This is a genomic window from Streptomyces sp. NPDC017225 (assembly GCF_044331465.1).
Lineage (GTDB): Bacteria > Actinomycetota > Actinomycetes > Streptomycetales > Streptomycetaceae > Streptomyces.
Window position 1 is genome coordinate 1 of record NZ_JBIRNE010000021.1, and the last position, 54025, is coordinate 54025.

At 71.1% G+C, this 54025-nt stretch carries 60 protein-coding genes and 1 pseudogene (1 of these 61 cut by a window edge); 32 read left to right on the forward strand and 29 right to left on the reverse strand.

What is annotated here, in order from left to right; genetic code table 11:
• Nucleotides 1-119 precede the first annotated feature (119 nt).
• Entirely contained in the window at nt 120-785 is a 666-nt protein-coding gene (locus tag ACH4NX_RS31935; protein ID WP_398129631.1) for a response regulator, read from the reverse strand.
• Complete coding sequence (locus tag ACH4NX_RS31940; protein WP_398129630.1) at nt 782-2041, reverse strand: sensor histidine kinase; 1260 nt, start codon at nt 2039-2041, stop codon at nt 782-784. Before ACH4NX_RS31940 ends, ACH4NX_RS31935 begins: the two co-directional genes overlap by 4 nt.
• A 94-nt stretch (nt 2042-2135) precedes the next feature.
• On the opposite strand from ACH4NX_RS31940, the gene ACH4NX_RS31945 reads away from it, so the two are divergent.
• Nucleotides 2136-2696 carry a GNAT family N-acetyltransferase gene (locus ACH4NX_RS31945; RefSeq protein WP_351398346.1) on the forward strand — a complete coding sequence of 187 codons (561 nt, stop codon included), beginning with the start codon at nt 2136-2138 and terminating at the stop codon, nt 2694-2696.
• Nucleotides 2697-2727: 31 nt separating this feature from the next.
• Here ACH4NX_RS31945 and ACH4NX_RS31950 read toward each other — a convergent pair whose 3' ends face one another.
• The 7 genes from ACH4NX_RS31950 to ACH4NX_RS31980 all read right to left on the reverse strand — a co-directional run bounded on the left by ACH4NX_RS31950 (nt 2728) and on the right by ACH4NX_RS31980 (nt 10676).
• Nucleotides 2728-4293, reverse strand: a complete 1566-nt coding sequence (locus ACH4NX_RS31950; protein ID WP_398129629.1) for a TraM recognition domain-containing protein — start codon at nt 4291-4293, stop codon at nt 2728-2730.
• A gap of 180 nt (nt 4294-4473) precedes the next feature.
• Complete coding sequence (locus ACH4NX_RS31955; protein WP_398129628.1) at nt 4474-5886, reverse strand: ATP-binding protein; 1413 nt, start codon at nt 5884-5886, stop codon at nt 4474-4476.
• A 12-nt stretch (nt 5887-5898) separates the two neighbouring features.
• Nucleotides 5899-7458, reverse strand: a complete 1560-nt coding sequence (locus tag ACH4NX_RS31960; protein WP_398129627.1) for an SCO6880 family protein — start codon at nt 7456-7458, stop codon at nt 5899-5901.
• Nucleotides 7455-8822: a hypothetical protein gene (locus ACH4NX_RS31965; RefSeq protein ID WP_398129626.1), complete on the reverse strand. Its 1368-nt coding sequence runs from the start codon at nt 8820-8822 to the stop codon at nt 7455-7457. The genes ACH4NX_RS31960 and ACH4NX_RS31965 overlap by 4 nt, the downstream gene beginning before the upstream one ends.
• Nucleotides 8812-9624, reverse strand: a complete 813-nt coding sequence (locus tag ACH4NX_RS31970; RefSeq protein ID WP_398129625.1) for a hypothetical protein — start codon at nt 9622-9624, stop codon at nt 8812-8814. Before ACH4NX_RS31970 ends, ACH4NX_RS31965 begins: the two co-directional genes overlap by 11 nt.
• A 165-nt stretch (nt 9625-9789) precedes the next feature.
• Nucleotides 9790-10098 (reverse strand): hypothetical protein, encoded by a 309-nt coding sequence (locus tag ACH4NX_RS31975; RefSeq protein ID WP_121747793.1) that lies wholly within the window; start codon nt 10096-10098, stop codon nt 9790-9792.
• A 218-nt stretch (nt 10099-10316) separates the two neighbouring features.
• A complete protein-coding gene (locus ACH4NX_RS31980) occupies nt 10317-10676 on the reverse strand; it encodes a DUF397 domain-containing protein (RefSeq protein ID WP_351398355.1) in 360 nt (119 codons plus the stop codon).
• 191 nt (nt 10677-10867) lie between these two features.
• Between ACH4NX_RS31980 and ACH4NX_RS31985 the strand changes: the two genes are divergently transcribed.
• Together ACH4NX_RS31985 and ACH4NX_RS31990 are read left to right on the forward strand one after the other, a co-directional pair.
• Entirely contained in the window at nt 10868-11887 is a 1020-nt protein-coding gene (locus tag ACH4NX_RS31985; RefSeq protein WP_398129624.1) for an NlpC/P60 family protein, read from the forward strand.
• A 241-nt stretch (nt 11888-12128) separates the two neighbouring features.
• Nucleotides 12129-12839, forward strand: a complete 711-nt coding sequence (locus tag ACH4NX_RS31990) for a phosphatase PAP2 family protein (RefSeq protein ID WP_351398358.1) — start codon at nt 12129-12131, stop codon at nt 12837-12839.
• 196 nt (nt 12840-13035) lie between these two features.
• Here ACH4NX_RS31990 and ACH4NX_RS31995 read toward each other — a convergent pair whose 3' ends face one another.
• The gene (locus ACH4NX_RS31995) at nt 13036-13206 is read right to left on the reverse strand and encodes a hypothetical protein (protein WP_351398360.1); all 171 of its coding nucleotides are present in this window, start codon (nt 13204-13206) and stop codon (nt 13036-13038) included.
• An 87-nt stretch (nt 13207-13293) separates the two neighbouring features.
• Here ACH4NX_RS31995 and ACH4NX_RS32000 point away from each other — a divergent pair, with 87 nt between their 5' ends.
• Together ACH4NX_RS32000 and ACH4NX_RS32005 are read left to right on the forward strand one after the other, a co-directional pair.
• A complete protein-coding gene (locus ACH4NX_RS32000) occupies nt 13294-14175 on the forward strand; it encodes a hypothetical protein (RefSeq protein WP_351398362.1) in 882 nt (293 codons plus the stop codon).
• Nucleotides 14176-14243: 68 nt separating this feature from the next.
• Nucleotides 14244-14423 (forward strand): hypothetical protein, encoded by a 180-nt coding sequence (locus ACH4NX_RS32005; protein ID WP_351398364.1) that lies wholly within the window; start codon nt 14244-14246, stop codon nt 14421-14423.
• Nucleotides 14424-14513: 90 nt separating this feature from the next.
• Here the strand turns inward: ACH4NX_RS32005 and ACH4NX_RS32010 are convergent, their stop codons facing one another.
• Nucleotides 14514-14891: a metal-sensitive transcriptional regulator gene (locus ACH4NX_RS32010; protein ID WP_351398366.1), complete on the reverse strand. Its 378-nt coding sequence runs from the start codon at nt 14889-14891 to the stop codon at nt 14514-14516.
• A 275-nt stretch (nt 14892-15166) separates the two neighbouring features.
• Here ACH4NX_RS32010 and ACH4NX_RS32015 point away from each other — a divergent pair, with 275 nt between their 5' ends.
• The gene (locus ACH4NX_RS32015) at nt 15167-15787 is read left to right on the forward strand and encodes a DUF47 family protein (RefSeq protein ID WP_351398368.1); all 621 of its coding nucleotides are present in this window, start codon (nt 15167-15169) and stop codon (nt 15785-15787) included.
• A gap of 7 nt (nt 15788-15794) precedes the next feature.
• Nucleotides 15795-16793 (forward strand): low-affinity phosphate transporter PitH, encoded by a 999-nt coding sequence (pitH, locus tag ACH4NX_RS32020; RefSeq protein WP_351398370.1) that lies wholly within the window; start codon nt 15795-15797, stop codon nt 16791-16793.
• A gap of 124 nt (nt 16794-16917) precedes the next feature.
• Here pitH and pstB read toward each other — a convergent pair whose 3' ends face one another.
• From pstB to ACH4NX_RS32055, 7 genes are all read right to left on the reverse strand, one after another.
• Nucleotides 16918-17694 (reverse strand): phosphate ABC transporter ATP-binding protein PstB, encoded by a 777-nt coding sequence (pstB, locus tag ACH4NX_RS32025; RefSeq protein WP_055417635.1) that lies wholly within the window; start codon nt 17692-17694, stop codon nt 16918-16920.
• An 84-nt stretch (nt 17695-17778) separates the two neighbouring features.
• Nucleotides 17779-18834 (reverse strand): phosphate ABC transporter permease PstA, encoded by a 1056-nt coding sequence (gene pstA, locus ACH4NX_RS32030; protein ID WP_351398373.1) that lies wholly within the window; start codon nt 18832-18834, stop codon nt 17779-17781.
• Entirely contained in the window at nt 18831-19844 is a 1014-nt protein-coding gene (pstC, locus tag ACH4NX_RS32035; RefSeq protein WP_351398375.1) for a phosphate ABC transporter permease subunit PstC, read from the reverse strand. The genes pstA and pstC overlap by 4 nt, the downstream gene beginning before the upstream one ends.
• Nucleotides 19845-19975: 131 nt before the next feature.
• Complete coding sequence (pstS, locus tag ACH4NX_RS32040; protein ID WP_351398377.1) at nt 19976-21103, reverse strand: phosphate ABC transporter substrate-binding protein PstS; 1128 nt, start codon at nt 21101-21103, stop codon at nt 19976-19978.
• Nucleotides 21104-21334: 231 nt separating this feature from the next.
• A complete protein-coding gene (locus ACH4NX_RS32045) occupies nt 21335-21799 on the reverse strand; it encodes an NUDIX hydrolase (protein WP_351398379.1) in 465 nt (154 codons plus the stop codon).
• Nucleotides 21800-21842: 43 nt separating this feature from the next.
• Complete coding sequence (locus tag ACH4NX_RS32050) at nt 21843-23069, reverse strand: CHAD domain-containing protein (protein ID WP_398129623.1); 1227 nt, start codon at nt 23067-23069, stop codon at nt 21843-21845.
• A complete protein-coding gene (locus ACH4NX_RS32055) occupies nt 23050-25290 on the reverse strand; it encodes an RNA degradosome polyphosphate kinase (protein ID WP_351398383.1) in 2241 nt (746 codons plus the stop codon). The genes ACH4NX_RS32050 and ACH4NX_RS32055 overlap by 20 nt, the downstream gene beginning before the upstream one ends.
• A gap of 592 nt (nt 25291-25882) precedes the next feature.
• Here ACH4NX_RS32055 and ACH4NX_RS32060 point away from each other — a divergent pair.
• The 5 genes from ACH4NX_RS32060 (at nt 25883) to ACH4NX_RS32080 (ending at nt 30413) form a co-directional block, all read left to right on the forward strand.
• Nucleotides 25883-26425, forward strand: coding sequence for an RNA polymerase sigma factor (locus tag ACH4NX_RS32060; protein ID WP_279563799.1), 543 nt, complete (start codon nt 25883-25885; stop codon nt 26423-26425).
• Entirely contained in the window at nt 26422-27291 is an 870-nt protein-coding gene (locus tag ACH4NX_RS32065; RefSeq protein WP_398129622.1) for a zf-HC2 domain-containing protein, read from the forward strand. The genes ACH4NX_RS32060 and ACH4NX_RS32065 overlap by 4 nt, the downstream gene beginning before the upstream one ends.
• 94 nt (nt 27292-27385) lie before the next feature.
• The gene (locus tag ACH4NX_RS32070; protein WP_351398387.1) at nt 27386-28249 is read left to right on the forward strand and encodes an ABC transporter ATP-binding protein; all 864 of its coding nucleotides are present in this window, start codon (nt 27386-27388) and stop codon (nt 28247-28249) included.
• Between the two features lie 38 nt (nt 28250-28287).
• Nucleotides 28288-29769, forward strand: a complete 1482-nt coding sequence (locus tag ACH4NX_RS32075; protein ID WP_398129633.1) for an ABC transporter permease — start codon at nt 28288-28290, stop codon at nt 29767-29769.
• Nucleotides 29760-30413, forward strand: a complete 654-nt coding sequence (locus ACH4NX_RS32080; RefSeq protein WP_398129621.1) for an ABC transporter — start codon at nt 29760-29762, stop codon at nt 30411-30413. The genes ACH4NX_RS32075 and ACH4NX_RS32080 overlap by 10 nt, the downstream gene beginning before the upstream one ends.
• Nucleotides 30414-30593: 180 nt before the next feature.
• Here ACH4NX_RS32080 and mshD read toward each other — a convergent pair whose 3' ends face one another.
• Entirely contained in the window at nt 30594-31523 is a 930-nt protein-coding gene (gene mshD, locus ACH4NX_RS32085; RefSeq protein WP_398129620.1) for a mycothiol synthase, read from the reverse strand.
• A 172-nt stretch (nt 31524-31695) separates the two neighbouring features.
• Here mshD and ACH4NX_RS32090 point away from each other — a divergent pair, with 172 nt between their 5' ends.
• Entirely contained in the window at nt 31696-33537 is a 1842-nt protein-coding gene (locus ACH4NX_RS32090) for a bifunctional metallophosphatase/5'-nucleotidase (RefSeq protein WP_398129619.1), read from the forward strand.
• A 205-nt stretch (nt 33538-33742) separates the two neighbouring features.
• Here the strand turns inward: ACH4NX_RS32090 and ACH4NX_RS32095 are convergent, their stop codons facing one another.
• The 3 genes from ACH4NX_RS32095 to ACH4NX_RS32105 form a co-directional block, all read right to left on the reverse strand.
• Nucleotides 33743-35506 carry an Imm49 family immunity protein gene (locus tag ACH4NX_RS32095; protein WP_398129618.1) on the reverse strand — a complete coding sequence of 588 codons (1764 nt, stop codon included), beginning with the start codon at nt 35504-35506 and terminating at the stop codon, nt 33743-33745.
• 122 nt (nt 35507-35628) lie between these two features.
• On the reverse strand, nt 35629-36240 hold the full coding sequence (locus ACH4NX_RS32100; protein WP_398129617.1) for a DUF1707 domain-containing protein: 612 nt from the start codon (nt 36238-36240) through the stop codon (nt 35629-35631).
• A 225-nt stretch (nt 36241-36465) separates the two neighbouring features.
• On the reverse strand, nt 36466-36756 hold the full coding sequence (locus ACH4NX_RS32105) for a hypothetical protein (protein WP_398129616.1): 291 nt from the start codon (nt 36754-36756) through the stop codon (nt 36466-36468).
• A gap of 126 nt (nt 36757-36882) precedes the next feature.
• Here ACH4NX_RS32105 and ACH4NX_RS32110 point away from each other — a divergent pair, with 126 nt between their 5' ends.
• The 5 genes from ACH4NX_RS32110 to ACH4NX_RS32130 all read left to right on the forward strand — a co-directional run bounded on the left by ACH4NX_RS32110 (nt 36883) and on the right by ACH4NX_RS32130 (nt 39354).
• Nucleotides 36883-37716: a helix-turn-helix domain-containing protein gene (locus tag ACH4NX_RS32110; RefSeq protein ID WP_398129615.1), complete on the forward strand. Its 834-nt coding sequence runs from the start codon at nt 36883-36885 to the stop codon at nt 37714-37716.
• Nucleotides 37713-37922 carry a DUF397 domain-containing protein gene (locus ACH4NX_RS32115; RefSeq protein WP_398129614.1) on the forward strand — a complete coding sequence of 70 codons (210 nt, stop codon included), beginning with the start codon at nt 37713-37715 and terminating at the stop codon, nt 37920-37922. The genes ACH4NX_RS32110 and ACH4NX_RS32115 overlap by 4 nt, the downstream gene beginning before the upstream one ends.
• A 23-nt stretch (nt 37923-37945) precedes the next feature.
• Entirely contained in the window at nt 37946-38605 is a 660-nt protein-coding gene (locus ACH4NX_RS32120; RefSeq protein WP_398153373.1) for a pentapeptide repeat-containing protein, read from the forward strand.
• Nucleotides 38606-38671: 66 nt separating this feature from the next.
• Entirely contained in the window at nt 38672-38959 is a 288-nt protein-coding gene (locus ACH4NX_RS32125; protein WP_351398405.1) for a hypothetical protein, read from the forward strand.
• On the forward strand, nt 38956-39354 hold the full coding sequence (locus tag ACH4NX_RS32130) for a hypothetical protein (protein WP_351398407.1): 399 nt from the start codon (nt 38956-38958) through the stop codon (nt 39352-39354). Before ACH4NX_RS32125 ends, ACH4NX_RS32130 begins: the two co-directional genes overlap by 4 nt.
• Here ACH4NX_RS32130 and ACH4NX_RS32135 read toward each other — a convergent pair.
• The 5 genes from ACH4NX_RS32135 to ACH4NX_RS32155 all read right to left on the reverse strand — a co-directional run bounded on the left by ACH4NX_RS32135 (nt 39345) and on the right by ACH4NX_RS32155 (nt 44633).
• Complete coding sequence (locus ACH4NX_RS32135) at nt 39345-40805, reverse strand: sensor histidine kinase (protein ID WP_398129612.1); 1461 nt, start codon at nt 40803-40805, stop codon at nt 39345-39347. The two genes, ACH4NX_RS32130 and ACH4NX_RS32135, sit on opposite strands and share 10 nt — an antisense overlap.
• Complete coding sequence (locus tag ACH4NX_RS32140) at nt 40802-41542, reverse strand: response regulator transcription factor (protein WP_351398411.1); 741 nt, start codon at nt 41540-41542, stop codon at nt 40802-40804. Before ACH4NX_RS32140 ends, ACH4NX_RS32135 begins: the two co-directional genes overlap by 4 nt.
• A gap of 107 nt (nt 41543-41649) precedes the next feature.
• Complete coding sequence (locus tag ACH4NX_RS32145) at nt 41650-42690, reverse strand: trypsin-like peptidase domain-containing protein (protein ID WP_351398413.1); 1041 nt, start codon at nt 42688-42690, stop codon at nt 41650-41652.
• Between the two features lie 101 nt (nt 42691-42791).
• The gene (locus ACH4NX_RS32150; protein ID WP_351398415.1) at nt 42792-43814 is read right to left on the reverse strand and encodes a LacI family DNA-binding transcriptional regulator; all 1023 of its coding nucleotides are present in this window, start codon (nt 43812-43814) and stop codon (nt 42792-42794) included.
• 42 nt (nt 43815-43856) lie between these two features.
• Nucleotides 43857-44633, reverse strand: coding sequence for a response regulator transcription factor (locus tag ACH4NX_RS32155; protein WP_351398417.1), 777 nt, complete (start codon nt 44631-44633; stop codon nt 43857-43859).
• Nucleotides 44634-44869: 236 nt separating this feature from the next.
• Here ACH4NX_RS32155 and ACH4NX_RS32160 point away from each other — a divergent pair, with 236 nt between their 5' ends.
• The 9 genes from ACH4NX_RS32160 (at nt 44870) to ACH4NX_RS32200 (ending at nt 51827) form a co-directional block, all read left to right on the forward strand.
• Nucleotides 44870-45763, forward strand: a complete 894-nt coding sequence (locus ACH4NX_RS32160; RefSeq protein ID WP_398129611.1) for an alpha/beta hydrolase — start codon at nt 44870-44872, stop codon at nt 45761-45763.
• 62 nt (nt 45764-45825) lie between these two features.
• Nucleotides 45826-46080: a MoaD/ThiS family protein gene (locus tag ACH4NX_RS32165; RefSeq protein WP_398129610.1), complete on the forward strand. Its 255-nt coding sequence runs from the start codon at nt 45826-45828 to the stop codon at nt 46078-46080.
• A gap of 3 nt (nt 46081-46083) precedes the next feature.
• Complete coding sequence (locus tag ACH4NX_RS32170; RefSeq protein ID WP_398129609.1) at nt 46084-47466, forward strand: hypothetical protein; 1383 nt, start codon at nt 46084-46086, stop codon at nt 47464-47466.
• 190 nt (nt 47467-47656) lie between these two features.
• Nucleotides 47657-48394, forward strand: a complete 738-nt coding sequence (locus ACH4NX_RS32175; RefSeq protein ID WP_351398424.1) for a DUF2993 domain-containing protein — start codon at nt 47657-47659, stop codon at nt 48392-48394.
• A gap of 427 nt (nt 48395-48821) precedes the next feature.
• Nucleotides 48822-49667 carry a sulfurtransferase gene (locus ACH4NX_RS32180; protein ID WP_351398426.1) on the forward strand — a complete coding sequence of 282 codons (846 nt, stop codon included), beginning with the start codon at nt 48822-48824 and terminating at the stop codon, nt 49665-49667.
• 52 nt (nt 49668-49719) lie between these two features.
• Complete coding sequence (locus ACH4NX_RS32185) at nt 49720-50007, forward strand: DUF1416 domain-containing protein (protein ID WP_351398428.1); 288 nt, start codon at nt 49720-49722, stop codon at nt 50005-50007.
• 100 nt (nt 50008-50107) lie between these two features.
• Nucleotides 50108-50371 (forward strand): DUF3099 domain-containing protein, encoded by a 264-nt coding sequence (locus ACH4NX_RS32190; RefSeq protein WP_398129608.1) that lies wholly within the window; start codon nt 50108-50110, stop codon nt 50369-50371.
• Nucleotides 50372-50895: 524 nt separating this feature from the next.
• On the forward strand, nt 50896-51594 hold the full coding sequence (locus ACH4NX_RS32195) for a hypothetical protein (protein ID WP_351398432.1): 699 nt from the start codon (nt 50896-50898) through the stop codon (nt 51592-51594).
• Nucleotides 51570-51827 (forward strand): VOC family protein, encoded by a 258-nt coding sequence (locus ACH4NX_RS32200; RefSeq protein WP_351398434.1) that lies wholly within the window; start codon nt 51570-51572, stop codon nt 51825-51827. Before ACH4NX_RS32195 ends, ACH4NX_RS32200 begins: the two co-directional genes overlap by 25 nt.
• Here ACH4NX_RS32200 and ACH4NX_RS32205 read toward each other — a convergent pair.
• Nucleotides 51821-52183, reverse strand: coding sequence for a DsrE family protein (locus ACH4NX_RS32205; RefSeq protein ID WP_351398436.1), 363 nt, complete (start codon nt 52181-52183; stop codon nt 51821-51823). The genes ACH4NX_RS32200 and ACH4NX_RS32205 overlap by 7 nt on opposite strands.
• Before the next feature lie 85 nt (nt 52184-52268).
• Here ACH4NX_RS32205 and ACH4NX_RS32210 point away from each other — a divergent pair.
• Nucleotides 52269-52493, forward strand: a pseudogene (locus ACH4NX_RS32210) (hypothetical protein); the annotation flags it as partial.
• Here ACH4NX_RS32210 and ACH4NX_RS32215 read toward each other — a convergent pair.
• Nucleotides 52477-52626: a hypothetical protein gene (locus tag ACH4NX_RS32215; RefSeq protein ID WP_351398438.1), complete on the reverse strand. Its 150-nt coding sequence runs from the start codon at nt 52624-52626 to the stop codon at nt 52477-52479. The pseudogene ACH4NX_RS32210 and the gene ACH4NX_RS32215 overlap by 17 nt on opposite strands.
• Here ACH4NX_RS32215 and ACH4NX_RS32220 point away from each other — a divergent pair.
• The 4 genes from ACH4NX_RS32220 to ACH4NX_RS32235 form a co-directional block, all read left to right on the forward strand.
• Nucleotides 52625-52774 carry a helix-turn-helix domain-containing protein gene (locus ACH4NX_RS32220; protein ID WP_398129607.1) on the forward strand — a complete coding sequence of 50 codons (150 nt, stop codon included), beginning with the start codon at nt 52625-52627 and terminating at the stop codon, nt 52772-52774. The genes ACH4NX_RS32215 and ACH4NX_RS32220 overlap by 2 nt on opposite strands.
• 13 nt (nt 52775-52787) lie before the next feature.
• Complete coding sequence (locus tag ACH4NX_RS32225; protein WP_398129606.1) at nt 52788-53084, forward strand: Scr1 family TA system antitoxin-like transcriptional regulator; 297 nt, start codon at nt 52788-52790, stop codon at nt 53082-53084.
• Nucleotides 53066-53278: a DUF397 domain-containing protein gene (locus tag ACH4NX_RS32230; protein ID WP_351398440.1), complete on the forward strand. Its 213-nt coding sequence runs from the start codon at nt 53066-53068 to the stop codon at nt 53276-53278. Before ACH4NX_RS32225 ends, ACH4NX_RS32230 begins: the two co-directional genes overlap by 19 nt.
• Nucleotides 53279-53450: 172 nt before the next feature.
• Nucleotides 53451-54025, forward strand: the 5' portion of a protein-coding gene (locus ACH4NX_RS32235) for an FABP family protein (protein ID WP_351398442.1). Its footprint extends 1 nt past the window's final position; 575 of the gene's 576 nt are visible here — the first part of the coding sequence; its start codon is at nt 53451-53453; its stop codon straddles the right edge of the window (only 2 of its three bases are visible, at nt 54024-54025).

Below are 54025 nucleotides of genomic sequence, written 5' to 3' on the forward strand. Positions count from 1 at the left end.
TACTGCAGGGGGGACCCTGTGGGAGAGTAGGACGCCGCCGAACAATCATTGCGAGGAAACCCCGCACCGGGAACGGTGCGGGGTTTTCTGCGTTTCAGGCCTGTTTACCAGGTTCCCTTTCAGGCCGGCTTCACCAGCTTCGCGTCGTACGCCAGGATCACCGCCTGGACGCGGTCGCGGGAGCCCGTCTTGGCGAGGATGCGGCCCACGTGGGTCTTCACCGTCGACTCGGCGAGGTGGAGGCGTTCCGCTATCTCGGTGTTGGTCCAGCCCTGGCCCATCACCCTGAGGATCTCGCTCTCCCGGTCGGTGAGAGCGGCCAGGCGCGGATCCGGGGCGTCCTCCGGCCGGGAAGCGGCCGGTAGATGGTGGACGTACGCGTCGAGTAGACGGCGGGTCAGACTCGGGGCCACCACCGCGTCGCCCGTCGCCACCGCGCGGATACCGGCGAGCAGTTCCTCCGGCTGGGCGTCCTTGACGAGGAAGCCGGAGGCACCGGCGCGCAGGCCGGCGTAGGCGTACTCGTCGAGGTCGAAGGTGGTGAGGATGAGGATCCTGGTGCGGCCTCCGGACGCGACGATGCGGCGGGTCGCCTCGATGCCGTCCAGGCCGGGCATGCGGACGTCCATGAGGACGACGTCGGGGTGGAGTTCGGCCGCCATGCGGGCGGCTTCGGCGCCGTTGGCCGCCTCGCCCAGGACCGTCATGTCGTCCTGGCTCTCCAGGAGCATCCGGAAGCCGAAGCGCTGGAGCGGCTGGTCGTCGGCGATGAGGACGGTGGTCACTGCGGGGGTTCCTCCGGTAGGTGCAGGTGTACGCGCCAGCCCTGCTCGGGGTGTGGGCGCGGGCCGGCCTCCAGTGTGCCGCCGTACAGGGAGGTTCGCTCCCGCATTCCGGGTAGCCCACGGCCGTCGGAGAGGGTGGGGGCCGGCCCGCCGCGGCCGGTGTCGGTGACGGTGAGGGCAACGGCGCCCCCGGTGTCGTAGGAGAGGTCGATGTGGGCGGTGGCGTCGGGGCCGGCGTGCTTGAGGGTGTTGGTGAGGGCCTCCTGGATGACGCGGTAGAGCGTCAGCTGGCGGCCTTCGGGGAGCGTGGGGTGGCCCTTGACCGTCGTACGGACGGGCAGGCCGGCCCTGCGGACTCCGTCGAGGAGTTGGCCGAGGTCGGTGAGGGCGGGTTGCGGGGCCAGTTCGGGCTGGGTGTGCGGCTGTTCGTCGTCGCGCAGGACGTCGAGCAGGCGGCGTAGTTCGCCCAGGGCCTGGCGGCTCGTGCTCCCGATGGCGTCCAGGGCCTGGGTGGCGCGTTCGGGAGACTTGGCGGCGGCGTAGCGGCCGCCGTCGGCGAGGCCGGTGATGACGGAGAGGTTGTGGCCGATGATGTCGTGCATCTCGCGGGCTATGCGGGCGCGTTCGGCGGCGGCGGCGAGCCGGAGTTGCTGGTCGCGTTCGGTCTCCAGGCGGCGGGCGCGGTCCTCGAGGGCCTCGGTGTAGTCGCGCCGGGTGCGGACGGTGATGCCGATGAGGGTCGCCGCGCCGATGGCGAGGAGCTGCGAGCCGACCTGCTGGTTCCAGGAGCCGGCGCTGTCTCCGTAGCGGGCCACCGTGACGCAGGTCGGGGTGACGACGAGGGCCACCGTCCACCACAGGTTGCGCAGCGGCCGGCGCAGGGCGATGTGGTGGACGAGGAGCAGCTGGAGCAGGGCCGCCTGGAGGGCGGCGCCGGACCAGGCGCTCGCGAGTGCCGCGGGCAGCGTCAGCAGGAGGGCGGCCCGGGGATGGCTGCGGCGCCAGAGGAGCGGGACGGACAGGGCGAGGCTGAGGGCGACGACGAGTCCGCCCGGGACGTCGGTGTTGTAGGCGATGTTGCGCCAGCCGTCGGAGGCGTCGATCAGGGCGGCCATCACCCAGAAGCCGCTGAGGAGCAGGTCCCACACGAGTGGACGGCGCCGGTCGGCCTCGCGGACCCGCCGGTTGACACGCTGGACGTACTCGGTGAGGGGTTCGGCCGGCCGTTCTTCCGGCGCGGGCTTCACGGGCTGCATTCGACCATGGTCGGGGATCCCGGCCCGGAGGGCGTCGTTCCGAGGGCCGGATATCAGGTGAGGGCCGTAGTACCCGGGTATTACGGTGGCCCGCATGAGTGCCTCGGTCCCCGGTGACTACGTGATCCGCTCCATACGTGCCGACGAGTGGCCGGCCGTGAAGGAGCTGCGGCTGCGCGCGCTGCGGGATCCGGTCGCGCATCTCGCGTACCTGGAGACGTACGACGACGCCGCGGCCCGGCCCGACTCCTACTGGCAGAAGCGGGCGGCCGACGCCGCCGAGGGCGCGTCCGGGGCGCGGCAGATCGTCGCGGTGGGACCCGGGGGCCGGTGGCTCGGCACGCTGACGGTGCTGGTCGAGGAGGCCGGGACGGTGGACTGGGCCGGGTTCCCCGTGGAGCGGCGACAGGGGCACGTGGTCGGGGTGTTCGTAAGGCCCGAGTGGCGGGGGAGCGGGCTGACCGGGGCGCTGTTCGGCGCCGGGGCGGAGTGGGCCTGGGCGAGCGGCCTGGAGGCGGTGCGGCTCATCGTGCACCCGGAGAACGGGCGGGCGCAGGGCTCGTACCGGAAGGCGGGCTTCGAACCGAGCGGGCGGACGGTGCCGCTGCCGGGCGGGCCCGGTGACCACGAGCTGGAGTTCGTGCTTGAACGGTGACCCGGTTTGCGAGGGCCCGGGTCTGGCGCCGTCACACCGGTAGTTCGTCGTGGGGCCAGCGGGCCCGGCCCTGTTCGCGGGACCGGAGCAGGGCCAGGGCCGGCATGCCCCGGTCCGCCCCGGTGGCCAGCAGCTCCGGGAGCTGGGGAAGCGGGGCCACGGCCGCGACGTCGTCCAGGACGAGCGTCATTGGTGGGTCGAGGCGACCGGAGGATGACCGTTCGGCCATGCGCCGGCCGCGCTCGACCACGCTTGAGACGAGCGCCGTCAGCAGGGGCATCGCGCCCGGGCTCGTCCGGGGGTCTTCGATGGATTCACCCACCACGTAAAGGGTTCCCTGTTCGTGGATGAAGGAATCCAAGGCGAGGGCATCATTTCGGTTGGGAGTGCACGCCTCGCGGATGTTGACCGTCGAGAGGGTGGCCAGGGCACGGGTCGTCAGCTGCTGGGCCATGTCCCGGCGTTCGGGGTGGGCCGTGAGGGCCCCTTCGAGCTCGCCCGCGGCGCCGGGTGCGGCCTTGGGGTGGGTACGGAGGATCCGTACGGCGTCCTGGATCTGGAGGCCCTGGGACCAGCGGTGGACGTGGCGGACGGTGCGGCCGTCGATGGCGGCGGCGTGGAGGTAGCTGCGCAGGAGCAGTTCGGCGGTGTCGCCGACCGCCTGGTCGAGCCGGGCGGTGGGGCGGACCGGGGTGAGGAGGCCGGCCGCCCTGCTCACGGCCGTCTGCCGGTCCTCGCAGCCCGCGGTGGGGGACCAGTGGAGGCGGGCCGGGGTGTCGCAGAGATGGCTCGGGTCGTAGAGGTGGCAGGGGCCGAGTTTCGCGCGGGCGTCCTTGGTGTCCGACCACAGGGCCGGGTTCGAGGTGATGACGAGGGCGGGGCCCGCCGCGTCGCGTACCGCACGGACGGCGGTCGAGTGGCGGGTGTCGGGCGGGCCGTAGTGCACCGTGACTTCGGCGCGGTTCGCCTCCCACCCGCTCGCCCGTCCGCCGTCGTTCCCGGGGGTGGGAGCGGATGCGGTGGCGGGGGTCAAGGGCTTCTCGGCCGGTGGTGTCTCCTGGCGTGGCGATCTCGGGGTCGGGACCTCGTGCGTCGGTGCGTCGTGCGTCGGTGCGTCGTGTGCCGGTGCCGGTGCCGGTGCCGGTGCCGGTGCGGGTGCCGGTTCAGGTGTGGGCTTCGGCTGTGGCTCAGGGGGCGGCTGAGGTCGTGACGCTCGCCGCTGCTGCCGCAGCGCCCGCCACCGGGCCACCGTGCCCAGTACGAAGACGGTCAGGACCACCAGCACCATCATCTGGCCGATGAACAGCCCCCAGAACAGCCCGTACCCGGAGAGTGCCGTCTCCGGGGTGTCCGGCCAGGCGCCGGGGATGTCCTGGGGCTCGGAGATCAGGTGGCGCATGGCCAGGGGTGTGCCGGAGAAGCTGACGCCGGCCGGCCAGGAGCCGTGGGCGAAGAGGGCGGACAGACCGGTCGCCGTCCACACCAGCACGGTCATGCCGAGGATGAAGGCGAGGATGCCGAGGAGCAGGCCGTCGGGAATGCCGCCCTGCTGGGCCGGCCGCCTGCCGTGATGGTCGCCCGGTCCGTCCGCTCTCATGCGTCCGGTCCCTCCCGTCTCATGCGTCCGGTGTCTCCTGTCTCATGCGCCCGGCCGCTCGCGTCTCATCCGCCCGGTCGCTCACGTCTTCCTGCGCCGCCGTCGATCCGGCCTGCTACGACACCGGACCTCCCGTGACACCGTGGATCCGGCTTCCTGTGACACCGTCGGTCCGGATCTCTACGCCACCGTCGATTCGGATGAGTCGCCGATGTGCTGTTCCATGAACGCCGCCGCCCGCTCCTCCGCCTCCAGTTCGGCGGCGCGCAGGGCGTCGTCGTTGAAGTCGGCGGAGGACTCGGTCATCGCCCGGTCGGTGAAGACCAGGGGGCGTTCGGTCTCGGTGATCAGGTGTTTGACCACCTGCACGTTGCCGTTGACGTCCCAGACCGCGATGCCGGGGGTGAGGGACGGGATGATCTCCACCGCCCAGCGTGGCAGGCCCAGGACGCGTCCCGTGGCCCGCGCCTCGTCGGCCTTCTGGGCGTAGATGGTCCGGGTGGAGGCCATTTTGAGGATGGCCGCGGCCTCTCTGGCAGCCGCCCCGTCGACGACGTCCGACAGGTGGTGCACCACCGCCACGAACGACAGGCCCAGCCGTCGCCCGAACTTGAGCAGCCGCTGGAACAGCTGCGCCACGAACGGGCTGTTGATGATGTGCCAGGCCTCCTCGACCAGGAAGATGCGCTTCTTCCGGTCGGGCCGGATCCAGGTGTGCTCCAGCCAGACCCCCACGATGGCCATGAGGATCGGCATGGCGATGGAGTTGCGGTCGATGTGGGAGAGGTCGAAGACGATGAGGGGCGCGTCGAGGTCGATGCCGACCGTCGTCGGGCCGTCGAACATGCCGCGCAGGTCGCCGTCGACGAGGCGGTCCAGGACCAGCGCCACGTCCAGGCCCCATGCCCGTACGTCGTCTATGGCGACGTTCATCGCCTCGGCCGACTCCGGCTCGGGGTGGCGGAGCTGCTCGACGATGTCGGTGAGGACCGGCTGGCGCTGGACGATGGTCTCGTTGACATAGGCGTGCGCGACCTTGAGCGCGAAGCCGGAGCGCTCGTCCAGGCCGTGCCCCATCGCGACCTCGATGATCGTGCGGAGCAGCGCCAGCTGGCCGGTCGTCGTGATCGCCGGGTCGAGGGGGTTGAGCCGGATGCCCTGGTCGAGTGCGGCCATCGGGTCCAGCCGGATCGGAGTTATACCCAGCCTCTGCGCGATGAGGTTCCATTCACCGGCCCCGTCCTCGCCCTGGGCGTCCAGGACGACGACCTGGCGGTCGCGGAAGCGGAGCTGGCGCAGCACGTACGTCTTCTCCAGCGCCGACTTGCCGTTGCCGGACTCGCCGAGCACCAGCCAGTGCGGGGCGGGGAGCTGCTGGCCGTACAGCTGGAAGGGGTCGTAGATGTAGCCCTTGCCGGAGTACACCTCGCGGCCGATGATCACGCCCGAGTCGCCGAGGCCGGGTGCGGCGGTGGGCAGGTAGACGGCCTGCGCCTGGCCCGTGGAGGTGCGGACCGGGAGGCGGGTCGACTCGACCTTCCCGAAGAGGAAGGACGTGAAGGCTTCGGTGAGGACGGACAGCGGGTCCCGCATCAGGCTCAGCCCCTACCTTCGGATGCCGGTGGCGAACGGAAGTGTGTTCACGAAGGCGCGATGGTGCTCACGGTCGCACCACTCCAGTTTCAGGTACGACTTGCCGGCCGAGGCCCTTATCGTCCGCTTGTCGCGGGCCAGTGCCTCGGGGGAGCGGGAGGAGACCGTGATGTAACCGACCAGGTTGACGCCGGCCGCACCGCTGGCGAGGTCCTCGCCGCGCTGGTCGAGACGCGAGTGGGCGGCCATGTCGCGCGGGTCGACGGTGCGGTTCATCTTGGCGGCGCGGGAGGCCTCGGCGTCGTCGTTGGTCTTCTCGGTCAGCATGCGTTCGATGGCGACCTCGGTGGGTTCGAGATCCATCGTCACGGCGACCGTGCGGATGACGTCCGGGGTGTGGACGAGGAGCGGCGCGAGGAAGTTCACGCCGACCGGGGTCATCGGCCACTCCTTGATCCAGGCGGTGGCGTGGCACCAGGGGGCGCGGGTGGAGGACTCGCGGGTCTTGGCCTGGAGGTAGGTGGGCTCCATGGCGTCCAGCTCGGCCGGCCAGGCGTTGCGCTTGGTCATCGCCTGGATGTGGTCGATGGGGTGGTCCGGGTCGTACATGGCGTGGATGAGGGAGGCGAGCCGTCCCTGACCCAGCGGCTGGCGTACGCGGATGTCGGCTTCCTGGAGGCGGGAGCAGATGTCGGTCAGCTCGCGCGCCATCACCACCGCGAGGCCCGCGTCCCGGTCCAGCTTGCGTCCGTTCTGCGGGCGGGCGGCGCGGGCCATGGTGTGCGCCTCGGCGGCCAGCTCGCGGGTGTAGTGCATGCAGGCGATGAGGTAGGCGCGGTGCTGCTCGCTGCTGGTGGACACCATGGACTGCAGCTGGTCGTACGACTGCCGCAGCCAGGGCGGCGACTTCTCGTCGCCGCGCTGGGAGACGTCCTTGGCGTGCGCGTCGGGGTCGGCCGGGAGGGTGCGGGCGAGCATCTGGATACGGGTGACGAAGCCGTCGCCGTTGGCCACGTGCTTGAGCAGGGTGCCGAAGCGGTCGACCAGGGCTTCCTGGTCCTCGGAGTCGCGCAGGCCGACGCCGGGGCCCTCGATCTCGATCGCGGCCGTCACCGTCTTGCGGTCGGCGTGCAGCAGTACGGCGATCTCGTCGGGGCCGAAGGGCGCCGCCAGCCACGTGATGCGGCCGATGCCGGGCGGCGGGCCGACCTCGACCTCCCGCCCGTCGATCCGGGTGCCGGCCTCGACGGCGCCGGAACGGTAGGTGGTGCCGCGGCGCAGCGTCCGCTTGAAGCTGCGGTTGATCTCGAACCACTTGTAGAACGTCCGGTGCTTGTACGGGACGTAGACCGCCGCCAGCGCGAGCATCGGGAATCCGACGAGCAGCACGATCCGGAGGGTCAGGACGGGGACGAGGAGCCCGCTCATCATGCCGAGGAACGCGCCGACGACGATCAGCGCGATCTCACCGGTCTCGCGGTTGCGGCCGACGATCGCGTTCGGCCGGGCGCGGCCGATCAGATACGTACGGCGGGGCGTGACCGGATGGGACACGTGGGACTCGGTCGTCAACGCCCGTCACCTCCTGTGCTGTTGCTACCGCTGGTGTTGCGGTTGGTGCTGGCGTGGGGCGTGTTCACCGGGCTGCCGGAGCGCGGTGCGGGTGCGGGTGCGGCGGAGGGGACATTTCCGCCGCCGCCGTTCGAGGGGCGCGAGCTGTGCGCGGCGACTCCGCCGGAGGCGGGGTTCGAGGGACGGGACGCGGAGGAGGACGACGACTGGCCGCCGCCTCCGCCGTCGCCGTTGTGGCGGGTGCTGTGGGTTCTGATGCCCTGGGCGACCAGGTTCGCCGGGGAGCTCATGACGGCCGCGGCCTTGCCCTCGGCGCCCTGCATGAGGCGGTTGTTGCGGCCGTTCGCGATCTCGTCGCCGAAGCCGGGGACGAAGCGGTAGATCATCGCGGAGGCGAAGATGGCCAGCAGGATGATCGCGAGGCCGGAGACGATGGCGGCGACGGAGTCGGGCCCCTCCTCCGTGGTCAGCGCGCCCGCGAGACCCAGCACGATGACGATCACCGGCTTGACCATGATCACCGCGATCATGATGCCCGCCCAGCGGCGGACATGGCCCCACAGGTTCTTGTCGACGAGGCCGGCGTAGACGACGACGCCGAGCAGGGCGCCGACGTAGAGCAGGACGGCTCGCAGATACAGCTCCAGGTACAGGATGCCCGCGGCGATGATCGACACGAAGGACACCAGGATCAGCATGATGGGGCCGCCGCCGATGTCGTTCCCCTGCTTCAGCGCTTCGGAGAACGTGCCGAAGAACGTGTCCGTCTGGTCCCCGGTGCCCTTGGCCAGGACATCGGTCACGGCGTCGGTGGCGGACACGACCGTGTAGAGGATCAGCGGGGTGAAGGCCGAGGCCAGAACGGTGAGCCAGAGGAATCCGATGGCTTCGGAGACCGCAGTGGTGAAGGGAACGCCGCGCACGGCACGCTTGGTGACCGCCAGCAGCCAGAGGATCAGGGTCAGGATCGCCGACGCCCCGAAGACGACGGCGTACTGCTTGAGGAACGTGCCGTTCGTGAAGTCGACTTCGGCGGTGTTCTTCACGGCGTCACTGAGGGTGTCGACGGTCCACGCAGCGGCCTCGGCGCAGCCCTTGGCGAGGGAGGAGAGGGGGTCGAGGGAGGAGGGGAGGGTGTCGGGGGTTCCCCCACCGCCTCCGCCTCCGGTGGAGCCGCCGCCACCGCTTTCGCCTCGTTCGCAGTAGTCCTTGGCGGGGCCGACGATGAGATCGCAGTTGTCATCCGACGGGGTCGGCGACGGTGTGGGTGCGGCGGCGGCACGGGTCGCCAGTAGCACGGCCATGGCCTGTACAGCGGTCAGGACGGCGCCGACCTTGAGTACGCGATGCGGGCTAGCGGGCATACGTGAACCCTCCGTACTCCAGGACGGCCTTGGACATCTCGTCGGCGCTGGAGGCCTTGTTGTCTCCGGGGACCGGCGCGGGGCCGTCCTTCTGGGAGAAGCTCTCGACCTTCCAGTCGTTGTCCGCCCAACGCAGTTGCAGGGTCATGGTGAACCAGTCACTGCTGACAGGGTCGGTGGTCTTCTCACCCGCGGTTCCGAACACGCCTGTGCACCAGACGTCCACGGACGCGGCGGTCTCGGAGTACTGCGTCGCCTTGGTGCCGATCGGCATGGTGCGTGACACGTAGGTGCTGCCGCCTGTGGCGTTGCCGTTCGCGTCCAGGCCGATGCTGCTCAGGAATTGCTTGCTGTACGCCTTGTCGAACTTGTCTCTCAGCGCAGCCTGCTTGTCCGCCACGAAGACCTGCTGGACGATCTCGGCCCGCCGGGCCGGCTTGAGGATGTCGGCCGAGACGAGAGTCGCCGCGTAGTTCGCCGCCGCGCTCTGCGCCCCCTGCTGGTCATGGGCGAAGCCCGCCTTTACCGGCTGCGTCCCACTGGGCGCCGTAGACGATGCCTTCGGCTTGTCCGCGGCTCCGTCGTCCGGGGATGCGGAATCGTCTCCTCCACGGTTCGCGAAAGCGATCGCCGCGAGGAGGAGGACGACGACGCCGACCACGGTGACCAGGCTCCGGGACGACGAGCGGCCGCCGCGCCGGGGGCCGCCGTAGCCGTCGTCGCCCCCGTCGGGCAGCCGGGTGCGTGTCTGACCGGTGCCGCCGTAACCGCGGGAGGAGTCCTGGTCGTCTCCGAGACTCATGCCGTGTACGCCCCCTCGACGTCGTGCCTGCCGTAGAAGTACGACGGTAGCCGCGCTGGTTCCCGCGCGGGCGCGGTGTGGTGACTCGACATCAGGGAAACGCAACCTCAGCCGGTTGGCACGACGGGCGGGTGGGATGGACGAGAAGCAGGTATGTTCACCGGGCTACACGGCCATCCCGTACACGATGGTGAAGAGCGTGCCGAGCGAACCGATGATGAACACGCCGGTGAGGCCCGCCACGATGAGGCCCTTGCCCTGCTCCGCGCTGAAGGTGTCGCGGAGCGCGGTCGCGCCGATGCGCTGCTTGGCGGCACCCCAGATGGCGATGCCGAGGCAGAGCAGAATCGCGACGGCCATCACCACCTCGATCATGATCTTGGCCTCGTTGCCCAGGCTGCCGAAGGGGCCCCAGTCCGGAGCGATCCCCCCGATGATCGTGTTGATGTCTCCCTCGTCGGCCGCAAAGAGCATGTAAGTCACCGCCCCTGTTGGGTAGTTCCGCACCCTCTGCGGACGTGCAGAGGTCAAGCCTCATTGTCGCTGACAATGACACCGGCGTATGTCGACTTGGCGTCATTGATTGGCGGGTTTCGTGCGAATAGCTTGCCACCGGTCCACGCCGGGCCCTAACAGGGTGGCGCGGACCGGTGGCCGAAGAGTCGTATGGTCACTCTGTGTATCACGTATGGTTACGCCGGGCAATGAGGCTGGGGCGCAACCTGTCGTGAGGTCGCGTCGTTGGGCCCTTCTGCGAAGTGGTCGAACTCGCCCGCCCGTACGCCGAACGCGAAGGCCTCCCACTTCTGACGATCCGTCGTGACGACGGTTCCCGGGGTGCCGGTGCCGTGGATGCGGACGGAGGTGTCGACGTCATCCTCGTGGGTGAAGGAGACCTGGACGGCCGCCGGTCGGGTGTTCGACCTCGGCGCGGCGAGGAGGGAGCCGAAGGCGGCGGGGGTGGCGGTGAGCAGGGAGCCGGTGGGGTCGCTGCTTTCGGTCGGATGGACGTCGGTGGCGCTGGCGCCGACGTGGAGGCAGGAGTCGCCCACCGGCCCCTACGCCCTCCGCATCCGGGGGTCTGCACCTGGTGCGGGCCTGCGCGGACGCGGTGGGTGCCGTGCTCCGCGAGACCGGTGCTTCCAAGTGCGGGAAGTTGCTGTGGGCGGAGTGCTCCAATGGTTGAGGGACAGTCACGAATGACGTGCGACATGGCCGGAAAGTGTTATTGAACGGCCCGGTCGTGGGGGAGGGTTGGGCCATGCGCAAGATGTGGGTCGGGGCCGGTGTCGCGGTCGCGGGCGGGCTGGGCTTCGTGATGCTGCTCGTCGTGGGCGTCTACCTCGTCGCCGGGGACCTCGCCGGCGGCGCCGGTGGTGGTTCCAAGATGCTCGCCAAGGGGTCGGTGCCCGCGGCGTACCAGCCGCTCGTGCAGAAGTGGGGCAATCACTGCCCCGCCATCAGTCCCGCGCTGCTCGCCTCCCAGCTCTACCAGGAGAGCCGCTTCAACCCGAAGGCGCAGAGCCACGCGGCGGCGCAGGGCATAGCGCAGTTCATCCCCGGGACATGGGCCACCCACGGGGTCGACGGGGACGGGGACGGGGACCGGGACGTGTGGGATCCGAACGACGCCATCCCGTCGGCGGCGTCGTACGACTGCTCCCTCGCCTCGTACGTGAAGGACGTGCCCGGGGACCCGACCAGGAACATGCTGGCCGCCTACAACGCGGGGCCCTACGCGGTGATCAAGTACCAGGGTGTGCCGCCGTACGAGGAGACGCAGAACTACGTAAAAACGATCACGACACTCGCGAAGAGCTTCGCCGCGCCCACCACCCGGGTCGATCCCTCCGAGCAGGCCGCCGGCGCCATCGCCTACGCGCAGGAGAAGCTCGGCACGCCCTATCTGTGGGGCGGGAACGGGACGGCCGACCAGGGAGGGCGGTTCGACTGCTCCGGGCTGACCAAGGCGGCGTTCGAGAGCGTGGGGATCGAGCTGCCCCGGGTGGCGAACGACCAGTACAACGCGGGGGCGCATCCCTCGCGGGACGAACTGCTCCCCGGTGACCTGGTGTTCTTCTCGGACGACCTCACCAACTCGCGGGCCATCCGGCACGTGGGGATGTACGTAGGCGGCGGATACATGATCAACGCGCCGCGGCCGGGCGCGGTGATCCGGTTCGACCCGATCGACACCCCTGATTACTTCGGGGCCACCCGGGTGACCGAGGATGGCGCGAAAGCGCTGCCCACGACGGTGTGAATGGCAGGGTTTGAACCCAGCGTGAAACCCTGCCCTGAGCTGCGACGACGTGTCTCTCTTCGATAACGTCTGCGTGATCATTCGGTGGAGCGTGGAACGTATCAACGGGGGTCGTGCGTTCCTGTTCACGTGTAGGTGTGCGGTGGGGGCCGAGCGGCTCCGGCGGATCTACGACCACGGGGGTGGCAGAAGAGGCGTGCGCTCGGTGCGCCGGAAGATATGACGAAGGGGCCGCAGCACCATGGCTGGACTCGCCGAATCCGGGTCGAACCCCGACGTCGAGCTGCTCTACGACATCAACGGCCTGGCCAAGGACGCGCCGCACTGGTTCGACCGGGTCATGGAGTTCGTGGGTGAGTACGGACTGCTGTTCGCGATCGTGCTGCTGGTGCTCTGGTGCTGGTGGTCCGTGCGGCGGCGCGGCGGTGAGGGAGCGGCGTCGAACGTCGCGGCACTGACGTGGGCGCCGTTGGCGGCCGGCGTCGCGGTGCTGGTCAACGTGCCGATACGAGGCTTCGTGGAGAGGCCCCGGCCGTTCAAGACCCATGACGGGCTCGAGGTCCTCGTCCAGGGGAAGGAGGACTTCTCCTTCGTGAGCGACCACGCCACGCTCTGCATGGCCCTGGCCGTCGCCCTGTTCGTCGCCAACCGGAAGTTCGGGCTCGTCGCGATCGTGCTGGCCGTGTTCGGCGGTTTCATCCGCGTCTACATGGGCGTGCACTACCCGACGGACGTCATCGGCGGCTTCGCCCTCGGTACGGCCGTCGCGCTGCTGCTGTCGCCGGTCGCCATGGCCCTGCTGACGCCGCTGACCCGGGCGATCGAGCGGTCGCCCCGGGTGGGATGGCTGGTCAGCGCGCGGGGGCGAGGCGACGCCGCCGGGCGGGACGCCGTGATTCCGGGGGCGCGCAAGGAGAGTGCCGGGGCGGGGGAGCGGGATCTCGCCGCCTGAGGCTGACTGACTGGCCGGCTCGCCGGCTGGTCGGCCGGCTGGTGTCACTGAAGGAACCGGCCCTGTTGATGGTGCGTACAGCGCCTTGGCGTAGTGCGTGAAGACGCGGTTTCGGTCGTACTGGCGTGTGGGACACGCTGGGCGCCCGGGCCGCGTCTTCGTCGTTTCGCGGGGTGCCGACGGCGCCCGCTCGAGGTCAGGCGGGCGCGTGCGCCTTCGCGTCCGTGCGGGCCAGGCTTCTGGCCCTGCGGGCCGGGCCTCGCCAGCCGCAGGTGCAGCGGGCCAGGCAGAAGGGGCCCTGTTCGACCGTCGTCGTGAGGTGTTCCGGGATGTCCTGGGGGGCCTCGAGACCTTCCTGCTGCGCCACGCCCACAACGTTACCGGGGTCGCCTGCCCCTCGTTAACCGGGACGGCAGGGGGTCCGGAACGGGCGTGACGGCTGGAGTAGGTGGCGATGATCCGATGGGAGAGGGAGCGGCGGCGGAGGAGGACGGTGGGCGGGGGCATCGCCCTCGCCGGGGGCGTGGTCTGTGTGTGTCTGGCCGGGGGCGGGTGCTCCTGGCAGGGGGCCGCCGTCCAGGGGGCGGGCGGCGCCGGCGGTGATCCGGTGGCCGTGCTGCACCGGGCCGCCGACCGGCTGGTGGCCGCCGGGAGCGCCAAGGCGCGTACCGCGATGGAGATGGCCAGCGGCGGGACGCGGGTGACCATCCGGGGCGAGGGTGTCTACGACTTCGAGGGGCGGCTCGGGCGGCTGAAGGTGCGCCTGCCCCAGGACCCGGCGGGGTCGAGTGAGCACCGGCCGATCACCGAGCTGCTCGCCCCCGGCGCCCTGTTCATGAAGAACCGGGGAGCCGGTGTGCCCGACGACAAGTGGGTGCGGGTGGAGATCGCCTCACTGTCCGACGGGAACCTGGTGACCGGCGGGGCGACGGACCCGTTCGCCGCCGCCGAGGTGCTGCTGGGGACGCGGACGGCGACGTACGTGGGGCGGACGGAACTCGCGGGGATCCCGGTACGGCACTACCGGGGGACCGCCGATCTCGCCCGGGCGGCGCGGGACGCCTCGGACGGCAACAGGGAGGCGCTGGCCGCGGCGGCCGAGGGGTTCGCCACCGCCGAGGTGCCGTTCGACGCCTACCTCGACGACGAGGGCCGTATCCGCAAGATCCGGCACCGCTTCAGCTTCGCCAACGGACGGGACGAGGGCACCGTCGCCGTCACCTCGACGACGCTGCTCTACGATTTCGGCGCCGCCGTCCGCGTACGGCTGCCGGAGGGGCAGGACATCTACGCCGGCAAGATCGCCGCGGAGCCGGGGGAGGCCGGCAAGGACTAGCCCTTCCGTGCCATGCGCGGTGTGTAGGCCGCTCCCTACTCTAGGAATTCGGTGTCGGCAGAGACGAGGTGACGCGCGTGGCTCCGGTCGGCGGTACGACGGTTCAGGACCACGTGGCCCTCGCCGAGATCGAGCTGTGCGGCGAGCTGATCATCGCTGCGTCGGCCGCCCGGGAGCGGCTCAGCCTGGAGAGCATCGACGAAGTGCTGCGGGTGACCGAGGAGCGACGGGCCGGAGCCGATCAGTAGGAGACCGCCAGTAGACCGGCAGGAACCGGCGGGAGATCGATCACCGGTCACCCGGTCACCCGGTGCCGGCGACGGCCCGTCGGCTTCGGGTCATGTGCGCAGCAGGCGGGCGATCGCCTTCGTCGCCTCCTCCACCTTCGCGTCGATCTCGGCGCCGCCCTTGACGGCCGCGTCGGCGACGCAGTGGCGCAGGTGCTCCTCCAGGAGTTGCAGGGCGAAGGACTGCAGGGCCTTGGTGGAGGCGGACACCTGCGTGAGTATGTCGATGCAGTAGACGTCCTCGTCGACCATCCGCTGCAGGCCGCGGACCTGGCCCTCGATGCGGCGCAGGCGCTTGAGGTGCTCGTCCTTCTGCTTGTGGTACCCGTGGACGCCGCGGTCGTGGTCGGTCACGATCTCGGCCGTCTCCACCGCGTCCGCGACGGGGGCGGGGGAGGGCGCACCTGCGCCGGCCTCAGTGGTCGTCATCGCGTCCTCCTGTTGTGGGGCAGAGCGGGATTGCCGGCATTGCGGACATTGCGAGCAGAGTGGGCAACGGTTTGGGGTGGATAGCGGACATATACCCCTGACGGGTATATGGTAACGAACTTTGCGGGGTAGAGGGGCCTTGGCAGTGTCCCGGCGTCGCCCCCCTGCTCATCACTGTGCCTGATGGGCGACACTGGGGGACGGCCCGTTAGCAGTGGCCGGATGATGCGCCTAGCATCAGCCTGACCGAAACCCATGCACCCCGAGGACCCCACGTGCGCTTTCGTCTAACCCCCAGGGAGACGAGCTTCTACGACATGTTCGCCGCCTCAGCGGACAACATCGTCACGGGCTCCAAGCTCCTGATGGAACTGCTCGGGGCGGACGCATCCGCCCGGGCCGAGATCGCAGAGCGTATGCGGGCCGCCGAACACGCGGGTGACGACGCCACGCATGCGATCTTCCACCAGCTGAACTCCTCGTTCATCACACCGTTCGACCGCGAGGACATCTACAACCTCGCGTCGTCCCTCGACGACATCATGGACTTCATGGAGGAGGCCGTCGACCTGGTCGTCCTCTACAACATCGAGGAACTGCCCAAGGGCGTCGACCAGCAGATCGAGGTACTGGCGCGGGCCGCCGAGCTGACCGCCGAGGCCATGCCGAACCTGCGCACCATGGACAACCTCACCGAGTACTGGATCGAGGTCAACCGGCTGGAGAACCAGGCCGACCAGGTCCACCGAAAGCTGCTCGCCCACCTCTTCAACGGCACGTACGAGGCCATCGAGGTGCTGAAGCTGAAGCAGATCGTGGACGTTCTGGAAGAGGCGGCCGACGCCTTCGAGCACGTGGCGAACACGGTGGAGACCATCGCGGTCAAGGAGTCCTGACCCTTTCATGGACACCTTCGCACTGGTCGTGACCATCGGGGTCGCGCTCTTCTTCACGTACACCAACGGTTTCCACGACTCGGCGAACGCGATCGCGACGTCCGTCTCGACGCGTGCGCTGACGCCCCGTGCGGCGCTCGCGATGGCCGCCGTCATGAACCTCGTCGGCGCGTTCATGGGGTCCGGGGTCGCCAAGACCGTCAGCGAGGGGGTCATCGAGACCCCCGAGGGCTCGAAGGGGATGGGGATCCTCTTCGCGGCGCTCGTGGGCGCGATCGTCTGGAACCTCATCACCTGGTACTTCGGTCTGCCCTCCTCGTCCTCGCACGCGCTGTTCGGCGGCATGGTCGGGGCGGCGTTGGCCGGGAGTACGACCGTGTACTGGCAGGGGGTCGTCGACAAGATCGTCATCCCCATGTTCGTCTCGCCGGTGATCGGCCTGCTCGCCGGGTACCTGGTGATGACCGCGATCATGTGGATCTTCCGGCGGTCCAACCCGCACAAGGCCAAGCGGGGCTTCCGTATCGCGCAGACGGTGTCGGCGGCGGGCATGGCGCTGGGGCACGGTCTCCAGGACGCGCAGAAGACGATGGGCATCGTGGTGATGGCGCTGGTCATCGCCGATGTCGAGGACTACGGCGATCCCATCCCGGTGTGGGTGAAGATCGCCTGCGCGCTGATGCTGTCCGCGGGGACGTACGCGGGTGGCTGGCGCATCATGCGGACGCTGGGGCGGAAGATCATCGAGCTGGATCCGCCGCAGGGGTTCGCCGCGGAGACCACGGGTGCCTCGATCATGTTCGGGTCGGCGTTCCTGTTCCAGGCGCCGATCTCGACGACGCATGTCATCACGTCGTCGATCATGGGCGTGGGGGCGACGAAGCGGGTGAACGCCGTGCGGTGGGGCGTCGCGCGGAACATCATCATGGGGTGGTTCATCACGATGCCGGCGGCCGCGGTGGTGGCCGCGGTGTCGTTCTGGGTCGTGAATCTGGCGTTCCTGTAGCTCGGTACCCGCGGCTGCGTAGCTGCTCAAGTTAAGAGGGCCCGCCCCCGGTGAACGGGGGCGGGCCCTTGTGCTCCTCGCGGTGGCACCGCCATGCAGCACCGCGAGGGGACTGGGTTCGGGCCTAGCCGAAGCGGCCCGAGATGTAGTCCTCCGTGGCCTGGACCGACGGGTTGGAGAAGATGCGCTCCGTCTCGTCGATCTCGATCAGCTTGCCGGGCTGGCCGACCGCCGCCAGGTTGAAGAACGCCGTACGGTCCGAGACGCGCGCCGCCTGCTGCATGTTGTGCGTCACGATGACGATCGTGAAGCGCTCCTTCAGCTCGCCGATCAGGTCCTCGATGGCGAGGGTGGAGATCGGGTCCAGGGCGGAGCAGGGCTCGTCCATGAGCAGGACGTTCGGCTCGACCGCGATCGCGCGGGCGATGCACAGGCGCTGCTGCTGACCGCCGGAGAGGCCGGAGCCCGGCTTGTTCAGGCGGTCCTTCACCTCGTTCCAGAGGTTGGCGCCGCGCAGGGACTTCTCGACGACGTCGTCCAGTTCGGACTTCTTGAACTTGCCGTTGAGCTTCAGGCCGGCGGCGACGTTGTCGTACACCGACATGGTCGGGAACGGGTTCGGCCGCTGGAAGACCATGCCGACCTCGCGCCGCACGGCCACCGGGTCGATGCCCGCGCCGTACAGGTTCTCGTCGTCGAGCATGACCTTGCCCTCGACCCGGCCGCCCGGCGTGACCTCGTGCATGCGGTTGAGCGTGCGCAGGAACGTGGACTTGCCGCAGCCTGAGGGGCCGATGAAGGCCGTCACCGAGCGGGGTTCGACGGTCATCGAGATGTCCTCGATGGCCAGGAAGGAGCTGTAGTAGGCGTTGAGGCCGCTGACATCTATGCGCTTGGCCATGGAAATCACTGCTTCTTTCGGGTCGCTGACTGTCTTCGCCTTGGCCGCGTCAGCGGCCGGCCGTGCGGCTGGGCCGCATAGATGTCACTTCGGGGCCTTCCAGCGGGCGATGCCGCGGGCCAGAAGGTTGAGGATCATGATGAACGCGATGAGCGTCAGGGCCGCGGCCCAGGCGCGATCGTACGCCGCGCCGGCACCGGCGCTGTTGGAGTACTGCAGATAGATGTACATCGGCAGCGATTCCTGCGCGTCCTGGAACGGGTTCGCGTTGATGAAGTCCGTGCCCCAGACCAGCAGCAGCACGGGGGCCGTCTCGCCGGTGATGCGGGCGACGGCCAGCATGACGCCGGTGGTGATGCCGCCGATCGACGTCGGCAGGACCACCTTCAGGATCGTGCGCCACTTCGGCACGCCGAGCGCCAGGGAGGCCTCGCGCAGCTCGTTGGGGACGAGCTTGAGCATCTCCTCGGTGGAGCGGACGACCACTGGGATCATCAGGATCGCCAGGGCCAGCGAACCGGCGAAGCCGGACGGGCCCATGTCCAGCATCAGGATCCAGGTACTGAGGATGAAGAGACCGGCGACGATCGACGGGATGCCCGTCATGACGTCGACGAAGAAGGTGACGGCCTTGGCGAGCTTGCCGCGCCCGTACTCGACCAGGTAGATCGCGGTCAGCACACCGACGGGCACGGAGATCACCGCGGCGATGCCGACCTGCTCCAGGGTGCCGAGGATGGCGTGGTAGATACCGCCGCCGGGCTCGGAGTCCCGGACCACGCCCATCGAGTGGGTGAGGAAGTAGCCGTCGAGGACCTTCACGCCGCGCTTGACGGTCGCCCAGACCAGGGAGGCCAGCGGGACCACGGCCACGATGAACGCGACCCAGACCATGCTGGTCGCCACCCGGTCCTTGGCCTGCCGCCCGCCCTCGACGCGCGCCGAGATGCCGTACGTGCCCAGGATGAAGAGGACCGCGGCGATCAGGGCCCACTGGATGCTGCTGTTCAGCCCGGCCGCGGCGCTGATGCCCAGCCCGGCGGCGATCGAGCCGGCGGCGACCGCCCAGAGGAACCACTTGGGCAGCGTGGCGCCGCGCAGCGAGCTGCGGCCGGCGGGGGTAAGGGTTGCGTTGCTCATGCGTTGGCCCCCGAGTACTCCTTGCGGCGGGCGATGATCATCCGGGCCGCGCCGTTGACCAGCAGGGTGATGACGAAGAGGACGAGACCGGAGGCGATCAGCGCGTCACGGCCCATCTCGCTCGCCTCGTTGAACTTGCTGGCGATGTTCTGGGCGAAGGTGCCGCCGCCCGTGTCGAGCAGGCTGAGGTTGATCTCGAAGCTGGAGGAGAGCACCATCGCCACGGCCATCGTCTCGCCGAGCGCGCGGCCGAGGCCCAGCATCGAGGCGGAGATGACGCCGGAGCGGCCGAAGGGCAGCACCGACATGCGGATGACCTCCCAGCGCGTGGCGCCGAGGGCCAGTGCGGCCTCCTCGTGCATGCGCGGGACCTGCCGGAAGACCTCACGGCTGACGTTGGTGATGATCGGCAGGATCATGATCGCGAGCAGGATGCCCACGGTGAACAGCGAGCGCGGCGCGCCGTCGTTCCATTCGAAGACGCCGGTCCAGCCGAGGTAGTCGTCCAGCCAGCCGAAGAGCCCCTCCATGTGCGGCACGAGGACGAGCGCGCCCCACAGGCCGTAGACGATCGAGGGCACTGCGGCGAGCAGGTCGATCACGTACCCGATCAGGCCGCCCAGCTTGCGCGGCGCGTAGTGCGTGATGAACAGCGCGATGCCCACCGCGATCGGGACCGCGACGGCCATCGCGATGACCGACGACACGACGGTGCCGAAGGCCAGGACCGCGATGCCGAACTCCGGCGGCATGCCGGTCGGGTTCCACTCGAGGTAGGTGAAGAAGTTGGCCTCGTTCTCGCTGATGGCGATCGAGGCGCGGTAGGTGAGGAAGGCCGCGATGGCGGCCATGATGACCAGCACGAGGATGCCGGACCCGCGGGAGAGCGCGAGGAAGATCCGGTCGCCGGGGCGGGTGGCGCCGCGTGCGGCGCGGCTGGTGCCGCCTCCGGGGGGCTGGTGCGGTACGGGGGCTGGTGCCGGCTTCTGGGGGTCAGTGGTTATGTCCATCGGGTTTCTCCGGTCTGCGGAGCCGTCGTACGCGGCGGCTCGGGCGGAGCCGTCCGTCTCGGGGGGCTCCTGGCGGCGGTGCACCGGACGGTGCGGTCCGGCCCCCGCGCGGGGGCCGGACCGCACTCGGGTCAGCTCAGGCCCGAGATGGTCTCGCGGACCTTGGTGATGATCTCGGCGGGCATCGGGGCGTAGCCGGCGTCCTTCAGCAGGCCCTGGCCGTCCTCCGAGGCGATGTAGTTCAGGAAGGACTTGGCGGCGGGCAGGGTCTCCGCCTTGTTGCCCTTGTCGCAGACGATCTCGTACGTCACGAGGACGAGCGGGTAGGCGCCGTCGGCCTCCGGCGTGTAGTCCAGCTCCAGCGCGAGGTCCTTGCCGGTGCCGACGACCTTGGCCGCGCCGATGGCGGCGGTGGCGTTGTCGACGGTGGCCTTGACCGGCTCGGCCGCCTCGGTCTTGATGTCGACGGTCTTCACGCCGCCCTTGGCGTACGACAGCTCGAAGTACGAGATGGCGCCCGAGGTCTGCTTCACCTGCTGGGCGAGGCCGGAGGAGCCCTGCGCGGACTGGCCGCCCTTGGCCTCCCAGGACTTGCCGCCCTCGTACTTCCAGTCCTGGGGCGCGGCGGCCTTCAGGTACTTGGTGAAGTTGTCCGTGGTGCCGGACTCGTCCGAGCGGTGGAAGGCCTGGATCTTGAGGTCGGGCAGCTTGGCCTCGGGGTTCAGCTTGGCGATCGCCTCGTCGTTCCAGTTGGTGATCTTGCTGTCGAAGATCTGGGCGAGCGTCGGGGCGTCCAGGACGAGCGTGTCGACGCCGGGGACGTTGAAGCCCACGGCGATCGGGCCGCCGACCATCGGCAGGTCGATGGCCTGGCCGTCCTTGCAGACTTCCTTGGACTTCGCGATCTCGTCGGGCTTCAGCGCCGAGTCCGAGCCGGCGAAGGCGGTCTGGCCCTGGAGGAACGCGGTGATGCCCGCGCCGGAACCGGTCGGGTTGTAGTTGAGCTGTACGTCCTTGCAGGCGGCGGCGTACTGCGCGACCCAGGCGTCGATCGCGTTCTTCTGGGCGGAGGAGCCGGAGGCCTGGATCTGGCCCTTGGCGTCGTCGCACTTGATGTTGCTGTTGGCGGCGGCGCTGGCGTCACCGCCGCTGCTGTTGCCGCCGGTGTCGTCGGAGCCGCACGCCGTGAGGGCCAGGGCGCCGGAGACGGCGAGAGCACCGAGAGCGAGGGCCCGCCGGTTCATGCGCTGAAGCTTCACTGAGGGAGTTCCTTCCAGGAGCCGCCGTCCTGAATCCGGCGGCGTGCGAGGAGTGGCGTTGAAGACGATGAAGACGATTGATCAAGACTGGGTGATACGGACGCCTTTTCGAGGTGCGACTCGTATCGCGTAAGGCCGAAAGTAGGCAGAACAGGTGAAGGCGCCAATGGGCGTAAATGAACGCGGGGTGAACCCCTGTGGACGGTGCGGTGAGGTCACGGAACGCTTACGTCAAGGACACGGAGTGGTTCCGGGCAGGTGCGTCGCCAGCAGGGCGTCGACGAGGGGCCGGTCCAGGGGGCGGGTGAGGCGGGCGCGGGCGGCCTCGGGCGCAAGCCACAGGATGCGGTCGACCTCGTCGGACGGCGTGAAAGCGCCGGTGGTGGCCGCCGCCGCCCAGTACCGGACCTCCTTGGGGCGGCCGTTCGCGACGTAGCGCACGGTGGGCAGCTCGGCGCCCGGCGCCGCGGCGTACCCCGTCTCCTCCGCGACCTCGCGCAGGGCGCCCGCGAGGGGGTCCTCGCCGGGCCGCAGCTTGCCCTTCGGGAGCGACCAGTCGTCGTACTTCGGGCGGTGGACGAGGCAGAGCTCCAGGCCGGCGGGGCGGGGAGCGCGGCGCCACAGGACGCAGCCCGCCGCGTGGACGGTGGGGGTGGTGGGGGCGTCGGAGGGAGTGGCGTCCTCGGCGGGGTTCACGGTGCGCTCGCGCCTCCTGTCCTGTGGCGGGCGCGCGGCGGAACTACGGCAGCCTGATGGGTTCCTTGCGCCAGCTGTGCTGGAACGCGTACCTCGCCGCCTCCACCTCATGCCGCTGGTCGGCGTGGAGCACGCCGAGCGCGTACGCCGTCGCCGGGGCGATGCGCGGCGTACGGGCGGCCTGGGCCGCGGCGGCGGCGGCCTCCGAGGCGTCGCGGTGACGGTTCAGGGCCTCGTCGGCGGCCAGGATGCGCACGTCCACACAGTCATCGGCGTCGTCGGTGGTGGCATCGGCATGGTCGGCGCCTTGTGCGCCATGTACGCCTTGCGTGACTTCCGCGTTCTCGGCGGTCAGTACCTCGAGCGCGTACCGGTGCAGGCGCAGCAGCAGGCGGACCTGGTGCCACGGGGCGTCCTGGGGGTGTGGGGCCGGGTCGGGGGAGAGGCCGTGGATCAGCGCCTCCGCGTTGTACGGGTTCCCCGCGGTGACCAGGGGGAGGGCGGCCACGGCGTCGGTGAGGCGGTCCTCCGCGGCGGCTGCCAGGGGGCGGAGGCCGGTGGGCGGCGAGGCGGTGGCGGGGCCGGTGGTCCTCAACGGCACCTCGCTGGCCAGTAAGGCGACCTTGTCGGCGACCGCGTGGAAGCGGCTGCTGCCCAGTGCCTGGAGGGCGGTGGAGTGCGCCCGGGTGCGGGCCAGGGTCAACTGGCGGTCGAGCAGTGCGCCCGCCTTGGCCGCGCCCACGGTGAGGTTGCCGCGGTCCGGGGGCGCCGGGCGGGTGGCGGGCACGGTGACGGACACGGCGGCGGCGGTGCGGCCCGCCGGCTGCTGGGCCGGGAACGCCGACGAGCCCGACAGCCGGTGCAGCGCCTGGAGCAGCCGTTCCAGACGGGACGCGTACGAGTGCTCCAGCGCCAGCGTGCCGGACAGCCAGGCCAGCTCGGGGCGCAGGCTCTCCGCCCAGTCGGGGTCCAGCAGCGGCTGGAAGGTGTGCAGGGTGGCGCTGAGGCGGCGGGCCGCCCGGCGCAGGGCACGGGCCGCGTCGACGTGGCCGGCGGGCGGGGCGGCCCGGTCCGAGCCCTGGGCGCCGTTCGCGCCGGCGCCCGCTCCTGCCCCCGCGCCCGCTCCCGACTCCCGGTGCAGGCGCAGGGCGCGGAGGAACTCCGTGGCCTGGGCGCGCAGATAGCTCGCGAGGGTGTCCCCGTCCGTGGGTGCCGGCGGCCGGGCGGTCGCCGTGGGGTGATCCGTCGGTTCAAGGTGTCGCTGTGCCACGCCGGCGCCTCCGGGCGTCTATGAGCATCTCCTGGACGTTGCGCAGGGGCTGGCCGTCCGCGTCGGTCGCGTGCCGGGTCCACTCGCCGTCCGGGCCGAGGTGCCAGGAGGCGGTGCTGTCGGACATACCGGTCTCCAGCATCCGGCTGAGGGCCGCCCGGTGGGCCGGGTCGGTGACCCGGACCAGCGCCTCTATCCGGCGGTCGAGGTTGCGGTGCATCATGTCGGCGCTGCCGAACCAGACCTCCGCCTCGCCGCCGTTGCCGTAGGCGAACACGCGCGAGTGTTCGAGGAAGCGGCCGAGGACCGAACGGACCCGGATGTTCTCCGACAGGCCCGTCACCCCCGGGCGCAGCGCGCAGATGCCGCGCACCCACACGTCGACCGGGACACCGGCCTGCGAGGCGCGGTAGCACGCGTCGATCACGGCCTCGTCGACCATCGAGTTGACCTTGATGCGGACGTAGGCGGGCCGGCCGGCGCGGTGGTGCTGGATCTCCTTGTGGATCCGTGACACCAGGCCGTCGCGCAGGGACTTCGGCGCGACGAGGAGGCGGCGGTAGGTCTCGCGGCGGGAGTAGCCGGAGAGCCGGTTGAACAGGTCGGAGAGGTCGGCGCCGACCTGCGGGTCCGCGGTGAGCAGGCCCAGGTCCTCGTAGAGGCGGGCCGTCTTCGGGTGGTAGTTGCCCGTGCCGACGTGGCTGTAGCGGCGTAGCGTCTCGCCCTCCTGGCGGACGACCAGCGACAGCTTGCAGTGGGTCTTCAGGCCGACCAGCCCGTAGACGACGTGGCAGCCGGACTCCTCCAGCTTGCGGGCCCACTTGATGTTCGCGTGCTCGTCGAAGCGGGCCTTGATCTCGACCAGCACGAGGACCTGCTTGCCGGACTCGGCCGCGTCGATGAGCGCGTCGACTATCGGGGAGTCGCCGGACGTCCGGTACAGCGTCTGCTTGATCGCGAGGACGTCGGGGTCGGCGGCGGCCTGCTCAAGGAAGGCCTGGACGGAGGTCGAGAAGGAGTCGTACGGGTGGTGGAGGAGTACGTCGCGGCTGCGGAGGGCGGCGAAGACGTCCGGCGCGGACGCGGACTCCACCTCGGCCAGGTCACGGTGGGTGCCGGCGACGAACTTCGGGTACTTCAGCTCGGGCCGGTCCAGGCCCGCGATACGGAAGAGGCCGGTGAGGTCGAGGGGGCCGGGGAGCGGGTAGACCTCGGCCTCGCCGATCTTCAGCTCGCGCACGAGGAGGTCCAGGACCTCGCGGTCGACGGACTCCTCGACCTCCAGGCGTACGGGCGGGCCGAAGCGGCGCCGCATGAGCTCCTTCTCGAGTGCCTGGAGGAGGTTCTCGGCGTCGTCCTCCTCCACCTCCAGGTCCTCGTTGCGGGTGAGGCGGAAGGCGTGGTGCTCCAGGACCTCCATGCCGGGGAAGAGCTCTTCGAGGTGGGCGGCGATGACGTCCTCGATGGGGACGTAACGGCCCGGGGCGGCTTCCAGGAACCGGGAGAGCAGCGGGGGGACCTTGACCCGCGCGAAGTGCCGGTGGCCGGTCACCGGGTTGCGGACGACGACCGCGAGGTTGAGGGAGAGACCCGAGATGTACGGGAAGGGGTGCGCCGGGTCGACCGCGAGAGGGGTGAGGACCGGGAAGATCTGGTGCCGGAAGAGGGTGAAGAGGCGGGCCTGCTCCTTCTCCGCCAGCTCGCTCCAGCGGACCAGGTGGACGCCCTCCTCGGCGAGGGCCGGCAGGACGTCCTCGTGGAAGCAGGCGGCGTGCCGGGCCATGAGTTCGCGGGAGCGGGCCCAGATCATCTCCAGCACCTCACGGGGCTGGAGGCCTGAGGCGGAGCGGGTGGCGACGCCGGTCGCGATGCGGCGCTTGAGGCCGGCGACGCGGACCATGAAGAACTCGTCCAGGTTGCTGGCGAAGATCGCGAGGAAGTTGGCCCGCTCGAGGAGGGGCGTGTTCGGGTCCTCGGCGAGTTCGAGCACACGCTCGTTGAAGGCGAGCCAGCTGCGTTCGCGGTCCAGGAAGCGGCCCTGCGGGAGCTGCGCGCCGCCGGCCTGGGACTCCTCCGACTCCTCGTAGGCGTCGAGGTCGGCGTCGATGTCGGGTTCCAGATCGGAGACCGTGGCGGCCACCGTGTGCGGGCGGTGCGCGGCTATGGAGCCCACGGAGGGCTGCGTGTGCTGGACCTCTGCCTGGGTGTTCGGCTGCCTCATGAACCCATTCTTCCGCGCCACGCGCAGGACAGGCGCGTCGGAAGGCGCGGAATGTTCTGCTCCGGGTGGCACGGTCGGTTTCATTCGGTGAGCGTCGCAAGGCTGTCTGAATCGATGGTTACGGGGACATGACGTGTGGGATAGCGGCGGGCTTCCGGCGGTGGTGTCCGTGGGTGCCTGCGGGTGCCTGCGGGTGCCTGCGGCGGCCTGCGCGGGTTCGGCCGGGGTCCCCGCCGGGCGGCGGGGCGGCGGTCGTGCGGCGTCGGGGTCTCCGCCGGGCGGCGGGGCGACGGCCCTGCGGCGTCGGGGTCTTCGCCGGGTGACGGGGCGGCGGTCGTGCGTTCGGGGCGGTGCTGGGCGAGGGGATGACGGTCGTCGTTCGGGGCCGCGTCGGGTGACGGGACGACGGTCTTGCGTCCGGGTCCGCGCTGGGCAACGGGGTGAGCGTGCGGCGCCGGGGTCTCCGCCGGGTGACGGGGTGACGGGCCCGTGTGCCGTGCGGGGCGACCGGATGACGCGTCCGTGTGCCCCGGGTGGGATTTCCGCCTGCGATCGTGTGAACCGGTGGGCCGGGCTCGTCCGATGAGGAGACGTGAGCGAAACGAGAAGCGACGGGGAGCTGTTGCGGGCCGTCGCGGCGGACGCCGACCGGCGCGCCTTCGAGGAGCTGTACCGCCGGTACGCCCCCTGGCTGACCGCCCGCATGCGCGGCCGCTGCGCCGACGCCGGTGTCGTCGACGACGTCGTACAGGAGACCTTCCTCGCGGTGTGGCGCGGCAGTGCGCGCTACCGCGAGGAAGGTGACGTGGCGGGGTGGCTGTGGCGGATCGGATCCCGGCGGCTGGTCGACGTGCTGCGCGGCGACGGGGCGCGGGGGCGCCTGCGGCAGGCACTGGCGCGGCTGCGGCACCGGGACGAGGCCTCCGCCGAGGAACGCGTCCTCGCCGGGGTCGAGCACGGCGACCTCGCCGGCGCGCTCGTCCGGCTCTCCCCGGAGCTGCGCGCGGTGCTCCAGGCCACCGTCGTCGACGGGCTGACCACCCGTGAGGCGGCCGTCCTGCTCGGCATTCCGCCGGGCACGGTCAAGACGCGGGCGATGCGCGCCCGCCGGCAGCTGCGGGAGGCGCTGGCATGAGTATCGAGGACAGCCGTCGCCGAAACACCTGGCACGTGGACGAGGACGACCTGCGGGCCTACGCCCGGGGCGAGCTGGCGGCGCCCGTACTGTGGTCCGCCGACGCCCACCTGACCGCCTGCGCGCACTGCCGCGAAGTCCTCGCCGAGGTGAGCGACCGAGCGGCTCTGGACATCGGCTGGGAACGGCTCGACGCCGAACTGGACGCCCCCCGGCCGGGCCGGCTGGAGGGGCTGCTGCTGCGGTGCGGCGTCGGTGACGCGACGGCGCGGCTGCTCGCGGCCACCCCCGTACTGCGCCGGTCCTGGCTCGGCGCGGTCGTCGCCGTGCTGCTGACGACCCTCGCCGTCGCCTTCGCCGCGGGGGCCGTCCGCACGCCCACCCTGTTCCTCGCCTTCGCGCCGCTGCTGCCACTGGCCGGGGTGGCTCTCGCCTACGGGCCCGCGCTGGACCCGACGTACGAGATGGCGGTCGTCTCGCCGATGCACGGCTTCCGGCTGCTGATGATCCGTACGGTCGCCGTACTGGCCGTCGCGCTCGGGGTGAACGGGCTGGCGACCCTCGCCCTGCCGGGGTACGGGCTGCGCGCCCTGGCCTGGCTGCTGCCCGGGCTCGCCCTCACCGCGACCGGGCTCGCGCTGACGCCCCGGCTGGGTCCGGTGGCCGCGCCGTCCGCCGTTGCCGGGGCGTGGGTGGCCGTGCTGCTGGTCGCGGACGCGGCGCGCGCGGCCGAGGACGGTCCGCTGGCGCCGTTCACCGCGGCCGGGCAGGGCGTGTCCGGGGTGGTGGCCGTACTGGGCGCCGGGCTGCTGTTCCTGTTCCGCGACCGGTTCGACGGCGCCGTCCGTCCGCGGAGTGCCGCGTGAGTCCCGCCTGGCCGCTCGCCTCCTCCGCTCTCGTCTCCTTCCCGCTCGTCTCCTTCTTGTTCGTCGTCCCCTTCCTGCACGGGAGTACCGCCGTATGACACCCCCCACCGTTTCCGCCTCCGGGCTGGGCCTCCACTACGGCCGTACCCGCGCCCTCGACGACGTGTCGCTGCGGCTGTCCCCCGGCGTCACCGGGCTGCTCGGGCCCAACGGGGCCGGAAAGACCACGCTGTTGCGGGTACTCGCCACCGCCGTGCCCGCCGACCGGGGGGCCTTCACCGTGCTCGGGCACGACCCGGCGACCGCGCGGGGGCGGCAGGAGGTGCGGCGGCGGCTCGGCTACCTGCCGCAGACGCCCGGCTTCCATCCGGACTTCACCGCCTTCGAGTTCGTCGACTACGTCGCGATCCTAAAGGAGCTGACGGACCGTGGCGCCCGCCACCGCGAGGTGCGACGGGTGCTGGACGAGGTCGACCTGCAAGACGTACGCGGGCGCAGGATCAAGAAGCTGTCCGGAGGCATGCGGCAGCGGGTCGCGCTCGCGGCCGCGTTGGTCGGCGACCCCGGATTCCTGGTCCTCGACGAGCCGACCGTCGGGCTGGACCCGGAACAGCGGATGCGGTTCCGGGAGCTGATCGCCGGGGCGGGGGAAGGACGGACCGTCCTGCTGTCCACCCATCAGACCGAGGACGTCGCGATGCTCTGCCACCGGGTCGTCGTCATGGCCGCCGGGGCCGTGCGGTTCGAGGGCACCCCGGCCGAGCTGACCGCGCGGGCCGCCGGGCGCGTGTGGAGCAGCACGGAGAAGGACCCGGGCGCGAAGGCCGGGTGGCGCACCGGGACCGGATCCTTCCGGAACGTGGGCGACCCGCCCCCCGGCGCGGAACTGGTCGACCCCACCCTCGAAGACGGCTACCTGCTCGCCCTCGACGGCGCCGGCACGGAGGTGGCCGCGTGAGCGCCGGCACCGTACTGAAGGAGACCCCGCCCGCCGCCATGGAGAGCGAACCGCGCGGCAGTGCGCGGGCCGTGCTCGCCCTGGCCCGCTTCGAGGCGCGCCGTCTGCTGCTGAGCATCCCCGTCGTCATCGCCTTCGCGGCGTACGTCGCGTGGATCGTCTGGCGCACGCGGAGCTCCTGGGACGGGTACCCGGCGTTGCAGGACGTCGACCGTGCCACCCAGAGCATGCCGATGCTCGTCGGCCTGGCCGTCCTGCTGTGCGCCAACTTCGCGGTCCTGCGCTCCGAGCGGCACGGCACCGAGCACCACTTCGCGGTGCTGGTGCTGCCGCCCTGGCGCCGTACGGTCGCCCACGCGCTGTCCGTCGTACCGGCCGCTCTGCTCGTCGCGGTGTGCGTGGCCGGCCAGTTCGCCTGGGAGGCCTTCAAGCCGGGCGCGATCGGGCACGGTTCGCCGGCCGAGCTGCTCGTCGGACCACTGACGGTGCTGCTGTTCGGGGCCGTGGGAGTGCTGCTGGCCCGGGTGGTCCGGTCGGCGCTCGCCGCGCCGCTGGGGGTCGTCCTGCTGCTGTTCACGCTCGTCCTCGGCACGGCGCCGGGCGGTGCGAGCGGTCTGTCGTGGCTGGCGCCCGTCGTCGCCGAGATCAGCTCCAACACCCTGCCCTCCGACCTGCTGGGACGGCCCGCCGCCTGGCACGCCCTGTATCTGGCGGGCGCGGCTCTGTGCGCGGCCTTCCTCGCCGTGCTCCTCGCCGGCGGGCGGAACTGGGCCGTCCGGGCGGGCCTCGCCCTGACCCTCGCGCTGGCGGTGACGGGCGGAGTGCTGCAGGCCCGGGGCGCGGCACCGTCACCGGAGCTGACCGCGGCCCGCGAGCGCGCCTCGGTGCGCCCCGAGCTGACCTGCGTCGAGCACGGCCGGTCGACGTACTGCGCCTTCCCCGAGTGGGGGCCTCGCACCGGGACCTGGGCCGGGGTCGTGGACCGGGTCCAGTCCCTGGCGGGCGGATCGGCGCACGAGCGGCGGCTCGTCGTACGGCAGCGGATCGACGCCCGGTACGGGATGGAAGGCGACGCCGCGATCCCCGGGCTGACCGACGCCGATCAGGTGACGGTGGGTACCGCGTGGGGTGGCAACCGGGTGCCCGAGTTCTCCAGTGCCGTCGCCGCCGTGCTGGTCGCGGGGACGGAGGACGCGGCGAGCGAGATCTGCGACGGGCGGATGGTCACCCTCATGTGGCTCTCCCTGAGCTGGCAGGACGACCCGATGGCCGCCATGCGCCGGGTCCGTCTCGACGACAGCGTGAAGGGCTCCGCCGTCGTCCTGTCGCCCACCGACCCCCTCTCCATGACGGAGGGACAGACGGACGTCGTACGGCGTCTGCTGGAGGAGCCGCGTCCCGGTGTCGGGGACCGGGTGAAGGCGCACTGGGCCGAGCTGACGTCGCCGGGCGTCACGACCGCCCGGGCCGCCGAACTGCTGGGCGTGGCCGGGCCGGGGAAGGCGGACTCGTGCGAGTGACGGCACTCGCCCTGGCCGTCCCCGTCTGGCGCACGCTGCCGTGGCGGGCGCCGGCCGCCGCCGGGACGGTCGGGCTGCTGCTCGCGGCCACCCCGGTCGTCGTCGGCGCGGAGCCGAGCCCCTGGGAGACGCTGACCCTGTTACGGGGGACCGCGCTGATCGGCGCGCTCGGCCTGGCCTTCCTGCTGGACGACCCGGCCCGGCACCTCACCGCGCCGGTCCCGGCCCGGCGTCCGCTGCGGCAGGCGCTGCGGGTCGCGCTGGTCGCACCGCTCGCCGCGCTGTGGTGGACGGCCGTACTGCTGCTCGCCCCCTCGGCGTCCCGTCCCCCGGCCGGGGACGTCACCCTGGAGGCGGCGGCGCTGGGCGTGCTCGCCCTCGCCGGTGCGGCGGCGGTGGTACGGCTGACGGACGAGGCGCGTCCGGGGCCGTCCGTCGCGGCGACGCTGCTGCTCACGGCCGTTCTCGCGCCCCTGCTCATGCCGGAGAGCTGGGCGCTGTTCGTGCCGGCCGACGATCCGCGGTGGCCGTTGGCGCACGACCGGTGGGCGGTGCTGCTGGGGGCGGTGGCCGTGGTGTGGGGGGCGTGCGGACCGGAGCCCGTGGGACGCCGCAGGACGCGGGGGGCCGGCGGGCCGGCCTGACACCCGGGGCCCTCACGTTCGGGGGGTCGGTGGGCCGGTCTGGCGTGCGGGGCCCTCACGTACCCGGGGTCGGCGGGCCGTCTGGCGTGCGGGGGCTTTCGCGCGCGTGGGGGCGGCGGGCGGCCTGACACGCGGGGCCCTCACGCGCGGGGTCGGTGGGCCGGTCCGGTGTGCGGGGCCTCACGTCTCCGTGCGGTACATCAGGTCCGTCTCGTGGGTGACGAAGCCCAGGCGCTCGTAGACGGACACCGCCGCCGTGTTGTCGGCGTCGACGTACAGCATCGCTGTCGGCAGTCCCCGCTCCGCCAGGTGCCGCAGGCCGATGGTGGTCAGGGACCTGCCCAGGCCGCCGCCCTGGGCGTCGGGGCGGATGCCGAGGACGTACACCTCACCGAGCCGTTCCTCGGCGTGCGTCTTGGTCCAGTGGAAGCCGATCAGCTCGCCGCCCCGCTCGGCCAGGAAGAACCCCGCCGGGTCGAACCAGGCCTCCGCCTTCCGGTCGTCGAGGTCCCGCTGGGCGAGGGCGCCCTGCTCGGGATGGTGGGCGAAGGCGGCGGCGTTCACCGCGAGCCAGGCCGCGTCGTCCCGCCCCGGCACGAAGGTGCGGACGGTCACGCCCTCGGGCAGTCGTGGGTCCGGCAGGTCCAGGTCGGCCAGCGGCCGGCGCAGCTGCCGCAGTTCGCGGAAGAGGGTCAGGCCGAGGACCTGGGCGAGATGGCGGGCGGCGGAGTGGCCGCCGTGCGCCCAGAGCCGCAGCCGTTTGCCGGAGGCGGCGAGCAGCGCGGAACCCAGGGCGCGCCCGTGCCCCCGGCCCCGGTGCGAGGGGTGGACGACCAGCTCGGCCGCCGGGGGCTCGATCGGGTCGGTGCCCTCCAGTTGGGCGTAGCCGACGAGTTCGTCGCCGTCGGTGGTGAGCAGCAGATGCGCGACGCCCTCCCGTGCCGGGCCGCGCAGTTGCAGCCGTCCCTGCTCGGACACGGCCTGCTGCCCGTCGTTGCGGGCGGCCTCGGTGAGCAGGGCGAGGACGGCGTCGCTCTGCTCCGGGGTGAGTTCGGCGAGGGTCTCGATCGAGCGGGGGTGGCCGGGCTGCACGGTGTCGTCGCTGGTCATGCATACGAGGTTAAGGGGCGGGCGCGGCAAAGCGGCGGCAGTGCGGGAGGCGGAAGCTAAACCAGGATGTAACCCGGATCCCCCTGTCGCGCTACGCGCGTTGACTCTAGGCTGCTGCGCCGGCGGGCCGTCTCCTCAGCGGCTCGCGTCACGCACACCCACAGGGGGGCGCATGCCAGCCACAGCACAGTCGCACCGACCGCGCCGCAGACGACGTACGAACCGTCTCCTCGCGGTCGCCGCCACGGTCGTCACCGCCGGGGCGCTCGCCGCCGCGGCCCTGCCGGCGTCGGCGAACGCGGGGGAGAGCCACCGGGGCAATGGCGGTCACGGCGGTCACGGGCATGGTCACGGTCACGGCCGCTACCAGGACGTTCAGCTGCTCTCCTTCAACGACCTGCACGGCAACCTGGAACCGCCGACCGGCTCCTCCGGCCGGGTCACCGAGCTCCAGCCGGACGGCACGACGAAGACGGTCGACGCGGGCGGCGTCGAGTACCTCGCCACTCACCTGCGCGAGGCCCGCGAGGGCAACCGCTACTCCATCACCGCCGCCGGCGGCGACATGGTCGGCGCCTCCCCGCTCCTGTCCGGCCTCTTCCACGACGAGCCGACCATCGAGGCGCTGAACAAGCTCGACCTGGACGTGACGAGCGTCGGCAACCACGAGTTCGACGAGGGCGCGGCGGAGCTGGGCCGCCTCCAGAACGGCGGCTGCCACCCCACCGAGGGCTGCTACACGGACAAGGAGTTCGAGGGCGCCGACTTCCCGTACCTGGCGGCGAACGTCCTGGACGAGAAGAGCGGCAAGCCCATCCTGAAGCCGTACTGGGTGTGGAAGCAGAAGGGCGTCAAGGTCGGCTTCATCGGCGTGACCCTGGAGGGCACCCCGGACATCGTCTCGGCGGAGGGCGTCAAGGGCCTCTCCTTCAAGGACGAGGTCGAGACGATCGACAAGTACGCCAAGGTGCTCCAGCGCCAGGGCGTGAAGTCGATCGTGGCCCTGGTCCACGAGGGCGGCTTCCCGGCCTCGTCCTCCTACAACCACGACTGTGACTCCCCGGGCGCCGGCGACGGCATCTCCGGCCCGATCGCCGACATCGCCAAGAACGTCACGCCCCAGGTCGACGCGCTGGTCACCGGGCACACCCACGCGGCGTACGCCTGCACGATCCCCGACCCGGCGGGCAACCCCCGCACGGTCACGTCGGCCGCGTCCTTCGGCCGCCTCTACACGGACACGACGCTGACGTACGACCGCCGGACCGGGGACATCGCCCGTACGGCCGTGAAGTCGGCGAACCACGTGGTGACGCGGGACGTCCCGAAGGCGCCGGACATGACCCGGCTGATCGACCGGTGGAACACCCTCGCCGCCCCGATCGGCAACCGCCCCGTCGGCTACATCTCCGGTGACATCGACCGGACCGGCACCGAGTCCCCGCTCGGCGACCTGATCGCCGACGCGCAACTCGCGTACGGCAGGACCCAGGACCCGGAGACCGACCTGGCCCTGATGAACCCGGGCGGTATCCGCGCCCCGCTGACGTACGCGTCCACGGGCAGTGAGGGCGACGGCGTCGTCACGTACGCCGAGGGCTTCACGGTCCAGCCCTTCGCCAACACGGTGAACCTGAGGGACTACACGGGCGCCCAGTTGATCCAGGTGCTGAAGGAGCAGGTCAGCGGCCCGAACGAGGCGGCCCCGAAGATCCTCCAGGTCTCCTCCGGCCTGGCCTACACCCTGGACCTGACGAAGACGGGCGCGGACCGCGTCGTCACGGACTCCATCCGCCTGAACGGCGCGCCCGTCGACCCGGCGGCCACCTACCGCGTCGCGTCGAACAGCTTCCTCGCGGGCGGCGGCGACGGCTTCACCACGCTGGGCGAGGGCGCGAACGAACTCGTCGGCGCGGACGACCTGACGGCGCTGGAGCAGTACCTGACGGCCAACTCGTCGGCGACCGCCCCGATCGCCCCGCCGGCGGCCGACCGGATCACGGTCGTCCAGTAACGACCACCGGCCGCGGGGGTGCACCGTGCCACGGCGCGGTGCACCCCCTTCGAAGCGAGGACGAATGGCGTGCGATGTTCACGGTGCGCTCTCATGAGCGGCGTGTGAACAATCGGCCCGAATCGTCCTCGCTTTCAAGCGACGGGGGCGTGCGGCGGCCTGCGCCGCCGGCCCCACCACGGGCCGGCCGCTGCCGTCCGGTCGGCTAGAAGGGTTCGGTGGCCCGCAGGAGGTCCCGCGGAAGGTAGGGGGATTCGACGCGGATGTCCCAGCCGCGGCGGCGGGCGTGGCAGGCCAGGGCGAGGACGTCGAGGTTGAGTGCAGCGTCCGGACCGTCGGCGCGGTCCGCGACCTGGTAGTAGGCGCGGTGCGCTTCGAGCGCGTCGGCCAGGGCCAGGTTGAAGCTCTCCGCGTCGCCTTCCACGAGCTGCGACAGCAGCACGGCCGGCGGTACGACGAAGTCCAGGCCCTGGTCCTTGGCCCGCACGCCCCGTTGCACGGCCCGCTGCGTGGCCGGTTCGGGATCGGTGCCCTTCAGGTAGGCGTGGAGGGCTTCGCGGTACGTGCCGAAGACGGAGTCGTCCGGGCGGGCGAAGTCAGGGCTGGTGAGCACCAGCGGGGCAAGGTCCTCGCGTGCGCCGGTGATCAGTGCGAAGGTGGTGGCCGTCAGCCAGATACCGGATCTGGCCTTCCCCTTCCGCTCGGCCGGGTAGCGCAGCGTGCGGCCGTCGATGGTGACCTCGACCTGGGTGCCCGGCTCCGCCATGGCGATGCGGAGCCGGGCCACTCCCGCCTGCGAGGCCAGCCGAAGGTGCGAGAGGTGGGCGGCCGTGACTCCGTCGGGGCTCCCCGCGCGCCACTTGAAGAGGCGGGCGTGGTCTTCTACGACGTGGTCGAGCCGCCAGACATCGCAGGTCACTCCGTTGCCGGGGGTGAACGCCTTCCGAACGCGTTCCTCGTACATGGCCTCGAGCCGCGGACTCACCGTCCAGTCGAGGGCCGGCCGCTCCACCACCAGCGGGCCCGCGGCGAGCTCGGCCACCGCGTCCGGCCGCCGGTCCCGGCCGAACCCCGCGACCCGCGGGCCCCGGGTCTCGAAGCCGGTGACCAGCGCGTGCGGGAGGTAGTCGGTCCGGACGGCGGGCGTCCAGCCCAGGGTCCGGTACGCGAGTGCGGCGAGGGCCAGGGGGACGAGCGGGAGAAGGCTGCTGGGCGAGGCCGCTCCGCCGTGCAGGTTCGCGTGCCTGACCAGGAGGTCGGCCAGCGCGGCATCGAAGGCGTCCCGGTCCTCGGCGGCCAGCGCGCGCAGCGTGCGCAGCGCCACGCTGTCCGGCCGTTCCATGAGCGGCGCGCCCGTCTCCTCGGCGCGGGCACGGACGCGGTCCAGAGCCGCGTCGACGGCGGCGAGCTTGGCCCGCGCGCTCGGCGGGTACTCCTCGTCGTCGCCGGTGTCGTCCAGGACCACCGCCGTCAGCCCTGCGGCGAGCTCGTGACCGGGCGTTCCCGGCGCCTGCGCGGCGAACTTCTGCCGGGCGAAGTAGAAGGCCTCGCCGTGCCACTTCGCCTTGTCCCTGAGGACCGACAGGCACAGCGCGTCGGTCCACTCCCCGGGCGTGACGCTCTCCTCGGGGCCGTCCGCGCCCCGGTCGTAGCTCATGCCGAAGTTCACGTACTCCAGGAAGACCTGGAAGCCGCTGTGCGGATGGTAGGCCGCGTAGGCGACGGCGCCGGCCGCGGCTTCGGAGGCGTCCTTCAGCGCGGCCTTCGCCTCCGCGGTGTCGAGGTCGGGTGTCTCGACGGAGAGGGAACCCAGGTAGTCGAGGAACTCCTCGGAGATCGACTGCCATTCGTAGGTGGTCATCCGGTCGGCCCTCGACATGGACCGCACCTGCCCCCCGATACGGCTCACGAAGTCCTCACGCGCCGCCAACACGGCACGCTCCTCCACCTGGTGACGCTCTATCCGCACGGCCCCGCTCCTTGATCGGCTCCGGAGCAGCCTATGCGCGGGGTCTGACAGCGCGGCGTTCGTGATCGACCGCGCTCGGGCCCCGCGCTGCCGCGATCAGCGGCTCGGCACGCGTCCTAGCCCTACGCCGGGTTGCGCTCCAGCTTGCGCCGCTCCCGGCGGTTGGGGTGACGGATGACCACTCCTCCCGTGCCGCAGGACCCGGCGAGACGGATCAGTGGGGTCCCCGGGAGCCGGTCGGGTGTGGTCTTGTCCGTCAGGCCGCCGAAGGCGGGATCCATGCCACTGGTGTCCGCGGCCCAGCCGTCGGGGATGACGATCGTGACACCGGACATCTCCCCGTACGCCTCCACCGTGACCTCCGTGAGGCGGCACTCGACCCGGGTGAAGTCGACCTTCACACCCCCCAGACCTCCGTGCGCGATCACGTGCCCGGGAACCTCCCAGCGCCCGGGGCCCCGGGACGCGCCGTGCAGGCCGCCCTTGAGGACCAGCGGCGGCTGATCGGCGGCGGCGGCCGGCCTCGGCAAGTCCGCGGTCAGGACGGCCAGCTCGGCGTGGGTCTTGGAGCTCAGCGCCTGCTCCAGGCGTGCGTCCAGCTCCTCGAAGTCGATTCGCCCCTCGGCTGCCGCATCGCGCAGCTGCTCCACCACTGCTTCCCGGTCGTCGTGAGAGGCACGGAGTTCCCCGGGCGGGCCAGGGTGCGGAGAAGGAGCCGGAGGCTGTGCGGTCATGGCCACAGGATAGGCAGTCGGCGAGTCGAGCGGACAGGGCCCGTACGTCGCGAACGGGCCGAAGCACGGCGGGTTGCCGTACCCCGGCGGCCCGGGGCAGGCGGCCGGAACGGATGGCGGCGACGACACCGCCGTCCACGAGCGGGTCGTTGCCGGTGACACCCGCACCGGCGACCCATCGGCCCGGACACCTGCTCGACGTCCTGCCGGCCGGGCTGCGCTCCGTCACCCGCGACCAGCCTGGACACGCTCCCCGCGACTGACCGCGACACGGAGTACGTCCTCCAGGGACTCCGTCGCCCTGGTCAACGCGAACCGCACCGCCCGTTCACCGGCCTTCCGGTCGGCCAGCACCGCCCGGGCACCCGCGAGCACCTGCTCGCCCGAGCCCAACTGGGCTTCCTCGATGTCGTCCGCGAGCCGGGAGAGCAGGCTGCGGCCGTTGTCGGTGCTCAGGTAGCAGGGGTTGCCTTCGGGGGTGGTCCAGGGGAGGAGGCGGAGTGGGGAGGCGTCCATGAGGTCTGTCCCTTCGGTGCCGTGGCCAGGGGGGGTCACTGTTCGTGCCTCAATGGTCACTGGCTGCGCGTACGCTGCGGAAGAGACCTGGCATTGCCTGGTCGGCGGACAATGGGGAGGGCCGGCATGGACGAACACCCGCTCGACGAGAAGCGGTCGAGGCGCGCCGAGCTGGGTGGGACGCTCCGGATACTCCGCGAGAAGGCGGGCAAGTCGCTCGGCCAGTTGGCCGAGGAGACCTCGTACGACAAGAGCTACCTGTACCGCTTGGAGAAGGGCGAACGGCTCTCCAAGCGGGCGGTCATGGAAGACCTGGACAGGTATCACGGCACCGGTGACCTGTTGGTCCGCCTGTGGCGGGACGCGCGCCAGGAGGTCATCAAGGACAAGTACAAGGACTTCATGGAACTGGAGTCGACGGCACGGGTGATGTGGCTGTTCCAGCTCCGAGTGCCGGGCCTGCTCCAGACCGAGGCCTACGCGCGGACGGTGTTGTCGGGATCGTCCGGAGCCCAGACAACGGCAGGCAACAGCGAGGCGGTCGAGGAGCAGGTCGCCTTGCGCCTGGGGCGGCAGGAGCTGCTGCACCGCCGACCCGCGCCGAGTGTCCGGGTGATCCTGGACGAGGGGGCGTTGCGGCGGCCGGTTCCCGACATGAGGGTATGGAGGGACCAGCTCTCGCATCTGGTGGACACAGCGGCCCTGCCGTCGGTCGCGCTCCAGGTGCTGCCCTACACGGCAGGTGTACATGACCTCATGGACAGCCACCTCTGGCTTCTGTGGCAACGAATCGGCGACCCTGTTGCCTACGTGGAAGGCAATGGCTTCGGCGAGTTGATCGACGATCCGGATAAGTTTCTCTCCTTTCGCTTGTCCTACGATCTGGTCAGGGACGCGGCTCTGACCCCGGTGGAGTCGGTGGCGTTCATCAAGAGCCTTCTGGAGGAGCGCAGACCATGAACCGACTGCCTGACCTCACTACCGCCACGTGGCGCAAGTCCTCCTACAGCGACGGGGGAGGCACGAACTGCGTCGAGGTCGCCGACGGCTACGTCGGCCTCGTCCCGGTGCGCGACAGCAAGGTGCCGGACGGCCGGGCGCTCCTGTTCGGGACGAGCCCGTGGGGGGCCTTCCTGACGGGGATCAAGTGTGACGACCGTCAGTGAGCGCACTGTCCGGCATCCGTGATGTGAGGCGAGTCGTCCCACTGCTGCCGCCGGACGCGGAGGCCGCCCCCGTTCTGCGGGAGTGGGCCGACCAAGCGGATTCACTACTGGACGTTTCGGCACTCGACCTCTCCCGGGCCGATCTGTCGGGCACGGACCTCGCGATGGGGCTTCTTTGCGAGACCGTCCTCCGAGATGCCAAGCTCGTCGGCACCGACCTCTACCGGGCCCACCTGGAAGGCGCGCTGCTCGATCGGGCCGATCTCTCCAGCGCGTGGCTGGCCAAGGCCGAGCTGGCCGAGGCCTCCCTGCGCGGCACCATCCTGGACGGGGCGAACCTGGGCAGCGCCGGCCTGTACGAGGTCGACGCCCGGTCCGCTCGCTTCACGTCGGCCGGACTCAACGGCGCTTCGCTGGTCGGCACCCGGCTGGAGGGCGCCGACCTGTCCCATGCGTCAGTGCGGGAGACGTCCTTCAAGGCGGTGATCGACGAGTACACGATCGTGACCGGGCTCTCAGGCACACTCTTCGGCCCCGCGGTCATCGACCGGGCGGGCGTGCGGCGCGAGACCGACGGGCTCGACCTCGAGCAGTGGCTGAACAGCCGCGGTGCGGAGGTGCGTGTGCTCACCCCACGTCTGGCGCTACGGAGTCGAAGGGGTCAAGCGGACGGCGCACCGTAGGCACCTTCGGGTGAAGGGGAGCGGCGGGCGGCGACCCTCTGGCCGTGAGGTGACTATGGTGGCGCCATGGCAGAGAACACGACCATTCAGGTGTCACGCCAGGCCCGCGACCACCTCGCGCAGGTCGCCAAGGAGCGAGGCATGACCCTCGGCCAGCTGGTCGAGCAGCTGGCCTCGGAGCAGCCGACGGCGGAGCAGATCGCGGAGCGGGTGGCGGCTGATCGGCAGGTCGTCCGTGATGTCGTCGGAGTAGCCATCAGCGACGAGGAATTCGATCGGGCGCCGGACGTGCTCCGGAACATCTACCGGATCGCCGCCGAGAAGGTCCGCATGGCCCGGGGGGCCGCCGCGTGATCATTCTGGACACCGGCGCGACCCGTGCCCTCGCGGACGGTCACAAGACGCTGAACCTGCTCGCGGGAAATATGGCGCGTACACCGGGCGATCTGCTTCGTATTCCCGCCCTCTGCCTCGTGCAGGCGGAGTCGGAGGCAGCGGGGGCGGGCGGACGGGTGCTGGCCTTCTCGTCGGTGGTCGTCGACGATCTGGACACGGCCGGGGCGGTCACCGTCGGGACCATGATCCGCGACGGGTACGGAGGCTCGGACACCTGCCACGCCTTGTACTGCGCGCTGCCACGCCCCGAGTTCACGGGCATGTCCATCCTTCTCACGGACCGGGAGGACGCCTACCCGCCCGGCGTCGTCACCGTCGACATCGACTCCCCCGGCATGCTCGGTTACCACTGACCCCCGTCGGCCGCCTCCACCTCCGGCGGCGGTACCGGCGCCCCCGGCAGTCGTACGGTCGCCACCGTTCCGCCACCACTGTCATCGGCCGCCCGCGTCAGACTCACCGTGCCCCCCGCCTGCTGCACCGTCCGCGCCACGATGGACAGGCCGAGGCCCGAGCCGGGCAGGGCGCGTGCGCTCGGGGAACGCCAGAAGCGGTCGAAGACGTGGGGGATTTCGTCGGCGGGGATGCCGGGGCCGTGGTCGCGGACGGTGAGGACACCGTCGGCGAGGCGTACGTCGACGGTGCCGGAGTCCGGGCTGAACTTCACCGCGTTGTCCAGGACGTTGACGACCGCGCGTTCCAGGGCGGCCGGTTCCGCCCGTACGTACCAGGGCCGTACGTCCGCCGTGATCGTCAGCTCCGGACCGCGCAGGCGGGCGCGGCGCAGGGCCGACTCGACGACGTCGTGCCAGGCGAGGATGCGGGTGCGGCCGGCATGCAGGCCGGTGTCGGGGCGGGACAGCTCCTGGAGGTCGCCGATCAGTGCCGCCAGCTCCGTCATCTGCGCCTTGACCGAGGCGAGCAGTGCCTTGCGGTCCGCCTCCGGGATCGGGCGGCCGGTCTCCTCACTGCGGGTGAGGAGTTCGATGTTGGTGCGCAGGGAGGTGAGGGGGGTGCGCAGCTCGTGGCCGGCGTCGGCGATGAGCTGCTGTTGCAGGTCGCGGGAGCTGGCCAGGGACGAGGTCATGCTGTTGAAGGAACGGGAGAGGCGGGCGATCTCGTCCTCGCTGTCGTCCTCCACGGGGATGCGGACGGTGAGGTCCTCGGTGCGGGCGACGTGTTCGACGGCGCCTGTCAGTTCGTCGACGGGGCGCAGGCCGGCGCGGGCCACGGCGAGGCCGGCGGCCCCGGCGCCCACCACACCGACGCCGGAAACCAGGAGAAGGACCCAGACCAGCGAGGACAGCGGCTCGGTGACCTCGTTCACCGGCTTGGCCACGGACACGGCGATGTCGGGCTGCACCTGCTTGGTGAGCCGGTCGAAGACCGGCCGGGTGTAGACGCGGACAGCGGTGCCGTCGACGGTCCTCGAGGTGTGCAGGGCGTTCTCCGCCAGGCCGTCGGCGACGGCGAGGTCCGCGTCCTCGACGCGCATCTCCTCGCTGCCGGGATCCACGCAGGTGGAACCGTCCGAATAGAGGATCGTGACGATGGGGGCGTTCGGGGCTTGGGGGATTTCCTGCGGGTTGGCCGACCGGCAGTTGGCCAGCATGCTCTGCAGCAGCTGGCTGGAGACCTGTTCGCCGCGCAGCTGATCGTCCAGCTGGTTGTACAGCTGGTTGCGGACCACGAACCAGCACGTCACCGAAACCGCCGCCACCGCGAACGCCACCGCCCCCGCCACCAGCAGCGACAGCCGCGCCCGGATGGGCAGCGCGCGGACGCGGCGTACCGGGCTTCTCACTCCGCGCCGCCCTGCCGCAGGACGTAGCCGACGCCGCGGACCGTGTGGACGAGGCGCGGCTCGCCGGCCGCCTCGGTCTTGCGGCGCAGGTACATGACGTACACGTCGAGGGAGTTGGACGACGGCTCGAAGTCGAAGCCCCAGACCGCCTTGAGGATCTGCTCCCGGGTGAGGACCTGGCGCGGGTGCGCCATGAACATCTCCAGGAGGGTGAACTCCGTACGGGTCAGCTCCACCGGCCGCGCGCCCCGCGTGACCTCCCGCGTCCCCAGGTCCATGGTCAGGTCGGCGAAGGTGAGGGCGTCGTCGTCCTCGGAGGTGGCGGCGACCGACGCCGCGTAGGAGCTGCGGCGCAGCAGGGCACGGATACGGGCGAACAGCTCGTCCAGTTCGAAGGGCTTGACCAGGTAGTCGTCGGCGCCGGCGTCCAGGCCGGTCACCCGGTCGCCGACGGTGTCGCGGGCCGTCAGCATCAGGATCGGGGTCATGTCGCCCGCGCCGCGGATCCGGCGGGCGGCGGTCAGGCCGTCCATGCGGGGCATCTGGATGTCGAGGACGACCAGGTCGGGCCGGTAGGCGGTCGCCTTCTCCAGGGCGTCGGCGCCGTCGACGGCGACCTCGGTGCCGTACCCCTCGAAGGCGAGGCTGCGCTGGAGTGCCTCACGGACCGCCGGCTCGTCGTCGACGATCAGGATGCGCTGGGTGTCACGGTCGCGGTCGCCGTCTGCGGGGCTCATGGGCTCGGGGTCCTCGGGTGGGGTGGGATACGGGCTGCCAACGCCTTCAGCGTCGCACGTCGTGTCGGACGTCGTGTCGTACGTTCTCGTACCCGCTCCGTACCCGCTCAGCTGGTGGCTCCCGCTCGCAGGGCGGGCAGGTCGGCCTTGACGGTGTTGATCGGGATGGCGAAGCCGAGGCCGACGCTGCCCGCACCGGCGGAGGACTCGGCGGACGAGTACATCGCGGAGTTGACGCCGATGATGTTGCCGTTCATGTCGATCAGCGCACCGCCGGAGTTGCCCGGGTTGAGGGACGCGTCGGTCTGGATGGCCTTGTACGTCGTCGTGGACGAGCCGGTGTCGCCGTTGAACTCCTGGCCACCGAACTCGAACGGCCAGTCACCGCCCTGCCGCTGCTGTTGCTGCTGCCGGCCCTCGTCCGTCGAGACGGTCACGTCACGGTCCAGGGCCGAGACGATGCCGCTGGTCACGGTGCCGGTCAGGCCCTCCGGGGAGCCGATCGCGACGACCTGGTCGCCGACCCCGACGCCGTCGGAGTCGCCGAGGGTCGCGGCCTTCAGGCCGGAGGCGTTCTCCAGCTTGATCAGTGCGAGATCCTTGCTGCTGTCGGTGCCGACGACCTGGGCGGTGTACTGCTTGCCGTCGCTGGTCGTCACCTTGACGGACGAGGCGCCGGAGACGACGTGGTTGTTGGTGATGATCTCGCCGTCGTCGGTGATGATCACGCCGGAGCCGGTGGAGGAACCGGCGTTCGAGGTGGCGCTGATCTCGACGATGCTGGGGCTGACCGCGTCGGCGACCCCGGCGACCGTGCCCTTCTGGCTCGACGGCACCACGTTGGCGCTGGTGGTGCTGGAGGCGACGGTGTCGCTGCCGGTCAGTTCCTGGATGCCGTACGCGGTGCCGCCGCCGACGGCCGCCGCGACGATCGCCACGGCCGCGAGCAGGGCGGCGGGGCCGCGCCGGACCGTGCGCCTCTTGCGCGGCGGCTCGGGCTGACCGTCCTGGAAGGGGGCGGCGGGCGGCTGGGCCGGCGGGGGCGGCCACTCGGGGTTGACGGGAGAGGAGACGTGCTGGGGGGTTCCCTGATACGGGTTCGCGTGCTCGTACTCGCCGCTGTGGCGGAGGCTCTCGGTCATGTTCATGAGCTTCCCGCCCCCGTATGAGAGCGGCCTGAGTGCTGTCTGAGAAGCCCGGCAGAACCTCGTATGCCCGATATAAGCCGTGCCGGGGCAGGGAGAGGGCGCTACTCGCAGCCGCAGGACTGGCGCAGCACCAGCCGGGACGGGAACACCTTCAGCCGCTCGCGCCGTGAGCCGGCCACCCGCAGGCCGTCGTCCAGGACCAGGTCCACGGCGGCCCGTGCCATCGCCGACCGGTCCGAGGCGACCGTCGTCAGCGGCGGGTCGGCCAGGGCGGCTTCCTTGATGTCGTCGAAGCCGGCCACCGCCAGCCGGCCGGGGACGTCGATGCGCAGCTCGCGCGCCGCGCGCAGCAGGCCGATCGCCTGGTCGTCGGTGGAGCAGAAGATCGCCGGCGGGCGCTGCGGGCCGGAGAGGAGGTCCAGGCCCACGCGGTACGCGTCGTAGCGGTTGTAGGGCGCCTCGAAGAGCCGGCCCTCGGTGGAGAGCCCGGCCTCCTTCATCGCGCGCTTCCAGCCCTCGACGTGGTCGGAGACCGGGTCGCCGACGGACGGGGTCTCGGCGGTGCCGCCCATACAGGCGACGTACTCGTACCCGTGCTCCAGCAGGTGGCGTACGGCGAGCTGGGCGCCGCCCAGGTCGTCGGTGACGACGGCGACGTCGTCGATGGCCTCGGGACGCTCGTGCAGCAGGACGACCCGGGCGTCCCAGGCGTCGATCTCGGCGGCGGCCATGTCGTTCAGGGCGTGGCTGACCAGGATCAGGCCGGAGACGCGCATGCCGAGGAAGGCGCGCAGGTAGTGGACCTCGCGCTCACCGACGTAGTCGGAGTTGCCGACGAGCACCATCTTCCCGCGCTCGGAGGCGGCCCACTCGACCGCGTGCGCCATCTCCGCGAAGAAGGGCTGGCGGGCGTCCGGCACGATCAGGCCTATGAGGTCCGTGCGCCGGGACGCCATCGCCTGGGCGACCCGGTCCGGCCGGTACCCCAGTTCCTTGATCGCGGCGAGTACACGCTCGCGCGTGGCCGGGGCGACCGGCCGGGGTCCGTTGTTGATGACATAGCTGACGACGGCGGTCGAAGTCCCCGCCAGTCGCGCCACATCATCCCGAGTCACCTTGGCCACGCGCGGAGTCTACGCGGATGGATCCGCCCTGGGCAGGGCGTATCACACCTTGGTTGACGTCGCTTCCACCGTGCTGTCCGGCCGGGCCGCCCCGGCCTTCCCCTGGGCGTCCTCGGTGGCACGCCCCGCCTTCTCCGCCTTCTCGGGCTTCTCCGGCGTGACGAAGCGGTAGCCGACGTTGCGGACGGTGCCGATCAGCGACTCGTGCTCGGGGCCGAGCTTGGCGCGCAGCCGCCGTACGTGCACGTCGACCGTGCGGGTGCCGCCGAAGTAGTCGTAGCCCCACACCTCCTGGAGCAGCTGGGCGCGGGTGAAGACCCGGCCCGGGTGCTGGGCGAGGTACTTCAGCAGCTCGAACTCCTTGAACGTCAGGTCCAGGATGCGGCCCTTGAGCTTCGCGGAGTACGTGGCCTCGTCCACCGACAAATCGCCGTTGCGGATCTCCATGGGGGAGTCGTCGCCGACGATCTGCTGGCGGCCCATGGCCAGCCGCAGCCGGGCCTCGACCTCCGCCGGACCGGCGGTGTCCAGCAGCACGTCGTCGATGCCCCAGTCGGCCGTGACGGCGGCGAGGCCGCCCTCGGTGACGACGAGGACGAGTGGACAGCTGAGCCCGGTGGACCGCAGCAGCTGGCACAGGCTGCGGATCTGGGGCAGGTCGCGGCGCCCGTCGACGAGTATGACGTCGGCGCCGGGGGTGTCGACGAGGGCGGGTCCCTCCGCCGGAGCGACGCGTACGTTGTGGAGCAGCAGGCCGAGGGCGGGGAGCACCTCCGTCGACGGCTGAAGGGCGTTGGTCAGGAGCAGCAGAGAACTCATCGCGCCCCACCTGCCTGGGTCGTCTTACGGTCGTGCACGTTTCGCTCGCCCATAACGTCTGGTTCCTCCTGGGTCCCTGCGAGGACGTTTACGGCACTGCTTCGTACAGGTGCGGACCCCGTGCCCGTGGGGCCCGCCGTACGTCCGGGAGGTGAACGCCGCGCGACGCTCCCGGAAGCACAAAAGGACCCGGGGGCTACGTTGCCCGAGTCCTCATGCCCAGCAGAATAGCCGACATGAGCGACCGACCGGCGGGTCATGTGGCACGTCCCACCCTTTGTCCGCATTCCGAGACACCCAGGGGGACGCCGGGCCGCACGCCCTCACGCACCTTCCTGCGCGCCTTCGACGGGGTGCGGATCGACGCCGTGTACGAGCCGGGAGTGAGCGGTCGCGACGCCTCCGACCTGGTGTTCGTCGTCGCGCACGGGTTCACGGGCGACGCGGACCGCCCGCACGTACGGCGGATCGCGGCGGTGCTCGCGCGCTACGGGGCGGTGGTCACGTTCTCCTTCCGCGGCCACGGCGCGTCCGGGGGACGGTCCACCGTCGGTGACCGCGAGGTGCTCGACCTGGCGGCGGCGGTCACCTGGGCGCGCGGCTTCGGGCACACGCGCGTGGTGACCGTCGGCTTCTCCATGGGCGGCTCGGTGGTGCTGCGGCACGCCGCGCTGTACGGCGACCAGGGTGGTGACAGTGGGGGAAGCGGCGGCGACGGCGGTGGCGACAGCGGTGGCGCCCGCACGGATGCCGTCGTGTCGGTGAGCTCCCCCGCCCGCTGGTACTACCGGGGGACGGCCCCCATGCGCCGGCTGCACTGGCTGGTGATGCGGCCCGCCGGACGCCTGGTGGGCCGCTACGGCATGCGCACCCGTATCCATCACCGGGACTGGGACCCGGTGCCGCTGTCGCCGGTGGAGGCGGCGGGGCGGATCGCGCCTACGCCGCTCCTCGTCGTCCACGGCGACCGGGACGGCTACTTTCCCCTGGACCACCCCCGGATGCTGGCCGAGGCAGCCGGTGACCACGGCGAACTCTGGCTGGAGCCCGGCATGGGCCACGCCGAGCACGCGTCCGACGAGGACCTGCTGCGCCGGATCGGCGACTGGGCCGTGTCCCGGGCGGGCTAGCCTGACGGTGTTCACCGCCGATCGGCACGGACGCCGATCGGCACCGGCGACGAAGGAACCAGATGGCAAAGGTCACGGTGCGCTACTGGGCCGCCGCGAAGGCCGCGGCGGGGGTGGCCGAGGAGCCCTACGAGGCGGTCACGCTCGCCGACGCGCTCGGCTCGGTGCGCGAGCGACACCCCGGCGAACTCACGCGCGTGCTGCTGCGCTGCTCGTTCCTCGTCGACGGCGACCCCGTGGGCACGCGCGGGCACGAGACGGTACGGCTGGTCGAGGGCGGCACGGTCGAGGTGCTCCCGCCGTTCGCGGGAGGGTGAGCGATGACCAACCAGCCGCATCAGCCGTACCAGCAGAATCAGCGGAATCAGCCGTACGAGGGATACGAAGGGTTCGAGGGGCAGGAGGGACACGCGGGGTACGAGGCCCAGGCGTGGCCCGGACATCAGGCGCAGCAGGCGTATCAGAGCCAGCAGGGATATCAGGGCCAGCAGGGCTACGAGGACCCGGACGCCGCCCAGTACACGCAGCAGTGGCAGGGGCAGACCTGGGAGACCCAGGTCCAGCCGCCGGTCTCCGTGGAGGAGACGGCGTACCTGCCGCCCCAGGCGCCTCAGACGCCGCACGGGTACCAGGAGCCGGCGGGTACGCCGTACGGGACGACCGGCGGCTACGCACCGCAGCCGTACCCGTCGCAGCCGCAGCCGTACCCGTCTCAGCCCCAACAGCAGGCGTACGCTCCCCAGCCCCAGCCCCAGCCCCAGCCCCAGCCCCAGCCCCAGGCGTACGCTCCCCAGCCCCAACCGCAGGCGTACGCTCCCCAGCCGCAGTCTCACCAGCCGTACGAGCCCCCCACCCCCGCGCCCGCGCCCGCCTCCACCCCCGCCCCCGACTCGGCCCCCGCGTCCTCCGACGCGCCCGGCTACGGCCCGGCGACCATCGCCGGGAACACGCGGGTCACCGACGCGCAGCGTGCCCGGGCCGAGGGGCGTTCGCCGATCATCGACCCGGGGATGCAGCCGGCCGGACTCACCGCGCTGCTCGGGCTGCTGCTGGCCGGGTCGGCGGCGCTCGGCACGTACGCCCTCCTCGTTCCCCTCGTCGCCCTCCAGGCCGTCACCGCGGCGGGCTGGTTCCGTCTGAACGGCATGTGGCCCGCCCGGCAGGGCATCGCGCTGGGCTTCGCGGGGGCGCTGGCCGCCGACGCGGCGATGCTCGTGTCGGACCGCTCCCCGGCGGCGATCCTCGGCACGCTCGGGGTGTGGGTGCTGCTGACCCTCGTACTGCAACTGCGCTCGCACGCCGATCCCGACGAGCGGATGTACGGCCTGATGGCGACCGTCGCCGCGTCGGCGCTGGCCGTCGTCGCGGGCGGGTACCTCGCCGCCGACGCGGACGCGGTCACGGTCGGCGCGATCGCGGTGGCCGTCGCCGCCGTGGCCCGCGCCCTGCCGTTGCCGACGCCGGCGTCCGTGGTCGTCGCGCTGCTCGCGGCGGGCGGGGCTGGGCTCGCGGTCGGCTCGATGACGGACTTCGGCACCTCGGGGGCGCTGCTCGGCGCGGGCGCGGCGGTGTGCGCGCTGATCGGCCACCGGGTGGCCGCCTACGACTACCCCTCCCGGTTCGTCCACTTCACGGCGGGCGTCGCACTGCCCCTCGCGGCGGCGGCACCGGCGGTCTACGTACTCGGCCGGGCACTCGGCTGAGCCGGCGCCCGGGCCACGGGCCCCGCGGACCGGCAGCGCCGCACCGGTGCGGCCTCCGGCCCACGCGCCTCCTGTCACAGGTGATCCACAAAACTCCGGCGGCCCTCCCACGTCGCGTTACCCTCGCGCTGGACGGCCGCCGGTCGTCGGGGACCGCCGTCGTCGAACGCCCAGGGTTGGGGAACACCACATGCGTGCATTGCGAATACTGTTGATCGTCGTCGTGATCCTGGGCGGGCTCTTCGCGATCGCGGACCGTGTGGCGGTCAACTTCGCCGAGGGCGAGACGGCGGACAGGCTGCGCAGCACCGAGAACCTGGCCTCGACGCCGGACGTCTCCATCAACGGCTTCCCCTTCCTCACCCAGGTCGTCGGCGGCGAGCTGGACGACGTGGAGATCGGCATGGACGGCTACGAGGCGTCCACCGGCAACGGCGGCGAGAAGATCCGTATCGACGGTCTGCACGCGAACATGAAGGGCGTCGAGTTCTCCAGCGACTTCAGCTCCGCCACCGCCGCCACCGCCACCGGCACCGCGACCGTCGGCTACGACGAGCTGATGAAGGCCGCCAGGTCCGAGCCCACGGAGATCGCGCCCGGCATCACCGCCAAGGTCATCGGCCTCTCCGACGGCGGCAACGGCAAGATCAAGGTCTCGCTCCAGGGCACGGCCTTCGGCGTCGCGATCCCCGAGCCGGTCGAGGTGCTCAGCTCCGTCAAGGTCAAGGACAACGACGTCGAGGTCGTCGCCGACGGGCTGCCGGAGATCGGCGGCAAGCAGCTCGCGGAGTCCCGGATCCGCGCGATCACCGACTTCCAGCAGACCATCGACGAGCTGCCCGGCGGCATCGAGCTGGACAAGGTCGAGGCGGCGAAGGACGGCGTCGAGATCTCGGTGAAGGGTTCGAACGTCAGGCTGGCCGGGTAGGACGACGGTCGGCCACCGGAAAGGGCAGCGCGGCGACCGTGCGCCGTCCGGCAGGTGAGACGGCGCCGTCCGTACCGCAGATGCGGCGGCGAGGGCCCGGGGCCGGGTGGCACCCGGCGGCGCCTGGAAAGGCACACTGGTCCCACACTGCGGACGATCCCGTCTCAGGATGCGAAACGCCGGTGACATGGCCCGCCGTCCATCCCTACGATCGGGACCTATGCGGCATCAGGCGGACCTCACGAAGCGGCGGGCAGTGGACCTGTGCCGCGTCGCCGCCATGCTCTGTCGCACCATCTGAGCCGGTCGGCGACGCCGCCGACCGTGTCCCCCTCACCGCCCCGCCCAGGGCACCCGCGCGCCGCCCCGGCACGAGCGCGCCCCCTCTCACCGCACGTCCCGCCGCCAACTGCCCCGGAGGAGAAACATGAGCCGCAGCGACGTACTGGTCGAAGCCGACTGGCTGCAGGACCACCTGGACGACCCGAGCATCGCGATCGTCGAGGTGGACGAGGACACGTCCGCCTACGAGAAGAACCACATCAAGAACGCGATCCGGATCGACTGGACCCAGGACCTCCAGGACCCGGTCCGCCGCGACTTCGTCGACCAGGAGGGCTTCGAGAAGCTCCTGTCGGCGAAGGGCATCTCCAACGACCACACCGTGGTCCTCTACGGCGGCAACAACAACTGGTTCGCGTCCTACGCCTACTGGTACTTCAAGCTGTACGGCCACGAGAACGTCAAGCTCCTCGACGGCGGCCGCAAGAAGTGGGAACTGGACGCCCGCGAGCTGGTCGACGGCACCGACGTGCCCGAGCGCCCCGCGACCGACTACAAGGCCAAGCCGCAGAACACCGCGATCCGCGCCTTCCGCGACGACGTGGTCGCCGCCATCGGCGCGCAGAACCTGGTCGACGTGCGCTCGCCCGACGAGTTCTCCGGCAAGCTGCTCGCCCCGGCCCACCTGCCGCAGGAACAGTCGCAGCGCCCGGGCCACGTCCCGTCCGCCCGCAACATCCCGTGGTCGAAGAACGCGAACGACGACGGCACCTTCAAGTCCGACGACGAGCTCAAGGCGCTCTACGAGGCCGAGCGGGTCGACCTGGCGAAGGACACCATCGCCTACTGCCGCATCGGCGAGCGCTCGGCCCTGACCTGGTTCGTCCTGCACGAGCTGCTGGGCGTGGAGAACGTCAAGAACTACGACGGCTCCTGGACCGAGTACGGCTCCCTCGTCGGCGTGCCGATCGAGCTCGGCGCCGCCAAGTAGACAAGCGGGTAGTGCACCCGACCGACCCTTCCCAACCCCTCAGGAGTACGACATGTGCGGAGCGAAGGCCGGCGGCCCCGACGCCTCGACGATCAAGCCCGGTGAGACCACGATCCAGGGCCACGTGACCCGTGACGGCGAGCCGGTGACGGGCTACGTCCGTCTGCTGGACTCCACCGGCGAGTTCACGGCGGAGGTCCCGACCTCCGCGACGGGCCAGTTCCGCTTCTACGCGGCCGAGGGCACCTGGACCGTGCGGGCGCTCGTCCCGGGCGGCAGCGCCGACCGCACGGTCGTCGCCCAGCAGGGCGGGCTCGCGGAGGTCGCGATCGCCGTCTGACGGCGACTGTGGCGGCGAGGGGCCGCACCCCACGGGTTGGACGCCCGGGGTGCGGCCCCTCGGCATGTCCGGGGACCCGGAGCGGTCCTACCCTGGAGTCATGTACGCGCGGCGGCGGCATCGCTACTTCGTGATGATGGGCATCTGCATCACGCTGTTCGTCCTGGCCTGGGGCGTCGTCCGGCTCTGGTCGGTCCCGGCGGCCGTCGGCATGTGCGTGGCCGCCATGGTCATCCCCCCGCTCGCCGCGGTCGTCGCCAACCGCCGTGGCCCCGACGACTGCTGGTGGGACGACCCCTCCGGCGACCCGAAGTCCGACGAGTGGTGGGACGAGCTGGACGGGAAGAAGCGTCCGCGCCAATAGGTGACTGACCCTCGACACCCCGACCTCCGCGACCGGTCGACATCCACCGATCGCCGGTAAACAGCAGTCGGCCACGCCGGCGCTTAGTACAGTGACACGAGCAGGTATTCCCATCTCCAAAAGCAAGACCCACTCTGTCGTTCCATGAGTTGGCGCAGCTGTCTTCGGGTCACTCTGGGGCCGACGAAACGGCTCGCTACACGGCAGTAAGGACTATGTACTCACACAAGACCCGTCTCAAGCCCAAGGGCCGGGCTTCCGCTCAACGCTCCTTGCGGTCCACCACTGGTTCGTCGGTTCATCCGCTACTGGCCCTGCAGCGGATGGCGGGCAACGCGGGGGTGGCGCGCGCGATCGAAGAGGAGCGCGGCAAACAGGGGGACGGCGCTTCCACGGCCCCAAGTGCCCCTGCGACGGTCCCTGTTCAGCTGGCCAGGTCGTCCCGCGCACCGGCAGCGCAGAGCCCTGAAGAGGAGCACGACTACTCTGGCTGGGCGGCCGAGGCTCAAGGGCCTGTGGCTGGCATGAGCAGTAGCCTGTTCGGCGCTTCGTCGAGTGGTGGGTATGGTTCCGGGCGTTCCTACGGGCAGGTCGCCGCTGGGCAGGGCCGTCAAGAGGAGTACGACTACTCTGGCTGGGCGGCCGAGGCTCAGGGGCCTGTGGCTGGCATGAGCAGTAGCCTGTTCGGCGCTTCGTCGAGTGGTGGGTATGGTTCCGGGGCTGCCCGCGGAGGCGCCGCCGCGCCGTTGGCCCCCGGTCGCGTCGGCGGCAGCGCGCCGGCCAGCGCCCTTCAGGTGGCCCTCGTGAGCGTCGATGTGAACAAACTCCCGCCCGAGGCGGTCTGGCGCACCTCTCACGAGCCCCTGTACCGGAATGACGCCCGCCCCTGGTACATCGTTTTCAAACAGGGCTTCGCACCGAAGAATCCGTCCAACACGGACCTCAAGGACTTCCTGCACAGCAACGCACCCTCGGCCTACGTGGCGACGACCAGGAAGAAGGACCTGAACTGGCCGTACGAGGGCGGCGATGCCTACATCTACCAAATCGAGGCACCCGGCGGCATCGACGCCAACAGGACTTACCCCGATACGCTGCGCTCGGACAAATACGACGAGGCCGAGGTTGATTTTCCTGGCGGCATCGCCCCGGCGTACATCACGGGTTGCTGGGCACTCGAGGAGGACGGCTCCCGCAAATGGATACCGAACGACGGCACGTGATGACGACCGGGCCACGGCCTGGATGCCGCGGCCGACCCGGATTCCGCCTCCTGCCCAGGCCGGCATCCGCTCGTACTCGTGTCATTGTCGAGGTCGACGACCTGGCGGCGGAGACCGCGCAGGCCGTCGCCGAGGGCTCCCGGCTCGCCGAGTACCAACCCCAGGACGGCGTACGCGTCCTGCTCGACCCGTCCCGGCGCCCCTTCTGCCTGTGGACGCAGGCGGCTCAGTAGACGAGCGCCTGGGTGTCGTCGGCCAGTGCCTCCTGTACGAAGACCTGGGCGCCCGCGATCCGCACGCCCTCGATGACGTCCTTCTCGGTCAGATCGCGCCGGGCCGCGCACTGGGTGCACAGCGTCACCCGGCCGCCCGTCAGAAGCGAGTCGAGCAGGTCGGGCAGCGGCGCGGCGTGCGGCAGCTCGAACTCGGCCGCGCGTCCCGGCACCGCGAACCAGGCGGACTCCCCGGTCAGCCACAGCGACACGTCGACCCCACTGGCCACGGCCACCGCCGCCACCGTGAACGCCTGAGAACACCGCTCGGGCGCGTCCGCCCCCGCCGTCACCTTGATCACGAGTTTCTTGGCCATGGCCGCATCGTAATCAACGCCGCCACGCGTGTCCGGCGAGACCTTCCGCGGCGAGAGGGTTCCAAAGGAGGCCCGGTTCGACGACGTCACGTACACCTTCTACGTCGAACCCGAGCCGTACGGCGCCGAACAGGTGCGCCAGGCCTGCCTCGGCTCGGGTGACGTGCTGGCCGTCGTTCTACGGAGCCGCAAGGGCGGCGCCCGGGCGGTGCCCTTCCAGCAGACCGTCGTCCTGCAGAGCCAACTGCTGCACCGATCCGCCGGGAGGACCTCACGGTCCTGTGCTCTCGGCGTCAGACGGCGAAGGTGATCGTCACCAGCAGCGTCGCGACGCACAGGACGGTGAGCAGGCCGCTGACGGTGGCGCCGTCCAGCCGGGTGCGCCGCCGATGCCGGGCCTTGTGCTTCGGCACGGGTGGCCAGGGCGTGTCCCTGCGGGGCATGGCGGAGGCGGTGGGCTGGGACACGTCCCGGTTCGGGAAGCTGGAGAACGGCCACACACTGGGCGGCCCGGAGATCGTGGAGGCGCTGGACCAGTACTACGGCACGGGCGGCATGCTGGCTACGCAGTCCGCTGCGGGACCGGGGTGAGTGGCGGGCGCAATTGAGCCATCTCGCCGCGATGGGGGAGCGCGCCAACGTCGTCGTCCAGGTGCTGCCTTGGACGGCTGGGCTGCACGGGCTGACGAACACCGACGTCATGTTTGTACGGGGCCCCGGGGGCCGGACCGTCGCCTGGGTCGAGACGGGCTGCTCGGGCGAACTGGTCCAGGCAACCACGCCCGTCGAGCAGCTCCAGCTCCGATACGACCGGGTACGCGGTCTGGCTCTGTCTCCAGAGGGATCGCGGCAGTTCATCGGGCGGATGTCGGAGGAAGCGTCATGCGAGTCATCGACCTGAGCAACATCACGTGGCGCAAGAGCAGCTACAGCAACCAGGACGGCGGCAACTGCGTCGAGGTCGCCCCCGGCCTCCCCCTCGTCCCCGTCAGGGACAGCAAGGACCCCGCCCGCGGAGCCCTCCTGTTCGCCGCGCCCGTGTGGGCCGCCTTCCTGGACGGAGTCCGGCGAGAAGAGCCGGGGCGGGCCGCGTAAGCTGAGGCCGGCCCTGTTGTATGCCCCCCGCTCAAGGAGCACCCCGTGGAGATCTTCTTCGAAGCCCTGCTGGTCCTGGTCTGCGTCGGCGTCCTCGCCTTCGCCGGTCTGACCGTGAAGAAGCTGTACCAGGGCCAGCGCTGATCACCGACGCCAGGAAGTAAGTCCGCTCATGATCGAGATCCCGTCCGACCTCCACAAGAGCCTCGTCCCCCTCGCCTTCCTCCTGGGCGACTGGGCGGGCGCGGGCGTGCACGACTTCCCGGGCGCCGAGAAGTGCAACTTCGGGCAGGAGGTCTCCTTCAGCCACGACGGCCGGGACTTCCTGGAGTACCGCTCCCACACCTGGGTCCTCGACCAGGACGGGAACAAGGTCAGCCCGCTGGAGTCCGAGCACGGCTTCTGGCGCGTCGACGCCCACCGCAAGGTCGAGGTCACGATGGTCCGCGACGACGGCGTCATCGAGATCTGGTACGGCGAGCTGGCCGACCAGAAGCCGCAGATCGACCTGGTGACGGACGCGGTGGCCCGCACGGCCGCCTCCCGGCCCTACACCGGCGGCAAGCGGCTGTACGGCTACGTCAAGAGCGACCTGATGTGGGTCGGCGAGAAGCAGACCCCCGAGGTCGAGCTGCGCCCCTACATGTCGGCGCACCTGAAGAAGGTCGTCACCCCGGAGGACGTCGAGCGCTGGGCCAAGGCCCTGCCCGATGACATGCCCGACGACGGGATCGCCTTCTTCAAGTA

Bases quoted from the DNA above. Each gene is read 5' to 3' on its own strand.
- ACH4NX_RS31940 (WP_398129630.1), bottom strand. From the start codon at position 2,041: ATGCAGCCCGTGAAGCCCGCGCCGGAAGAACGGCCGGCCGAACCCCTC.
- ACH4NX_RS31945 (WP_351398346.1), top strand. From the start codon at position 2,136: ATGAGTGCCTCGGTCCCCGGTGACTACGTGATCCGCTCCATACGTGCC.
- ACH4NX_RS31950 (WP_398129629.1), bottom strand. From the start codon at position 4,293: ATGAGAGCGGACGGACCGGGCGACCATCACGGCAGGCGGCCGGCCCAG.
- ACH4NX_RS31955 (WP_398129628.1), bottom strand. From the start codon at position 5,886: ATGCGGGACCCGCTGTCCGTCCTCACCGAAGCCTTCACGTCCTTCCTC.
- ACH4NX_RS31965 (WP_398129626.1), bottom strand. From the start codon at position 8,822: ATGCCCGCTAGCCCGCATCGCGTACTCAAGGTCGGCGCCGTCCTGACC.
- ACH4NX_RS31970 (WP_398129625.1), bottom strand. From the start codon at position 9,624: ATGAGTCTCGGAGACGACCAGGACTCCTCCCGCGGTTACGGCGGCACC.
- ACH4NX_RS31975 (WP_121747793.1), bottom strand. From the start codon at position 10,098: ATGCTCTTTGCGGCCGACGAGGGAGACATCAACACGATCATCGGGGGG.
- ACH4NX_RS31990 (WP_351398358.1), top strand. From the start codon at position 12,129: ATGGCTGGACTCGCCGAATCCGGGTCGAACCCCGACGTCGAGCTGCTC.
- ACH4NX_RS32000 (WP_351398362.1), top strand. From the start codon at position 13,294: ATGATCCGATGGGAGAGGGAGCGGCGGCGGAGGAGGACGGTGGGCGGG.
- ACH4NX_RS32010 (WP_351398366.1), bottom strand. From the start codon at position 14,891: ATGACGACCACTGAGGCCGGCGCAGGTGCGCCCTCCCCCGCCCCCGTC.
- pitH (WP_351398370.1), top strand. From the start codon at position 15,795: ATGGACACCTTCGCACTGGTCGTGACCATCGGGGTCGCGCTCTTCTTC.
- pstB (WP_055417635.1), bottom strand. From the start codon at position 17,694: ATGGCCAAGCGCATAGATGTCAGCGGCCTCAACGCCTACTACAGCTCC.
- pstA (WP_351398373.1), bottom strand. From the start codon at position 18,834: ATGAGCAACGCAACCCTTACCCCCGCCGGCCGCAGCTCGCTGCGCGGC.
- pstC (WP_351398375.1), bottom strand. From the start codon at position 19,844: ATGGACATAACCACTGACCCCCAGAAGCCGGCACCAGCCCCCGTACCG.
- ACH4NX_RS32055 (WP_351398383.1), bottom strand. From the start codon at position 25,290: ATGAGGCAGCCGAACACCCAGGCAGAGGTCCAGCACACGCAGCCCTCC.
- ACH4NX_RS32065 (WP_398129622.1), top strand. From the start codon at position 26,422: ATGAGTATCGAGGACAGCCGTCGCCGAAACACCTGGCACGTGGACGAG.
- ACH4NX_RS32070 (WP_351398387.1), top strand. From the start codon at position 27,386: ATGACACCCCCCACCGTTTCCGCCTCCGGGCTGGGCCTCCACTACGGC.
- ACH4NX_RS32075 (WP_398129633.1), top strand. From the start codon at position 28,288: ATGGAGAGCGAACCGCGCGGCAGTGCGCGGGCCGTGCTCGCCCTGGCC.
- mshD (WP_398129620.1), bottom strand. From the start codon at position 31,523: ATGACCAGCGACGACACCGTGCAGCCCGGCCACCCCCGCTCGATCGAG.
- ACH4NX_RS32090 (WP_398129619.1), top strand. From the start codon at position 31,696: ATGCCAGCCACAGCACAGTCGCACCGACCGCGCCGCAGACGACGTACG.
- ACH4NX_RS32100 (WP_398129617.1), bottom strand. From the start codon at position 36,240: ATGACCGCACAGCCTCCGGCTCCTTCTCCGCACCCTGGCCCGCCCGGG.
- ACH4NX_RS32105 (WP_398129616.1), bottom strand. From the start codon at position 36,756: ATGGACGCCTCCCCACTCCGCCTCCTCCCCTGGACCACCCCCGAAGGC.
- ACH4NX_RS32110 (WP_398129615.1), top strand. From the start codon at position 36,883: ATGGACGAACACCCGCTCGACGAGAAGCGGTCGAGGCGCGCCGAGCTG.
- ACH4NX_RS32115 (WP_398129614.1), top strand. From the start codon at position 37,713: ATGAACCGACTGCCTGACCTCACTACCGCCACGTGGCGCAAGTCCTCC.
- ACH4NX_RS32125 (WP_351398405.1), top strand. From the start codon at position 38,672: ATGGCAGAGAACACGACCATTCAGGTGTCACGCCAGGCCCGCGACCAC.
- ACH4NX_RS32140 (WP_351398411.1), bottom strand. From the start codon at position 41,542: ATGAGCCCCGCAGACGGCGACCGCGACCGTGACACCCAGCGCATCCTG.
- ACH4NX_RS32145 (WP_351398413.1), bottom strand. From the start codon at position 42,690: ATGAACATGACCGAGAGCCTCCGCCACAGCGGCGAGTACGAGCACGCG.
- ACH4NX_RS32155 (WP_351398417.1), bottom strand. From the start codon at position 44,633: ATGAGTTCTCTGCTGCTCCTGACCAACGCCCTTCAGCCGTCGACGGAG.
- ACH4NX_RS32160 (WP_398129611.1), top strand. From the start codon at position 44,870: ATGAGCGACCGACCGGCGGGTCATGTGGCACGTCCCACCCTTTGTCCG.
- ACH4NX_RS32165 (WP_398129610.1), top strand. From the start codon at position 45,826: ATGGCAAAGGTCACGGTGCGCTACTGGGCCGCCGCGAAGGCCGCGGCG.
- ACH4NX_RS32170 (WP_398129609.1), top strand. From the start codon at position 46,084: ATGACCAACCAGCCGCATCAGCCGTACCAGCAGAATCAGCGGAATCAG.
- ACH4NX_RS32175 (WP_351398424.1), top strand. From the start codon at position 47,657: ATGCGTGCATTGCGAATACTGTTGATCGTCGTCGTGATCCTGGGCGGG.
- ACH4NX_RS32180 (WP_351398426.1), top strand. From the start codon at position 48,822: ATGAGCCGCAGCGACGTACTGGTCGAAGCCGACTGGCTGCAGGACCAC.
- ACH4NX_RS32185 (WP_351398428.1), top strand. From the start codon at position 49,720: ATGTGCGGAGCGAAGGCCGGCGGCCCCGACGCCTCGACGATCAAGCCC.
- ACH4NX_RS32190 (WP_398129608.1), top strand. From the start codon at position 50,108: ATGTACGCGCGGCGGCGGCATCGCTACTTCGTGATGATGGGCATCTGC.
- ACH4NX_RS32195 (WP_351398432.1), top strand. From the start codon at position 50,896: ATGAGCAGTAGCCTGTTCGGCGCTTCGTCGAGTGGTGGGTATGGTTCC.
- ACH4NX_RS32200 (WP_351398434.1), top strand. From the start codon at position 51,570: ATGGATACCGAACGACGGCACGTGATGACGACCGGGCCACGGCCTGGA.
- ACH4NX_RS32205 (WP_351398436.1), bottom strand. From the start codon at position 52,183: ATGGCCAAGAAACTCGTGATCAAGGTGACGGCGGGGGCGGACGCGCCC.
- ACH4NX_RS32220 (WP_398129607.1), top strand. From the start codon at position 52,625: ATGGCGGAGGCGGTGGGCTGGGACACGTCCCGGTTCGGGAAGCTGGAG.
- ACH4NX_RS32215 (WP_351398438.1), bottom strand. From the start codon at position 52,626: ATGCCCCGCAGGGACACGCCCTGGCCACCCGTGCCGAAGCACAAGGCC.
- ACH4NX_RS32230 (WP_351398440.1), top strand. From the start codon at position 53,066: ATGCGAGTCATCGACCTGAGCAACATCACGTGGCGCAAGAGCAGCTAC.